This window comes from Stenotrophomonas sp. Steno-Z10-BAI (genome assembly GCF_056393115.1).
Genome location: NZ_JBWJOZ010000005.1, coordinates 287,081 through 343,768, shown reverse-complemented (window position 1 = coordinate 343,768; position 56,688 = coordinate 287,081). Strand labels below are relative to the sequence as shown.

49 protein-coding genes, 1 tRNA gene and 1 pseudogene (1 of these 51 running past the window's edge) are annotated in these 56,688 nt (G+C 63.7%); 22 read left to right on the top strand and 29 right to left on the bottom strand.

Annotation, left to right across the window (positions count from 1 at the left end; all coding sequences use genetic code 11):
* Positions 1-57 precede the first annotated feature (57 nt).
* A protein-coding gene (locus AC06E9_RS14630) for an IS5 family transposase (protein WP_096144997.1) occupies positions 58-815 on the bottom strand; the annotation gives its coding sequence in 2 pieces (ribosomal slippage) (positions 58-500 and positions 500-815; 759 coding nt in all).
* Between the two features lie 58 nt (positions 816-873).
* Positions 874-1,497, bottom strand: coding sequence for a tyrosine-type recombinase/integrase (locus AC06E9_RS14625; RefSeq protein WP_478056296.1), 624 nt, complete (start codon positions 1,495-1,497; stop codon positions 874-876).
* Here AC06E9_RS14625 and AC06E9_RS14620 point away from each other — a divergent pair.
* Positions 1,496-1,705 (top strand): hypothetical protein, encoded by a 210-nt coding sequence (locus AC06E9_RS14620; protein WP_478056295.1) that lies wholly within the window; start codon positions 1,496-1,498, stop codon positions 1,703-1,705. The two genes, AC06E9_RS14625 and AC06E9_RS14620, sit on opposite strands and share 2 nt — an antisense overlap.
* A 28-nt stretch (positions 1,706-1,733) precedes the next feature.
* Here AC06E9_RS14620 and AC06E9_RS14615 read toward each other — a convergent pair whose 3' ends face one another.
* Genes AC06E9_RS14615 through AC06E9_RS14605 form a run of 3 tightly spaced genes read right to left on the bottom strand, consistent with a single transcriptional unit; the run spans position 1,734 to position 3,773 of the window.
* Positions 1,734-2,582, bottom strand: a complete 849-nt coding sequence (locus tag AC06E9_RS14615; RefSeq protein WP_343275593.1) for an SDR family oxidoreductase — start codon at positions 2,580-2,582, stop codon at positions 1,734-1,736.
* A 43-nt stretch (positions 2,583-2,625) separates the two neighbouring features.
* On the bottom strand, positions 2,626-3,006 hold the full coding sequence (locus AC06E9_RS14610; protein WP_343275594.1) for an SDR family oxidoreductase: 381 nt from the start codon (positions 3,004-3,006) through the stop codon (positions 2,626-2,628).
* Positions 3,007-3,035: 29 nt separating this feature from the next.
* Entirely contained in the window at positions 3,036-3,773 is a 738-nt protein-coding gene (locus AC06E9_RS14605) for an SDR family oxidoreductase (RefSeq protein WP_343275595.1), read from the bottom strand.
* A gap of 220 nt (positions 3,774-3,993) precedes the next feature.
* Here AC06E9_RS14605 and AC06E9_RS14600 point away from each other — a divergent pair, with 220 nt between their 5' ends.
* A complete protein-coding gene (locus AC06E9_RS14600) occupies positions 3,994-4,902 on the top strand; it encodes an AraC family transcriptional regulator (RefSeq protein ID WP_343275596.1) in 909 nt (302 codons plus the stop codon).
* Positions 4,903-5,301: 399 nt separating this feature from the next.
* Here the strand turns inward: AC06E9_RS14600 and AC06E9_RS14595 are convergent, their stop codons facing one another.
* From AC06E9_RS14595 to AC06E9_RS14565, 7 genes are all read right to left on the bottom strand, one after another.
* Positions 5,302-5,649 carry a JAB domain-containing protein gene (locus tag AC06E9_RS14595; RefSeq protein ID WP_478056294.1) on the bottom strand — a complete coding sequence of 116 codons (348 nt, stop codon included), beginning with the start codon at positions 5,647-5,649 and terminating at the stop codon, positions 5,302-5,304.
* A 146-nt stretch (positions 5,650-5,795) separates the two neighbouring features.
* Positions 5,796-5,954, bottom strand: coding sequence for a hypothetical protein (locus AC06E9_RS14590; protein WP_153854607.1), 159 nt, complete (start codon positions 5,952-5,954; stop codon positions 5,796-5,798).
* 24 nt (positions 5,955-5,978) lie between these two features.
* Complete coding sequence (locus tag AC06E9_RS14585; RefSeq protein ID WP_478056303.1) at positions 5,979-6,872, bottom strand: recombination directionality factor; 894 nt, start codon at positions 6,870-6,872, stop codon at positions 5,979-5,981.
* Positions 6,873-6,874: 2 nt separating this feature from the next.
* Positions 6,875-7,852 carry a YqaJ viral recombinase family nuclease gene (locus tag AC06E9_RS14580; RefSeq protein ID WP_101101288.1) on the bottom strand — a complete coding sequence of 326 codons (978 nt, stop codon included), beginning with the start codon at positions 7,850-7,852 and terminating at the stop codon, positions 6,875-6,877.
* Positions 7,853-7,928: 76 nt separating this feature from the next.
* On the bottom strand, positions 7,929-8,246 hold the full coding sequence (locus AC06E9_RS14575; RefSeq protein ID WP_101101290.1) for a hypothetical protein: 318 nt from the start codon (positions 8,244-8,246) through the stop codon (positions 7,929-7,931).
* A 3-nt stretch (positions 8,247-8,249) separates the two neighbouring features.
* Positions 8,250-9,206, bottom strand: coding sequence for a DUF932 domain-containing protein (locus tag AC06E9_RS14570; protein WP_478056293.1), 957 nt, complete (start codon positions 9,204-9,206; stop codon positions 8,250-8,252).
* A gap of 498 nt (positions 9,207-9,704) precedes the next feature.
* Positions 9,705-10,706 (bottom strand): hypothetical protein, encoded by a 1,002-nt coding sequence (locus AC06E9_RS14565; RefSeq protein ID WP_478056292.1) that lies wholly within the window; start codon positions 10,704-10,706, stop codon positions 9,705-9,707.
* Between the two features lie 170 nt (positions 10,707-10,876).
* Here AC06E9_RS14565 and AC06E9_RS14560 point away from each other — a divergent pair, with 170 nt between their 5' ends.
* From AC06E9_RS14560 to AC06E9_RS14550, 3 genes are all read left to right on the top strand, one after another.
* On the top strand, positions 10,877-11,497 hold the full coding sequence (locus AC06E9_RS14560; RefSeq protein ID WP_478056291.1) for a hypothetical protein: 621 nt from the start codon (positions 10,877-10,879) through the stop codon (positions 11,495-11,497).
* A 433-nt stretch (positions 11,498-11,930) separates the two neighbouring features.
* Positions 11,931-12,944, top strand: coding sequence for an SIR2 family protein (locus tag AC06E9_RS14555; protein WP_478056290.1), 1,014 nt, complete (start codon positions 11,931-11,933; stop codon positions 12,942-12,944).
* Positions 12,941-14,656 (top strand): helicase HerA-like domain-containing protein, encoded by a 1,716-nt coding sequence (locus AC06E9_RS14550; protein ID WP_478056289.1) that lies wholly within the window; start codon positions 12,941-12,943, stop codon positions 14,654-14,656. The genes AC06E9_RS14555 and AC06E9_RS14550 overlap by 4 nt, the downstream gene beginning before the upstream one ends.
* An 855-nt stretch (positions 14,657-15,511) precedes the next feature.
* Here AC06E9_RS14550 and AC06E9_RS14545 read toward each other — a convergent pair.
* Positions 15,512-16,501 (bottom strand): tetratricopeptide repeat protein, encoded by a 990-nt coding sequence (locus AC06E9_RS14545; RefSeq protein WP_478056288.1) that lies wholly within the window; start codon positions 16,499-16,501, stop codon positions 15,512-15,514.
* Between the two features lie 154 nt (positions 16,502-16,655).
* Between AC06E9_RS14545 and AC06E9_RS14540 the strand changes: the two genes are divergently transcribed.
* Entirely contained in the window at positions 16,656-17,003 is a 348-nt protein-coding gene (locus AC06E9_RS14540) for a hypothetical protein (RefSeq protein WP_478056287.1), read from the top strand.
* Positions 17,004-17,816: 813 nt separating this feature from the next.
* Here AC06E9_RS14540 and AC06E9_RS14535 read toward each other — a convergent pair.
* A pseudogene (locus AC06E9_RS14535) lies at positions 17,817-18,587 on the bottom strand (IS481 family transposase); the annotation flags it as partial.
* Here AC06E9_RS14535 and AC06E9_RS14530 point away from each other — a divergent pair.
* Positions 18,548-18,742: a hypothetical protein gene (locus tag AC06E9_RS14530; protein WP_478056286.1), complete on the top strand. Its 195-nt coding sequence runs from the start codon at positions 18,548-18,550 to the stop codon at positions 18,740-18,742. The pseudogene AC06E9_RS14535 and the gene AC06E9_RS14530 sit on opposite strands and share 40 nt — an antisense overlap.
* 333 nt (positions 18,743-19,075) lie before the next feature.
* On the opposite strand, the gene AC06E9_RS14525 is transcribed toward AC06E9_RS14530, so the two are convergent.
* The 7 genes from AC06E9_RS14525 to dtd all read right to left on the bottom strand — a co-directional run bounded on the left by AC06E9_RS14525 (position 19,076) and on the right by dtd (position 32,176).
* A complete protein-coding gene (locus AC06E9_RS14525) occupies positions 19,076-20,680 on the bottom strand; it encodes a hypothetical protein (protein WP_478056285.1) in 1,605 nt (534 codons plus the stop codon).
* Positions 20,673-25,631, bottom strand: a complete 4,959-nt coding sequence (locus AC06E9_RS14520; protein ID WP_478056284.1) for an AAA domain-containing protein — start codon at positions 25,629-25,631, stop codon at positions 20,673-20,675. Before AC06E9_RS14520 ends, AC06E9_RS14525 begins: the two co-directional genes overlap by 8 nt.
* A gap of 954 nt (positions 25,632-26,585) precedes the next feature.
* Complete coding sequence (locus AC06E9_RS14515; protein ID WP_478056283.1) at positions 26,586-27,770, bottom strand: tyrosine-type recombinase/integrase; 1,185 nt, start codon at positions 27,768-27,770, stop codon at positions 26,586-26,588.
* A gap of 180 nt (positions 27,771-27,950) precedes the next feature.
* A tRNA-Ile gene (locus tag AC06E9_RS14510) sits at positions 27,951-28,026 on the bottom strand.
* 56 nt (positions 28,027-28,082) lie between these two features.
* Positions 28,083-29,483 carry a type II toxin-antitoxin system HipA family toxin YjjJ gene (yjjJ, locus tag AC06E9_RS14505; RefSeq protein WP_478056282.1) on the bottom strand — a complete coding sequence of 467 codons (1,401 nt, stop codon included), beginning with the start codon at positions 29,481-29,483 and terminating at the stop codon, positions 28,083-28,085.
* A 315-nt stretch (positions 29,484-29,798) separates the two neighbouring features.
* On the bottom strand, positions 29,799-31,646 hold the full coding sequence (gene rpoD / locus AC06E9_RS14500) for an RNA polymerase sigma factor RpoD (RefSeq protein ID WP_152151059.1): 1,848 nt from the start codon (positions 31,644-31,646) through the stop codon (positions 29,799-29,801).
* A gap of 89 nt (positions 31,647-31,735) precedes the next feature.
* The gene (dtd, locus tag AC06E9_RS14495; RefSeq protein WP_121040254.1) at positions 31,736-32,176 is read right to left on the bottom strand and encodes a D-aminoacyl-tRNA deacylase; all 441 of its coding nucleotides are present in this window, start codon (positions 32,174-32,176) and stop codon (positions 31,736-31,738) included.
* A gap of 86 nt (positions 32,177-32,262) precedes the next feature.
* Here dtd and AC06E9_RS14490 point away from each other — a divergent pair, with 86 nt between their 5' ends.
* The 4 genes from AC06E9_RS14490 to AC06E9_RS14475 all read left to right on the top strand — a co-directional run bounded on the left by AC06E9_RS14490 (position 32,263) and on the right by AC06E9_RS14475 (position 36,498).
* Positions 32,263-33,180, top strand: coding sequence for a lauroyl acyltransferase (locus AC06E9_RS14490; RefSeq protein ID WP_478056281.1), 918 nt, complete (start codon positions 32,263-32,265; stop codon positions 33,178-33,180).
* Between the two features lie 68 nt (positions 33,181-33,248).
* Complete coding sequence (ribA, locus tag AC06E9_RS14485; RefSeq protein ID WP_478050046.1) at positions 33,249-34,382, top strand: GTP cyclohydrolase II RibA; 1,134 nt, start codon at positions 33,249-33,251, stop codon at positions 34,380-34,382.
* Positions 34,383-34,531: 149 nt separating this feature from the next.
* A complete protein-coding gene (locus tag AC06E9_RS14480; protein WP_478056302.1) occupies positions 34,532-34,984 on the top strand; it encodes a PH domain-containing protein in 453 nt (150 codons plus the stop codon).
* Positions 34,981-36,498, top strand: a complete 1,518-nt coding sequence (locus AC06E9_RS14475; protein ID WP_478056280.1) for a PH domain-containing protein — start codon at positions 34,981-34,983, stop codon at positions 36,496-36,498. Before AC06E9_RS14480 ends, AC06E9_RS14475 begins: the two co-directional genes overlap by 4 nt.
* Before the next feature lie 84 nt (positions 36,499-36,582).
* On the opposite strand, the gene AC06E9_RS14470 is transcribed toward AC06E9_RS14475, so the two are convergent.
* Positions 36,583-37,641, bottom strand: coding sequence for a CDP-glycerol glycerophosphotransferase family protein (locus AC06E9_RS14470; protein WP_478056279.1), 1,059 nt, complete (start codon positions 37,639-37,641; stop codon positions 36,583-36,585).
* Between AC06E9_RS14470 and AC06E9_RS14465 the strand changes: the two genes are divergently transcribed.
* Complete coding sequence (locus AC06E9_RS14465) at positions 37,640-38,458, top strand: glycosyltransferase family 2 protein (protein ID WP_478056278.1); 819 nt, start codon at positions 37,640-37,642, stop codon at positions 38,456-38,458. The two genes, AC06E9_RS14470 and AC06E9_RS14465, sit on opposite strands and share 2 nt — an antisense overlap.
* Here the strand turns inward: AC06E9_RS14465 and AC06E9_RS14460 are convergent.
* The 5 genes from AC06E9_RS14460 to def form a co-directional block, all read right to left on the bottom strand.
* Entirely contained in the window at positions 38,443-39,744 is a 1,302-nt protein-coding gene (locus AC06E9_RS14460; RefSeq protein ID WP_121040268.1) for an O-antigen ligase family protein, read from the bottom strand. The two genes, AC06E9_RS14465 and AC06E9_RS14460, sit on opposite strands and share 16 nt — an antisense overlap.
* A 111-nt stretch (positions 39,745-39,855) precedes the next feature.
* The gene (locus tag AC06E9_RS14455) at positions 39,856-41,577 is read right to left on the bottom strand and encodes an ArnT family glycosyltransferase (RefSeq protein WP_121040270.1); all 1,722 of its coding nucleotides are present in this window, start codon (positions 41,575-41,577) and stop codon (positions 39,856-39,858) included.
* 26 nt (positions 41,578-41,603) lie between these two features.
* Positions 41,604-42,947 (bottom strand): 16S rRNA (cytosine(967)-C(5))-methyltransferase RsmB, encoded by a 1,344-nt coding sequence (gene rsmB / locus AC06E9_RS14450; RefSeq protein WP_121041282.1) that lies wholly within the window; start codon positions 42,945-42,947, stop codon positions 41,604-41,606.
* Position 42,948: 1 nt separating this feature from the next.
* Positions 42,949-43,872 carry a methionyl-tRNA formyltransferase gene (gene fmt, locus AC06E9_RS14445; protein ID WP_478056277.1) on the bottom strand — a complete coding sequence of 308 codons (924 nt, stop codon included), beginning with the start codon at positions 43,870-43,872 and terminating at the stop codon, positions 42,949-42,951.
* A gap of 99 nt (positions 43,873-43,971) precedes the next feature.
* On the bottom strand, positions 43,972-44,484 hold the full coding sequence (gene def / locus AC06E9_RS14440) for a peptide deformylase (RefSeq protein ID WP_121040274.1): 513 nt from the start codon (positions 44,482-44,484) through the stop codon (positions 43,972-43,974).
* 126 nt (positions 44,485-44,610) lie between these two features.
* Between def and AC06E9_RS14435 the strand changes: the two genes are divergently transcribed.
* The 9 genes from AC06E9_RS14435 to AC06E9_RS14395 all read left to right on the top strand — a co-directional run bounded on the left by AC06E9_RS14435 (position 44,611) and on the right by AC06E9_RS14395 (position 54,022).
* On the top strand, positions 44,611-45,741 hold the full coding sequence (locus AC06E9_RS14435; protein ID WP_121040276.1) for a LysM peptidoglycan-binding domain-containing protein: 1,131 nt from the start codon (positions 44,611-44,613) through the stop codon (positions 45,739-45,741).
* Positions 45,742-45,815: 74 nt separating this feature from the next.
* A complete protein-coding gene (gene dprA / locus AC06E9_RS14430; RefSeq protein ID WP_282257351.1) occupies positions 45,816-46,955 on the top strand; it encodes a DNA-processing protein DprA in 1,140 nt (379 codons plus the stop codon).
* A gap of 42 nt (positions 46,956-46,997) precedes the next feature.
* The gene (locus AC06E9_RS14425; RefSeq protein ID WP_088433666.1) at positions 46,998-47,471 is read left to right on the top strand and encodes a DUF494 family protein; all 474 of its coding nucleotides are present in this window, start codon (positions 46,998-47,000) and stop codon (positions 47,469-47,471) included.
* 38 nt (positions 47,472-47,509) lie between these two features.
* Complete coding sequence (locus AC06E9_RS14420) at positions 47,510-48,247, top strand: pilin (protein WP_478056276.1); 738 nt, start codon at positions 47,510-47,512, stop codon at positions 48,245-48,247.
* Positions 48,248-48,292: 45 nt separating this feature from the next.
* On the top strand, positions 48,293-49,201 hold the full coding sequence (locus AC06E9_RS14415; protein ID WP_282257357.1) for an RDD family protein: 909 nt from the start codon (positions 48,293-48,295) through the stop codon (positions 49,199-49,201).
* Positions 49,202-49,395: 194 nt separating this feature from the next.
* Positions 49,396-51,903 carry a DNA topoisomerase I gene (locus tag AC06E9_RS14410; protein ID WP_478056275.1) on the top strand — a complete coding sequence of 836 codons (2,508 nt, stop codon included), beginning with the start codon at positions 49,396-49,398 and terminating at the stop codon, positions 51,901-51,903.
* 64 nt (positions 51,904-51,967) lie between these two features.
* Positions 51,968-52,528, top strand: a complete 561-nt coding sequence (tsaC, locus tag AC06E9_RS14405) for an L-threonylcarbamoyladenylate synthase type 1 TsaC (protein WP_478056274.1) — start codon at positions 51,968-51,970, stop codon at positions 52,526-52,528.
* Positions 52,529-52,577: 49 nt separating this feature from the next.
* Positions 52,578-53,375: a DUF4124 domain-containing protein gene (locus AC06E9_RS14400; RefSeq protein WP_428999453.1), complete on the top strand. Its 798-nt coding sequence runs from the start codon at positions 52,578-52,580 to the stop codon at positions 53,373-53,375.
* Entirely contained in the window at positions 53,372-54,022 is a 651-nt protein-coding gene (locus tag AC06E9_RS14395) for a DUF4124 domain-containing protein (protein WP_152151024.1), read from the top strand. Before AC06E9_RS14400 ends, AC06E9_RS14395 begins: the two co-directional genes overlap by 4 nt.
* Positions 54,023-54,113: 91 nt before the next feature.
* Here the strand turns inward: AC06E9_RS14395 and AC06E9_RS14390 are convergent, their stop codons facing one another.
* A complete protein-coding gene (locus AC06E9_RS14390; protein ID WP_152151022.1) occupies positions 54,114-54,890 on the bottom strand; it encodes an SDR family oxidoreductase in 777 nt (258 codons plus the stop codon).
* Between the two features lie 154 nt (positions 54,891-55,044).
* On the opposite strand from AC06E9_RS14390, the gene AC06E9_RS14385 reads away from it, so the two are divergent.
* A complete protein-coding gene (locus tag AC06E9_RS14385) occupies positions 55,045-55,281 on the top strand; it encodes a hypothetical protein (RefSeq protein ID WP_282257368.1) in 237 nt (78 codons plus the stop codon).
* Positions 55,282-55,354: 73 nt separating this feature from the next.
* Here the strand turns inward: AC06E9_RS14385 and sppA are convergent, their stop codons facing one another.
* Positions 55,355-56,688, bottom strand: partial view of a signal peptide peptidase SppA gene (gene sppA, locus AC06E9_RS14380; RefSeq protein ID WP_282257370.1) — the 3' portion only. The gene runs 574 nt beyond the window's last position; only the last 1,334 of its 1,908 coding nucleotides appear in the window; the start codon falls outside the window, past its right edge; its stop codon occupies positions 55,355-55,357.

The window sequence follows — 56,688 nt, the reverse complement described above, 5'->3', positions numbered from 1 at the left end:
GGCCTCAAGACGCGCGATGAAGTCCGGGTAGTGCGCCTGCACTAGGGCCTGTTAACACTATCGCAACGATTCGACGATCAGTGCGAAGTGGATGAAGGCCGCGAACATGACGTCGAGCTTGTCGAAGCGGCTGAAGATGCGGCGGAACCCTTTCAGACGGCGGAACAGGCGCTCGATTTCGTTGCGGCGCTTGTAGATCTCGGTGTTGTACGCCCATGGCTGGGCCCGCAGCGGATGCGGGGGCACGACCGGATCCAGGCCCAGATCCAGCGCGAGCTGCCGGGTTTCATTGCCCTCGTAGGCGCGATCCATGACCAGATGGCAGCGCGCGGGCAGGGGTGGCAGGGCATGCAGCAGGGCGCGACCGGCTGGGGCATCGCCCGCCTGGCCCGGCGAAAGCGAGAAGGCTAACGCGCAGCGGGAATCCGCGGCAGCCATATGAATTTTGGTGGTCCAGCCTCCGCGGGAGCGGCCGATGGCCTGCGGGCCGTTTTTTTTCGTGCGCCGGTGCCGTCCGGGTGGACCTTGACGATCGTACTGTCCAGGCTGACCGCCTCCAGCCGCACCCGGACCAGCTGTTCGGCCTGCATGCGCTCGAAGACCCGATCCAGGACCCCGGCCTTGGCCCACCGGTTCATCCGCGTGTAGATCGTGTGCCAGTTGCCGAACCGCTTGGGCAGGGCCCGCCACTTGCAGCCATTTTCGGCCACGAACAGGATCGCGTTGAGCACTTGAAGGTTGTCCAGCGACACATTGCCCCGCTGCCGCGGCAGGCAATCCTCGATACGCGCGAATTGCGCAGGCGTAAGTTCCATGCGCAGTATGTTAGCACGTAGTGTTAACAGGCCCTAGGGCGAGGAGCAGCCTCACACGTCAGACATCCGTCTGTTCGGCAATCTCCAAGGCGTCGTCTACCTCAATCCCGAGATATCGCACTGTGCTCTCCAGCTTCGTGTGGCCTAACAGAAGCTGGACAGCTCTGAGATTCCGAGTGCGTCTGTAGATCAGCGATGCCTTGGTCCTGCGCATCGTGTGCGTCCCATAGGATCCTGTCTCCAACCCGGCATCCTCGACCCAGCGGTGGACGATTCTGGCGTACTGCCTTGTCGACAGGTGAGGGGATCCAGTGACCCGGCTGGTGAAAAGGAAGTCCGAAGGGCTCAGGTGGGCCTTCTTGATCCAAGCATGGACTGCGTCACGAGTCATCGCTGTGATCTCGAACTGGACGGGTCTCCCCGTCTTTTGCTGCATCACCATGGCACGGGAGGCCATCAGCCCACCATGGGATACGTCAGAGACCCGGAGCTTGACCAGATCGCAGGCGCGGAGCTTGGAGTCGATCGCCAGATTAAACAGTGCCAGGTCACGGACCTTGTCGCGTAACTGCAGCCGGACCCGGATCGCCCAGATGTCCTTGAGCTTGAGCGGTGCCTTCTGGCCGACCAGCTTCCCTTTGTTCCAGGGTTGACAGGGCTGTGATGTGTGGAGGCTTGCCATGACCATCTCCTATTGGAAGGGAATGGGATGGTTCTCTCATGGGCGCCAGACGGGCGTGATGCGACCCGAAGCGGCCCTTAAGGGGGATTCGTCAATCGAACGTTTCTCGCGCCGCCAGCTTCGCCAACTCGTCCACCACGTGGCGCACTTTCGGCCGCAAATGGCGCGTCTGCGGCCAGAGTGCATGAATCTCGACGTGCTGCTGTGAGCATAGGCAGCGCGCAGCGTGCATTTACTCAGACAGGAAAGTCCGTCGCTTCGGATGAGCCCTTCCAGATCTCCATCTCCTCACCTATCGCTTTCATCTTCTGTACCGCCAGTTCGTTAGCGATATGGCCGGCAAACAGATGAAGCGGCGGCTTGGCGTGATCAGCGGCCTGGATGATCAACAAAGCCAGCCTCGCGGGATCGCCGGACTGATTGCCGGCGTAGGTTCCCAGGTGCAGATCCAGCGACACCTGCGCCTCCGTGTACTCGCCAATTTGACGTTCGGCCACAACCAGCGATCCGGGTGACAGGAAGTCGGTGCGCACGGGTCCGGGATACAGCACGGTAGCCTTGATGCCCAGTTCGCCAACCTCGGCCGCCAGCGACTCGGTCAAGCCGGCCAGAGCGAACTTGCTCGACACATAGCTGCCCCAGCCCGCGTAGCCCCCCTGAAAGCCGACGATCGACGCGACGTTGAAGATGTGGCCCGACCGCTGGCGCCGGAGATGCGGCAACGCATGGCGCAACACGTTCACTGGCGCGAAGAGATTCACTTCGAAGTTCTGGCGCAACTCTGTATCCGACAGCGCCTCGATCGCTCCCTGCTGCCCATAGCCGGCGTTGTTAACGACGACGTCGAGCTGGCCAAATGTGGCGACTGTTCGTTCGATAGCGCATTGGACGCTGCGTTCGTCAGTCAGGTCCACCTGCAGCGGCAGCAAGCGCTCCGAGGGCGGACCGAGCGCGGCTTCGAGTGACCCGAGCGACCTCGAAGTCGCAGCGACGCGGTCGCCACGTTCCAGCAGCTGGCGCGCCAACGCATAGCCGATGCCTTTTGCTGCGCCTGTAATGAACCAGGTTTTCTGGATTGCATTCATGGTATGGCCTTTGCGGTTGTGTGCGGTTATTTGAGGGCTACGCTCATGCCGCCGTCGGCCATGACAACAGACCCGACGAGGTAGCTGGCTTTGTCCGAGGCCACTCGTCGAGTGTCATCTCCACGACCGGCTTGTTGATGATGATGCCGGCGTTGTTCACGAGAACATCGAGCTTTCCGAAGGTGTCTCTAGCCAGGGTCACCGCGCGTACCGCACTCTCTTCGTATGCCACGTCGGCAACCAGCGGAACGATGCCAGGACGAGCCAGCTTGTCGACGTTTGAACTCCTTCCCACCGCGATGACCCTAGCGCCTCGCGCGTGCAGAAGCTCCGTCGTCGCAAGCCCGATACCACTTGCAGCACCTGTCACGATGGCGACCTTGCCGTCGAATGTCGCTTCACTATTTGATGTGCTGGATGTCATGTTCGTTCTTCTTTTGCCTGGACTGGCAATCAATAGGGGCTCGCTGTTGGCCGCACCACGATTTCACTCACATCCACTCCCGCCGGCTGCTCGATCGCATAGGAAATTGCACGTGCGATGGCGTCGGGGGACAGCGCTATACGGCGGAATTCGCGCATGGCACTGCGGGCTGTATCGTCGGAGATCGCATCGGCCAACTCGGATTCGACTACGCCAGGGCAGATCACCGTCACACGGATCCTGTCGCTCTCCTGGCGAAGACCGTCCGAGATGGCGCGCACCGCGAATTTCGTTGCGCAGTACACGGCTGCGGTGGGCGATACGGCCAATCCGCCAATGGAAGACATGTTGATCACCTGGCCGTAACCCTGTGTCTGCATGCGTGGCAACACCGCCGCCATGCCATGCAGCACGCCGCGAATATTCACGTCGATCATGCGATTCCATTCCTCCACCTTGAGCGCGGCCAGTGGCGACAGCGGCATGACACCCGCGTTGTTGACGATGACTTCGATCCGTCCGAACGCGTCCATGGCGAACCCGGCGAAGGCGTTCATATCTTTCAAAGAGGTGACGTCCAGCGCGCGGTATCGTACTGAGCCACCACTGGCCTGGAACTCGTCGGCCAATGCAGCCAGCCGATCTGTCCGGCGCGCGCCGATGACGAGGTGATGCCCCTGGGCAGCAAGAAGGCGAGCGGTGGCTTCGCCGATGCCGCTGCTGGCTCCCGTGATGAGAATGACTTTGGGCTCTATGGTTTTGGACACGTCGGCTCCCCTCTTGCGGAGGCATTCCGCAGATGTCCATGCTAGGAACGACGCTACGTCGTGCGAATACCCACAACTCTGTGGCTATTGCCTATTGCTATAGCGAGCAACGATCTCGATCGACAATTTCCGGACGCTGCTGGACAATTCCTATCGCGCGACCCCTCTTGAACCGAGTGAACCAAGCATGCCTGCCGCCGACGTCGCCGTCTCCCGACGCATGACCAACCTGCTGACAGAACTCGCGCCGAACGAGGGTTACACCTTGTCTGCACTCGACGGCGTCCGCTTCATGCGCTCCGATCGTCCCTTGGGACGAACGCCTGTGCTCTACGAGCCGAGCATCGTGATCGTTTGCCAGGGTCGCAAACGCGGCTTCCTGGGAGATGAGATCTATCTCTACGATGCCCAGCATTACCTGGTGCTGTCGGTCCCGCTGCCTTTCTCCACGGAAACCGAAGCCAGCGAAGCCCAGCCGATGCTGGCCGTCTCCCTGCGCCTGGATCTGACGGCAGTGGCGGACCTGGTACTGGCCATCGGCCAGTCGCGGGACCACACAAACGTTGCGCCACGTGGCATGGTTTCGACTCCACTCGGGGAAGTTCTGGCCGATGCAACGCTGCGTCTGCTTGAGGTCCTCGCCTCCCCGCTCGAAGCGCAGATCCTCGGGCCGGCGATCGTGCGGGAAATCTGTTTCCGTGTGCTCGTCGGGGAACAGGGCGGCGCCATGCGGGCGGCTTTGGCGCACCAGGGGCAATTCGGTAAGGTCGCCAAGGCACTACGGCGCATCCACGCCGACTATGCGCAGGCCCTCGACGTCGCCCACCTGGCGGGCGAGGCCGGCATGAGCGTGCCGGCCTTTCACGCGCATTTTAAGACTGTTACACAGACCTCGCCGATCCAGTACATCAAGTCGACGCGTCTGCATCAGGCCCGGCTGCTGATGATTCGCGATGGCGTTACCGCAGCCGCTGCCTCAGCTCGCGTCGGCTATGAAAGCCCCTCGCAGTTCAGTCGTGAGTTCAAACGGTTCTTCGGGCGAACCCCGGTTGAAGAAGTACGTGACCTGCGCGCTTCTTTTGCCCTGTCGCCTGCAGTGCATGTCTCTGGATTCGCTATATCTCACTGAATCTTCGCTCAGGCTCGGCAACATGGGCGCGACCAGTTCGACGGGTGGTAGCTGTATGAGTTGGGGCCGGGGCCTCTGCGGCGGCGCCGCCGAACCCGGCTCGACACCATTGCCCAGTGCTGATCTTCCGAAGCGCCGGACTATGAAATGGGGCGACGCTGGCACGTGATTAAGGAGGGAACCTGGGCCGGAGCGGATTGACCGCTCGCCAATGGCCGGTTCTGGCCGGACTCGGCCGCTGCAAAATCTGATCAACCGTTGATCAGTGTGACCAGTAGCCGAATCCTTCTCGTTGGTGACAAAACTGGCCGATTTGTCACCGAAGCTGGCACCAATTTGGTGACATTTGAAAATCGTCCGAAAGTTAAGCAGGACAAGGCTTAGAGCCATATCACTATCTTATAATGTAATGGGTAGGCCGACGATCACCGCGGCGGCGTTGCAGCGGAGTGCATGACGGACTACCTCCCGCGGATGGACTTCGGCTCCATCGATGGTTCCGTGAAACAGTTCCACGTACTCGACCAGACGGTGACGGGTGTCCAGAAAGGCAGCGGCAAAGACCTCCTGACCCAACCCGCCCAGCTTGTCGCGGAAGAATGCCTTGGCGGTCTGGGGGTCCGAAAAGGCGGCCCCACGCTGCATCCTCTGCCCGACGACGGCGCGGGCCGCCTCCAAGACCTCGTCGGCGCTGGCAACCTTGTAGGATCGCCTGCCGCTTCGAACGTACAGCGGGGGCAAGCTCATGGGTGGTGACTCCATCTGGTTCTCCTCGATGAATTTTCGTGTCCTGATTCGACGGCAACAGAAAAGGGGCGCGGATGCGCCCCTTGTTCCCTGCCCTCACGTTGCCCTGCCTTGCCCGCAAGCCAGGCAGTTCCGACGAGCCCCCGCTACGCGACGGGGACGTCCTCCTGCCCGGCAACCTGACCGGGATCCCCCAGATCCAGCGGTCGCTTGACGCGCTGCATGACCTTGACCTTCTCCATGAAGGTGTTGAGGCCGTAAAGCGCGAAGCCGTACACCACAGCCCCACCAATCGCTTTCAGCATTGTCTTTCTCCTATTCGTTGACGACTAACCGGTCCCCAATCGGGCGACCTTGTTTTCCAGCCTGTCCTGCAAGTTGCCGCCTGCAGGCCCGTTCGTGACGCCATTCCCGCCCACACCCGCCTCGGCGGGATAGAACTCCTCCACCACGGCCGGTACGTCCTCCACCAGGTCCTCGAACGCACCGTTGGCAAAACCGTGCCTGGCGGCCTCATCCAGCGCCGCCTGATCGAATCCCGCGTCCTTGCGGGCTTGGTCAAGCGTCCTCGCCTCCACGATGGCCTGCTCCAGCGACAGGCCTGACCTGATCACCAGGTCGACGTAGTAGATCGTCGACCTGAAGCTCATCGTCGTGGACTTGCCGCGGAGCTTCAGTTCGAGCGGCATGCACGCCAGACGACCACCCGAGACGGCATCGAAGTACGCCAACCGGGCTGCCAACGTCCGGATCGTGTTGTACGACGTGGTGCGGAGCACGAAGCTTCCGAGTTCGTCCTCGTCCCCGACCCTCACGTTCAAGCGGGCGTACGCCTTGCACTCGCCCATGGCGAAGGGGCAGCCGTCGGGGCCAGGACAAGCTTCCTGCGTGATTCCGCCCTTGCCCATCCTCCGGCTGGTCTCCCCGTTGCCGACACACACCGGCCTGCCGGTCGTCCGGTCAAAGAGCGAATAGTCCGCGCGCAGGTTCAAGCCGGGATCGTTGAAGAGCAGGCAAACCGGAATCGAACGCAGCTTGCCGCCGGACTCCTTGCGCAACGTTTCATCCAGCGGATGCAAAATCCAGCCTTCCCGATTCTGGACCTGGCTCGTCAGAGTGAACTGGTCATCCTTCTCCGGCAGGCGTTTGCCGTTGCGCTCGACCACGCGGCCGATTGAGATCCGCCCGATCACGGGCGGTGTGATCGCCAAGCCTTTCAGCATGATCATGCTCCTTCGTTCTGGTTGGGGACGATCCGGAACCGCCGGGATCCGGGACGCTCAACGGTGAAACCGACCACGAGATCCGGGTGAGCCTCGGTCAACCTCTTGAGGTCGACGCTCGTGCCGTCCTTGGAGCGCCGGTAGGTGATCTCGCCGGTCGGGAAGATCGCCCGGGAGGCATCCCCCATCGACTGCTCCAGCTGCTGGCGCATCTGCTCTGCCCGCTTGTCCATCTGCGCAATCTCGTCGCGCAGCAGCACCAGCCCGTCGAAGGTGGCCGACAGCTCGGCGTCTTCGCTGAAGTCGATGCTGGTGTCGTTGCCGGTGTAGAGGCTGCGTAGCGCCCGAGCGGCAGACTCGCTTCCATCGGCCGGCGGCGGGGTGTCCTGGGTCACGTGCTCCCAGAACCTGGCCTCCAGCACGATCAGGCGGGAGATCACCTCCTCGTCCCGTTCGATCCGATGGACCTCAAGCTTCTGGCCGCACAGGAGGACCGCCACATCTGCGGCCTGCTTGCCGGTCACGGCCAGCTGGTGCTGGACCTGGAGCTGGACGTACTCCGGCACACCGTCGCGCCAGAGCCGTGACCCGAACTCCCCAGCTGTCTTGCACTCGAGAATCTGGACATCCGGCACACCGACCACTTCCCGATCGATGTTGGCCAGCATGAAGCTGTAGGTCGGATGCTGAAGCACCGCATTGACGCGGCGCACCTTTCGCTCGGTCCGCTCGGTGTAGGCCGCGGCGACAAGCGGCTCCAACAGGGTGCCCCAATACATGGGACTGTCCTGACCCGGCTCTTCGCCACGAACGGCCCTGCCGGTCTTCTCCATCCAGAGTTCCAGCTGGCTCTTGTACGGACACAAGCCCACCGCGGCCGCCGCGTCTGAGCTGCCGATGCCTTGCTTGCGAACTTCCAACCACTGCTCTCGCTCCAGGGAGCGTGTATCGACCAGGCGAATCGCCGCTGATCTGCTCATTTCCGATTCTCCAATAGAAGAAGCCCGGCCTCCGTGGGGAGGCCGGGCTTATGGGGTTGCCTGACAACGTCGAAACTTAGGCCGGCGATGTCGCCATCGCTGCGGCCACCACGCCGTTGAGGATGCTCTGAGCGCTCTCAGGACCCCCTCCGGCCAAGAGGTGCTTGCCGAAGGCCACGCCGAAGGGCTCGGCCACCTCGTAGCACCAGACACCGGGGAACACCTCACTGCATGCGCGCCAGGCGCGAGTCAGAAGCTCGGCCTGGTCGATACATACCTGGACGTAGCCCAACTCCCCCTGGAACGGAACCTTCGCGTACGGGGCCCCGCTTTTGTCCAGCGCCTGTTTGGCGCCTATCGCGATGTACGCAACGTCGAGCTGATCGACTTCCATTGGTCAGGTCACCAGCTTCATGGCTTCGTCCCACGCCCGCCGCTTGATCTGGGCACCCGCCCCGAACCATGCCGCATCCCTGCGGTGGTCGTCGCTCCTGGCACGCCGGTGGTGGTCAACGAACTCCGTCACGCTGCTCAGGACGCCCCAGGCTGTCCCCTTGGCCGTTGACAGCTCCGACCCCCTGCCCGCGCCGTCGTACAGCGCACGGGCGACCGTGAAGGCCTGCTCGTTGACCGCGACTCCCTGCCCGTCCGGGTTGGGGTACGTCAACACCCGGCGCAGGAGTCCGTCCACCGAGTCCGGGTCTACCGGGGTCTCAACCAGCGCCCTCATCTGGGCCACAAACGAATCCCAGGTCGATACGGTGATGCCCAGCTGACGCTTCACCACGTCGGGGTCGAACTGACTGCGGTGCGGCACCTTCACGCCGCCCGCATTGCTGCCCAGTGCGATGGCCAAGGTGTTGTTGCACACGACCCGAACCGAGGTGAACTGGGCTGTGGTGGCCAGCGTCCCATCACAGGCCGTGGCCAGCAGCAGGTAGCCTTCGACGCGGTCCTTCCGCTTGAGCACCGTGCTCTGCCCAGTCCTGGCCAAGGCCCAGAACTTACGGCCTTCGCGCAGTACGCCGGCCGTTTCCAGCTCAAAGCCGCCGACTTCGGTCAGGTCGCGATAGAACTCCAGGATCTCCCCCGGCTGGACGACCTTGTAGCGCTTGGAGACGACGGACAGCGGGGCTTGCGTGTCTGACCGGTACAGGACCTTCTGTTCCGGGAAAGCGTTGATGGCCCCGATCCCGTTCTTCCCGACCACGTAGCGGACTTCGGACTCTTCGATCGACCAGTCCATCCCGGCCTTGCGCTTCCAGACCTCGATGGGCTGCTGCGGCGCAAGCTTGTTGCCGAGCCCGTGCCACGGTCGTTCGCCGGCATAGGCCATTGTTTCAACCAGGTGCATCTTTCTTCTCCTAACTCTTGGGCATAAACGCACAAGGCCCGGCGAATGCCGGGCCTTGTGGTCTGTCGCGGGTTGGATTACGGAAATCTTGGGCGTTTGCAGCTGACGCATCTGGCGACGCTCACCAGAGCCGCCGCGACTACTACAAGAACGCAGTAGACCGCCTCGGACCTGTCACTCATAAGGAATCCATCTTCAAGGTGCACAAGGAGCGCTGTGCCCTTGCGCAAAGCCAGACCCTACTGGCTTCAACGAGGTGATATGTGGCTGAGATTTTCTTAGATCGACTCTTTGCGCATTATCCACTCACGCTCGGACGAAATCGCCAGTGAGTCAGTCCCCATGAGCCAGAAAAGGCCCAAAAGCCTGGAAGTATGAGGTGGTGCGTCCGCTCTCGGCCAAGAGCGGACCTCCGCGTCTGACCAGAAGCGGTCATCGATTACCAAGCCTAAGTATCTCGGCTGCAGCCTGCCCGCTAAGCGGCGCGCCGCGCGGGCGCTACGGGGCACTCGACGGGGCTTGCGCCAGCTGCGACAGCGCTTGCTGAAACGATGCGACCGGCGTCGCCTCGCCGAATCGGATCGGCAGTGCATCGAAGAGCGGCATGCCCCGAGTGGCGAGCGGAATATCCCGTAGGCTGCGGTCGCTTGGCGCAGGCCAGCCTGGCGCCAGTCTCGCTAGGAACGCCAGCCCGGCTAGCGCGGGATTGAAGCTGTACATCAGCAGCCTGATCAGGGGCCCGTTGTGGCGCCGCAGAAGCTCCTTTATGCAGTCTTGGTCCTTGTGGAAATTCAACACATAATTGCACGTCGTGGCGTCCAGGAAGCAATCGACCGATGGCGCTGCGGGGTGAGTCAGCTCGCACAGTTCGGCGTACAAGGCCACTGCCCCGTCCACACCAAAACTCTGGATCTGCCGGATGTACTCGGTGGTGGTCTTGGGCGCGTGGGTCGATGGCGCGTCGGCGCCTTTCTCCTGCCGCCTTGCGAAGGCGAAATGGATTAGCCGGTCCTCCAGCGGACCGCAGCTTAGTTCTGCTTGCACACGCTCGGGCCGATGCAGCGCCGCGTAGAAATAGTCGCGGCCTTCGATTAGGGCCCGAGGGAGATACTGCAGCACGTCGTGGCTGTCCGCGGCGGCTTCCAGGAATCCGCGCAGGCACGCAGCGAAGGCCAGCAGGTTGTTGGTGTCGACACTGCTGAGCACGCCGCTCAGCCAACGATGGTTGCGGGCCAAGGTGACCACGCACGCCAGATGGCTGCGTTCGAGCAGGCTCAGCACATAGGCGGCCCGCAGTGCGGGCCAGATCGAAGGCTCTGCGTGGACCACCTTCGGATCGGGGTTGAGGAAGACGGCTATGTGCTGGATGCCGGTCGCTGCATCCAGCAATGGCGCGATCGCCTGCACGTACTCATCTGCCCGCTCCAGGGCCGCTAGGGGTTCACTACGCATTCGTCTCCACCCCATCGAATTCTTCGCGCCATGGCGGCGTGCCGCCATGAAAGCCGAGTCCTGCGGTACGGGTCAACGACGCGCCGATCTAGACGTGGTCCGCTTACCCGCCGCAAGCGCCGACGCTACGCCGCCAGAGCTCTCTTGGGGATTGGTGCGGCGGCGCATGGCCAAGGGAAGGGAAGTGGTGATAATGGGCGCCACTGGAAGGGGACTTCATGCGCGTGTTGCTGCTCTGCCTCACCATCCTGGCCACGCTGGTGCCCGCCGCGTGGTGCGCCGTGGAACTGTACGAAGGCCACTCGCTGTCGTTTTCCTCGGTCACCGCTTTCTTGCCGGCGGTCGCCGCTCTCGTCGCCTATCTAAAGACGGAGGGCTCGGCGTCGCGGACCGCGGCCGCGGCGCCCTCAGTGGCGGCGCATGATCAGGTCCTCTTTGCCGATTTTCAGGCAGCGCTGCCGTTTGAACCCACGATACGCGTCCTACGCGAAGCCAATTTTGGTGCCGACTACCGGGCCGAGTGGCTGCAGCCTTTGAATCGATTTGTCGAAAGTTGGGATGATCCGAATCGCGAGTTTCTGGACGCGACATTGGAAGCGGAGCGCCTCGCTCTCTACCGCGCCGCCCTAGCCCTCGCTACGGATTTTGCTCGGGAAACCGTCCCCAACGACCACAATGAAGGTTGGCGGACTGTGTATCCGTGGCGCGAACGTGGTGGACCACGCCCCGCGCACGTGCTCGAAAGTGCCCGCGTGCTTAACGAAGCCGCCCGCTCGTTTGTTCCCCGTTACGAGCTCTTTGTCCGCTTGGCGCGTCAGCGGTTGAACGTCGCTGCCTAAGTCCGTGCTGACGGGCCGTAGCGGGGGCTTGGGCTTTCGGCCTCAGCGCGCCGGCGCAGCCGACGAGACCGGAGAGAGACCGGCGTCTACCGGCCGGCCAGAAGCGGTCGTTCACCTCGGTTATACAGCCAACCTATCGCCGCGCTCCGGGCTTGACGGTCGCATCCAGGCTAGTCGCGTGATGTAATCGTCTGCGTCAAATTTCCAGGGGGGCAATGTGAAAATTCTTAGCGCAAATACATCAGGTAACTGGATAGGACCTCCGCTGCCTGCTCCCCCGGATTCGGGCGAAGTAGCAAAACCGGACGCGGCCACGCAAGAAGCTCGCCGTGTTCTCTCGGATCTATTCCGATGCAATAACCTCGTTGTCCTATCAGGGCTTGGAACGTCCCTGTGCGTCAAGCCTCATCCTGATGGGGCCGCACCTCCAACGATGAAGGTTCTCTGGGATCTTGTTGCAACGCGTGTCAATGACGAACTGGTCGCAGGCGTGCCCAGCTTTTCGGAAGTGTTGGATGTCGTTGGATACACAGGGCTCCCGCATGATATCGAGGCCCTCTTGTCGCGTTGTCGGTTGGCCGAGAGCTTTCTTGCAGACCCACAACGCGCTGCCGTTATTTCTTTTATTACGCTTGCGGAAGATGAGATAGCGAAAGCCACCAATTTTGTTCGGGCAAACCATGATCTGCCTGTGCATTCGGAATTTCTCCGTCGCACAGCAAGACGCACCAATCGCAAGTCACGAACTAAAATTTTCACAACAAACTACGACCGATGCTTTGAAGAAGCTGGTCGGCAGGGCAGATATATCGTGTTGGATGGCTTTTCGCACACAAGCCCTCAGACGTTCGACGCAGTCAACTTCACCTACGACATTGTGCGAAGGTCGAAGGAAAGTGACACCCAGGACTTTATCCCGAACGTCTTCCATCTCTACAAGCTGCACGGATCCATCGACTGGACCCGAGACGCAACAACCGGCGAAATATACAAATGGCATGGAACCGATAAGCCGCTGCTGATTTATCCGCGCAACTCCAAGTTCGAGCTCGCATTTGAGCAACCTTACCTGGAAATGATCGCGGCACTGCAAGCGGCTCTCCGCGAACCAAACACGGGGCTACTCGTTATCGGCTTTGGCTTCAATGACACACATATTGCAGAGCCGATCATGTCAGCTATCCGGTCGAACCTCAGCCTTAAGGCTGTCGTGGTTGGGCCATATCTCGCACCTTCGGCGCCAGCGGAAGGACAGGTGCCCACCCCTGGCGAAGCGCTAACTAATAGGTATCTGAAGCGAATTCAAGATCTCGCGGGCTCCGGTGACGCGCGCCTCGCGCTGCTGAACTGTGGATTCGAGACCCTCATGCCTTATGTGCCGGATCTGGCTGCCGAGTCAGACATGGAGCAGCACGTGGAACGCCTGCGCCGAGCGGAACGGCCATGAGCAGCCTTGTCATAGCCCCCTTCGACCAAAGCCGTTATGTCGGGACGGTGTGCCACGTGCGTCCCAGAAGTGTCGAGGTGAATTTACCTCTGGCATCTACACCCGCAGGATCTCATTTCGCCGGATTCTCGGTCCCGGGCGGCCAAGTTGGGGAGTTCGTAGTAATCGAAGGCGAAGATCATGCGGTGCTGGGACGGATCATCGAGGTCCGCCTTCCCGAACGCGACCGCCTAAGTGTCGAGCCGACCTCGGAGCAAGCATCGTCACCTCATCCACTGGGCGTTATCCAACTCTTGACGGCTATGGACTTGGAGACAGGGGCTTCTCTCAGGGGCGTACCCATCCATCCACGCATTGGCCAACATGTCTTTTCGGCACACCCGCGCCTGATTAAGCAGGCAGTGGAAGGGAGCAATCATTCAGAGGCGAACAAAGTGCACTTGGCGGTCTTTCCGCACGCCCAAAATACGAGTGTCTCAATCACCCCTGCGCATATCTTCGGACGGCATTGCGCCGTACTCGGCACCACAGGTGGTGGTAAGAGTTGGACACTGGCCCACCTTGTCGAAGAGATCGCCCGCCTCGGAGGCAAAGCCATCCTCTTTGATGCCACTGGGGAATACCAAGGGCAAGGGGAAGGCATCGACCATGTCCACCTTGGCGGCCTCCGAGAGGTTGAAGGAGACCCCCGCAAGTTCGTGAGCTTCCCCTACAGCCAGTTTTCGGAAACCGACCTGTTCGCAATGTTCCGCCCGAGTGCGAGCGCCCAAGTCCCTAAGCTTCGCGAGGCCATCAGGAGTCTCAAGCTTGCCCACCTAGCCCCAAGCATTTCAGTTGACGGGCTTGTGCGGAAGGCCGATCAATCAAAAGTGGCGTTTGAAAACGCACTGCTCCAACACGGATCGGTGCTAACGGAGATCGGGGCAGATTTCAATATTAATCTCCTTGCGAAGCAAATCGAAGAAGAATGCGTCTGGCTGACAAGCAATCGCGGGGCACGAATGTGGGGGGGCGCCAATGCCAGTGAGCTTGGCTTCTGCACCACTCTTATCTCTCGCATCTCCTCAGACGTAAGCTCAGCGCACCTCGCTTGCGTGTTTCAGCCGCATCGCCTTGATGAGCCGCTTACGACGTCCATTGATCGATTTCTCGGAGATTCGACGAAACGCGTTCTGCGCGTGAGCATGGAGTACCTGCCCTTTGAGCACAACACAAGGGAGCTTGTCGCCAATGCTGTGGGCCGCTACCTCCTTCGTCTCGCCAGGCAAGGTCGGTTCAGCCCGAACCCGCTTGTAGTCCTTCTAGATGAAGCACACCAATTCCTCGATAAGAACATCGGTGACGAATTCTCGAAGACCCCACTAGATGCATTCGGCCTCATCGCCAAAGAGGGTCGCAAATACAGTCTGACTTGCGTCCTCGCGACGCAGCGCCCGCGCGACATTCCCGAAGATGTTCTCAGTCAGATGGGCATGTTCATTGTCCATCGGCTCATCAATGAGCGAGATAGGAATGTCGTGGAGAAGGCGTGTGGCAATCTCGACTCTAGCGCAGCATCCTTCCTACCTACATTAGGCCAAGGGGAAGCCATAGTGGTAGGCGTCGACTCACCCATACCACTCCCTGTACTTATTCGCGCTCCAAAATGGCCGCCGCAATCCCGTGGCGCTGACTATGATCGACTTTGGACCGCGCGTCCCGCAGGAACATGAATGGGCGCGAAAGATTGGACACAGTTTCTCCCGATTAGCTAACCCCGATAAGCGATTTTATCGAGGCCTACCGCTAGGGAAGAGACCGCGCGGCGACCGCTGAGTAGCTACGATTGAGGTCCGCCTGCTTATCGGGGCAATTCGGTGCAGCTGAATTCAACTTGTGAACGTCCGCTTTGGGTCGGAAGCGGACCTCGACTGGTCAATGTCAGTAAAACTGTCAGAGGCGATCGGAGTACCTGTGCGGCGTCATCGGCGTACGCACAAGGTACGGGTCGTTTCTGACTGGGTGATCATGACGCCCGACATGAAAGTGCCGGCCACCATTCCCGCGAGGCCCATAACTCCGCTCCGATCGCCGACGCTCCCGCGGGAACGGCAACTGTCGGCGTACCAAGCAAGGCTGCTGCCAGGGTCGCGAACCAGTCTTGAGTGTCGTGGCGGGACCACCTGGCCACCTCGGGTATAGGAGCGCCCCAAGGAGAAGGGTTATCGTGCAGGCGGCGCTGCTCGCCGCCTTAGCCGCTGCGGGCTAAGAGCCCGTGTTCCGCGACCTAACAGGCGACCAAGCTGCGCTCATCCTGAGCGCGCTGCACGCGGCACGGTCGAACTCCGCTGCCGAGTTTCTGAAGGGGCGAGTGAAGGCTAGCCAAGACGATCACCCCAGGGCTCGCGCCTTCTGTGCTCAGGTCCCGGAGCTCCCCGAGGCGACGCCGAAGGCGGCGAGTACATCGCCGACGGCAACTGGCTTGCGGGATCCGCCGCCGAGTAGATCGACCCGGCCGCGACGCTGAAGTTCTACGACTTGGCACAGGGAACAGCGGCGGGCATCTGCCGCGACTATCGCGCCCGGGATTAGGCCGCAGGCAGCTCCTCGTCCCGGAATTCCTCAGGCCAGTGTGCCCGGTCCAGTGATTCTAGCGCTTGGCGAGAGGGCGGGAACTTGTACGACATGAGAAACCACTGCGCGGCCGCGGCAGGGTTCTTTTTCACGCCGACCCCATCCAGGAAACGCCGGCCAATCTCGTACCGGCTCTGCTGGTCGCCCGACGCCGCACGATCGTATAGGTCGAACGAGGGCTGCAGCTTGGCCAGCGTCGGGTCCGCCTCGGGGCGCATCATGTCAGCGACCAGCAGCGCCTTCAGGTTGCCGATCTTGACCGCGTTCCGAGTCCACTCGTAGGCGAGTGCCGGATCCTTGGCCACCCGGTCGCCTGTCATGTGCATAAGTGCCAAGTTGAGTGCAGTCTCCCGGTCGCCGCCTCTGGCTGCGCGCTCGAGCGCTTCGACAGTGCCAATGCTCCTCAGGTGCAAGAAGACCGCACGGCGTCGCTCGCGCCACTCCTTTTCGTCAATCTGAGCGACAAAAGACCAGTCGTCCTCGAGCGTCGCCTCGAACTCCTCGGTCAGAGCGATCGCCGGCTCGAGGCCCTCGTCGGCCGCAATGCGGATGTGGTGATAGGCCTTAGTGAGATTCTTCCCGACGCCATCGCCGTGGAGATACAACCCCCCCACATTGAGATGCCCCTGCGCCAAGCCCCGGTCGGCGGCGAGCTTGAACCACTTGAACGCCTCGGACATGTCCTTCTGGAAGCCCATGCCGTTGCCAAACATGAGCCCCAGGTTGAACGCCGAACCGGCATGACCCATCTTGGACGCGTGCTCAAAGCGCAGGACTGCGGCCTTGACGTTGCCGCTCGTAAGGGACTCCACCCCCATGCGATGAATGGCGTCCGGATCCTCCAATTCGGATCTGTATGCGCGCACGCCGGAGAAAACACCTGAGATCGTCGCAACGACGAAAGCGAGCACGACCAGTCCGACTAAACCCAAGATGACGCCCATGACCTCCCCCTGACGCGATGTGCAGACCCGAGTGTAATGGACCGCGGCCGCTGACAAAGAGGGGCGCATAAAAGACCAATCCCATATAGGAGGTCAGTTCCGTGAGGACCCGGCCGCGGGTTAAAGTGCGCGATCAAGACGAGGGTTAGACACGATGGGATTGCTCAAGAGCCTATTCCGGGGCGCGTTGCAGACGGATACGTTCATCGACGAATGGATCGAGAAGCTTGCCGCTCGCAAAGCAGACCACTGCGAGTACCTGAGGACGACGCGATTCGAGCGGCTGGTCGGCTACATGCGCTCCCGCCAGGCGCAGCTGCTGTCCACGAGCAAGCCGTACCCGGAGGAGAGCAACCTCTACTGCGTCAGCGTTCGGGGGCGGAGCTTTGATGTGCGGGTTTCCCGGTCGTCCGACCGGGAAGGTGTCCTGCTCACGTGCATGGTTACCGGAAGCCCGGAGGCGCGGTCGATACACCCGCAGTCCTCGCGCGACGGCGAGTGAAATGCCGCGTGATCGCGCTCACACATTAGTACGGTGAGCGACACCGGCTCAGGGGTTCAGCAGGAACAGTCACGACCTCATGCGGGAGACGCGCACGCCTCATGCACGGAGCAACGAGCGACGTTCGTGGCCACGGACGTCCGTTTGTCGGAAGGCGAACGCTCGTCACATCGGCACCGCAAGTTACGGGCATAAGGACGTCAGTTATCGGCCAGAATCGGGCATCTTAGATCGGCCATCCAAGCAGAAAAAGGAAGCCGCAGGTGCCCCTCTACCACGCATCGACTCGACAATTCGCTTCCGGAACGGTTCTTAAGCCACAAGGACCAAGTGCTTACCAGGCCGCCTCGCAGCTGATAGATGAGCACCGACTGAACAGCGCCCCGGGACGGGCCTCCGCTGTGTTCGCTGCTGAGGTGCCGGCGTTCGCTGCCTACTACTTGGCGCGACAAGGCGTTCCTCATCAGGACATTCGGCTTTACGAAGTTCTGATGCCGGACCATCATCGAGCCCCTTTCTCGCTCACACATGCCATTGACAAGCGAATCAAGAGCCAGGGGAATCCAGCAAGGCAGATCCAGGAGTACTGGAATCCGACAGCTCCATGGAATTTCTGGGAGTGCTTTGGACCGCAGGCGCAGGTGATTCGGTCTGTCCCGACGCCTCCGGAAGACGAAGTCGAACTGGTCAGGATCGCGTACCTGAGGCCGGGTAACGACTCCGACATCGCAAGCGAGCTGACGTAGAGCCGCTTACTCGGAAGCGCTTCACCGGGTAACAACCCGGTGTCCGCCTCGGGTCGGTAGCTGCGGGCTAGCTGTGTAAACCCAGGACGTTGTTCAGTGGAAGCTGGATGCGGCTGATCGGGGGTTGGTAGCCAAGGCTGGCGTGCGGCCGGTGCCAGTTGTACTGGTGCAGCCAGCGAGGAAGAGCGTGCCGACGCTGCTCCGAGCTGTCGTAGGAGCGGGCATAGGCCCATTCGCGCAAAGCGGTCTGGACCAGGCGTTCGGCCTTGCCGTTGGTACGCGGGGTGTAGGGTCGCGTGCGCAGATGGCGCAGGCCCAAGCGGCGCAGGAGCCGGCAGAAGCGCCGGGACTTGTAGCAGGCACCGTTGTCGGTCATCACCCGGGTGAAGGTGACGCCCAGGCCGCGGTAGTAGCGCAGTGCTTGAAGCAGTGCGCGGCAAGCGCTGGATCCGCGCTCATCACCTTCAATGGTGCCGAAGGCGACTCGTGAGTGATCGTCGATGGCGAGGTGGACGAACTCCCAGCCGGCGCCATCGGAGGCGCCCTGGCGATCGCCAGTGACCCGATGCCCTGGGCGCCAGAAGCGGCCCAGCTTCTTGATGTCCAGATGCAGCAGGTCCCCGGCCTGGTGATACTCGTAGCGATTGTCCGGGCGAGCCGGCTCAAGCTCGGCCAGCCGGTGCAGCCCGGCGCGGCGCATCAGCCGGGCAATGGTGCTCAGGCCGACCGGCAAGGCCAATGCGATCTGGCGGTAGGTCTGGCGTTGACGGCGCAGCGCGGTCACCTCGGCGGCCACCGATGGTGGGGTGGCATGCGGACAGCGGACGCGACTACTACGTCAGTTTGCACAGGCGCGGCGGCCATCCCCAACTCTTCCAGCTGACACCCGCCATCAAGGCGGGCTTCAAGAAGCTCGTCATCGGCAACCGAGATCTGCGGGATGCTGTAACGCTCAAGCGCGAACAGCTGCTCGAGCTAGCCGCTCTCGACTGACTCCCTTACCACTCGGGCCACGGCCGCGTAACGTCCGTAGTCGAAGTAGTCTCACCTCTATTCCGGGTTTGATCGCTTCAAGTGCTGGCCTCCCGACGTCCATTTCGGGTCGCTAACCGTCATTGACCAAGGGCCGGTTCCGGCCATAAGCGGACATCAGATTGGTAGCGATCAGTCAGTGACGTCCCCTGCCAGATTACGGCTCAGTGTGGGTAGGTCAGAGGACATCACCGATGGTGACGTGTTATCTCATGATGTCGCCTGCTCAACCCACGTGTTTTTCGCTTTCAGTTACGAAAAGACTGGTTGAATCAAGAGACGAATGAGCGCTCGTCAAGAGTAAAACTTTGATCGTTTGATGTATATTTTGGGGCGGGGCTTCTCAGTCAATGCTATGTGTGTTGCGCCACTTTCCCTAGCCGTTTCCGAGGGCTTCGGACGTGCCACCTCAGCAATTCCTAGCAAATTGAAATCGATCAGACTCTGGACGTGCTGCGAATCGGTCGACCATGAAATAGACGGGCTAACTGTTGATGCGAGCCGCTGTGCGAGTAGCCTGGTGATTCTGTCCACTCGATCGGGGTCCGTGGTTGCGTAACCAATCGGAAGGGTCACCGCACTCATCTTGCTTGGTTGAACGTGGTACTGAGCAACAGCAAAACGCTCGGGCACCACGAGCAATTCGAATCTATCCAGTTGAATTCCGCCGGTAAACATAACAGCATGAGGCAACCTGGAGTGAAATTTCTTCTTAAGCCAACGCTCCTCTGAAGTGCCCTCACCTTTAAAGCACGTGACCAGTCGACCTCCATCTCTTCGATCAAGGGCCTTCTGGAATTTTGCGACAAATTCGACTAGTTCAGTATTGTTCGCCGCCCAGAATGGGACATCAGCAGGCAACCAGTGCGCGATGCTGGACCGCTCCTCCTCATGCTCCTCTTCATGCTCCTCCGATCGCAGCATATTGATAAGTGTCGTTCGGTTTCCGACGAGGTAAATCGGCCCCAGGAGGCCTCTGGTCAGTTGTGACCCATAGCCAGTCTTGTTCGCGTCTCGGTCCCTTAACCACTTAGAAAGGTCGAATTCGTCTTCTCGCACATACCGAGCGAGAACCTCGTCCTCAACTAAGGCGCAAAAGTCTGAGAAGGACGTGGTGGCCTTCGGCAGGCTCTCGCTAGCGAGGTAGTCCGCCACCTTGGACTCAAGCTCAATCGAAAGTGGTCGCTTACGATTTTCTCCTAAGCGTTCCACAGCGTCTCGGTGTACGTTCAAGTCGCCTGTGGCGCCCACATCAAGCGAAATCTCCATGTCTACAGGCACCTGTAAGGTACGCATGGGGCGGCAGCGGGCCACCTTGTACAGGTGCGTCTTGAAGTTTTCCTTTGTGCGGCCACGCGAGAATTCCAAGAACGCTCGAGACTGCTCGCTGAATGCCTCGGCTATGCGGTCCGGAGCGACTGACTTCGCTAGCTCCGGCATTGGGACCTCCGGCAGACCAAACCTCGAATTACTGTAACTACGACGCGGGACAAGCTGAAGAGCTAGCAGGTCAAATACTGCGTCTTCCTCTCGGGTTTCGAAAGTTGTAAACGTAGGAACCTCTCCTATAGCAATCTGCTTCGCGCGGAGAATTGCAGATGGGAGAAGTACGCCGTCGTCCGCAACGTCTACCAGCCTGTTTCTTGCAAGGCTGCCAACCAAACCATCCGTCTCCAGCTTGGACAATCCAAAGTAAGCTTGAAGCTCACCAGGGCTGGCGCTCTCCATCATGAGGATCAATCTGCAAGCGAACTCCTCAATGGCTGGAAGGGGCCTTTCGGTGGTCCATGAACATTCCAGCCGGTACTCCCTTGCCGGCAGCAGTACGGAAATGACATTTGCCAGTCGGCGCTTGCCAACACCTTCCATCTCGCTGGCATAAACTTCTTCGTCAAGCATTTTCAGTCTCCTCAGGGACGGCTTGTTGGAAGTCAAATTCTGGCAAATCCGTCACGATCGCATATCCCGGATGCCGCAGTGCAACCTTCTCCTCGATAAAACTAAGCACGCGCCCCAACGGACCTTGTTTGTTTCGATTTCGCCACATCCGAGCTGCACCTACGATCGCAAGGCGCTCCTGAGCTCGGGAAAGCGAAACATTAATTCGCGACGGCTCCCACATGAAACCCTGTGACTCACTGATATTGTCTCGAACAAGACTCAAGATGATGAATGGGTTTTCTTGCCCCTGATAGCTGTCTACTGTATCGATTCTGATCAAGCTACGAATCGATGAGGCCCACTCGGCTTTGCTGAGCTCTTTTTCAAGCAGTGCCTTCTGGGCGCTATACATCGTGATCACGCCAATTGGGTGGTGTGACGACTGAATGTTCTTTAGCATCGCCGCCTTTTCCGGCGAGGCGAGGCGCTGTAGGAGCCGAAGCACGAGGCGGGCCTCGTGGTGATTTACGTATTTCCCTTGATTACTTGGATCTCTTTCGCCGGTTGAGTCTGGTCCAGCTCCACTATCGATCCAAGTAACAGGAGACTTCCAAGGAAAGGCAAGATGCTCACACCAAGCTTGCGACTCGCCGCGGCCGGTGCTCAGCTGGACGCCGTCATCTTTATAGAAACAGTCGGATACAAGGTCGCTAATGGGCTCGACCATTCGATATTGCGTATTGAGGGTAACTCCGCGAGTAACCCGGAATGCGCGCTCAAAGTCGGTCTGTCTAAGTGAGTCCGGCGAGATTCCCAAAGACTTGGAAGCCGCGCGAAGGTGAGATGGTTCGTAGACCGGAGGCAACTGCCTGTGGTCACCTACCAACAAAACCCTACGGCCAGACTGAAGTGGGATCATCAGCTCACTCGCCTGTGCGCGGGCAGCTTCGTCAACAATCACCCAATCGAATTCGACATCGGCTACACCGAGTTGCTTCTGTCCCATGCCGACCAAAGTGCCGCAGACCAATTGCCTCGTCTGCACGAGGAATTGGTCGTAGTTGGCCTGACCTGCGTGTAGAACCGAAAGCCATTCCTGGCTAAGTGAAAGCAAAATTTTTAGGCGGGAGAGAGCTACTGGATTATTGACCCCGTGGCTAGACGCAACCAGTTTGATGGTGCTCTCCCATAGGTTCTCGGAATTCAGAAGAGCCGATGCCTCGTCAGGGAATCGATTTTTAATAATTTTGGAAGTGAGCTCTCGGACCTCGTCAAGCTGAGACTCCAGCTCCGGAATACGTTCGCGAAGATCACCGCTTGCTGTCTCTGACTTAGCCAAGTTCAATTCAGCTTCGTATCTAGCAGTTGATGAGACAAGTCCATCTAGCGTTCGGTGCAGAGAAGCTAACTCGGCCGAAAGCTTATTCGGTATGCCAAGGCGCTCTGAAAAGACCGCGATACGATGCTCGTACTCGCGATGGAAAGAATGTCGCATTTGACGCTGGATCGCCCGCGAGTGGGCATCCAACATTGGTGTGGCGAGCATTCGCTCTTGTCCCATTCGAACTACGCTGAGCGGAAAAATGTGCCTCTGGCACATTGCTCGAGCCTTCGTAGCTACTGCGTCAACAGCCGTGTGAGACTGCCCGACCAGCAGTACGTTTCTAACGCCGATTTCGCTAAAGAGGTAGTGGATGAACGCCCCAACGAAAGTGGTCTTTCCGGTGCCTGGTGGCCCCTGAAGAACGCCAACGGGTCCCTGCTCAATTAGTTGTTGAAAGGCCTCGACTTGCCGCTCATTGAGGCTTGTCTCTTCGTCACTGTATAGCTGTCTAATTCGCTCCGCAGTGGGTCGAGGGGCCATAGGAAAGATCGATGGTGAGGCGATAGGGTCAAAGTACTTCAGGAGATCGGGAATTGCCGAGGCGTGCTCTAGCACGCGCTCCATTGCTTTGGATTTTCTGTCTCGAGAGGCTTTGCTCTGCAAGGATTCGAGCTTTAGCAGCGCGCCAGGTATAACGCGCTTGCGTGCATCCATTCTAGTGACATCGATCACAAGCTCATCTTGGCTGGTTTGGAGAATGTCCAGAATTGCAAAGCTGCTGTCGTCATTCTTCAGGCTAACGAAGACGCGATCATCCGAGCCGAAATCCAATGCGGCACCGTTCGCCGCCTGGTATGGAATACGCATTAGGCCTACTGCGTTTTCTTGGATGGCACCGGTTACTTCGACTTCGAGGAGGCTCTCTTCTTCAGTGTTCATCAGAGCTCGCCAAATATCTTTAATTTGGATGCCCGCGTCCTCCAGACTTTCCGCCTCATTGTTCAAGGGGGCGAATTTCGCTTCAAGCAACGATAGAACGGGATCCAAGCCCAGGATTAGGTCAAGGAGATCTTGAATCCCTGTCCCGTGTTCGTTCGACTTGATAAGCGCGATTGAGCGTTCAATGCTAGCGGAGGACTTACTGCTGGCTGACACGAGCGCACTGAGCGGAATTGGATTTACCAATCTAACATTCCGAAGCTGACGTTGCTCAGGATCAATAACAAACGTGATTGCGCCGTTAAGGCCTGTTACATAGCAGATCAGCAAGGTATCGTTATGCTTATCCCACTTGCAATTAAAGTGGTAACTTCCGCCGTCGAACTCGAGCGTGAACTCTGACCCACCAAACGAAAGCCTATTCCAAGGGACAATGATCGGTGCCGGCGCTTCGAACGATTCGGATTTGCTTTCGATGAGCCGTCGAATCTCGACCTGCAACGGTGATAGCGATACGGGGACACCCTGTGGTTGGCTACGGCCGACCTCTAGCTCTTGTTTTAATTGCGTGTCAGATTCGTCGACAAGGAGCTCTTCAACAAGCTTGTAGACCGCAAAGCGATCTCGACCGAACCCATCGGTTGATGCAGGATTTAATGGGCCATATTCGACATTAAAGGGTTGAGTCCTCTCCCCAAAATCGAGAAAATCTAGAAGTAGAACCCTTTCTGAGCTTGCCTCTGGCATCTCCGGAAATTGCACGAGCAGATTTCCAGGGTGAATGTCACCGTGGCTCAACTGTTGGTCGTGCAATGCCGACACGCTCTGGATCAGGGCCGCAGCGATCCGTCTGCGCGATTGGATATCCGCTTCTGCGATAGCTTCCTGCCACTCTTTACCCGGTTCAATTCTGGTTACGACAAGTAGGCCTCCCGACTCTAGCAAGCCGAAGTCGACAAGATGTGGGGTCGAGGTTTCACGTGACCTGACTTTTTCGGCCTTGGATCGGAATGCCGCCACACGCCGATTTAGTCCATGCGTGCTGGCGTTCGGGGCGACCTGCAACCAAAGCTTGACCAGTACGGGCCCATGGTCAACTGTGGATCTGTACCTGATCACCTGTCCCGACCCGGGGTTCTCGCCCTGGTTTGGCGGGAAGTGCATAAATATTTGATACTGGCCCCATCCCCGCTTTATGAAGTCTCCATCCGATATCTCGTTCCAGGTATTGATTGCCTCCTCTTTGCTCACAGTCGGTGGCTTATTGCACTCGTTAAGAGCCGCCAACATTGCGGCAGCATTTTCAAAGCGATCAGCCGGCCCCCAGTAGAGGGCGCGCTCAAGCCAAGCGCTTAGGGCGCCGTCATATGGATCTTGTTTCGGTGGGACCCATAGCCAGATTCCTTGCTCGTCGCGCGGAAGGTCCGACTCAGGGAATAGAATTCGATACGCAGCGGCGGCGAGCATGAACACGTCTTGTCTAAAGGCGTCGTAAATCTCTCCCTCTACGCCCATTGCCTCTTCCGGCAACCGGACATGCGAACCCTGCAGAAGGTCTCGAACCTCGTTAACCGTTCCACGTTCTGGGAAAAAAGCAGCAGCGAGACCAGAGATAACCACACTTCGATGATCTGATGCGTGCCACAAGTTGTGGAGGTCGATATCACGATGTGCAACACCTAGGGCGTGCAACTCTGAAAATGGAACCAAGAGAGCCCTGACCAGATCCAAGCGTGACTGGGGATCATGAGCCGGTCCCAATTTGCTTAGGTGCTCATCCAGGCGGCTAAAGGTTCTCCTGAGCTCGTAAAGCTCTGTAAAGTCGTCAGTAACGTCATTTGTGCTGAGCGGAACCAGCGGGCGAAGTAGATATTCTTCCAGCCCTCTCTCATGAGACTTTGCGAGCGCGAACACTCTATTTTCGCGAAGAGCGACTTTTGCCCACTGTTCTTGCGTCGCATTCCCGACGCCGAGCGACGACATGTTCCAGCGCCTCATCAGCGCCAGATCATTCGAAATTTCCTGATGATGACCTTTGAATTCTGCGAACAAGCCGAGCTTGTGCCGAAACCAAGGGGTAGGTTCGGCAGTGTAATTGTGATAGGAAAATTCCTTTGGCCTGACTCGGCTTCCGGTAAAGAACTGTTCGAGGATGGGCCGACAAGTAGCACTATTTGGACGCGGCTTCCCGCGGCGATCAAACAGATCCGTGTAAGGTTGCGGCGCCTCAGAAACAATCCTTGCGTAATCGTTGGCTCCAGCTACTTTGAGAAACTCATCAAGCGTGTGAACGAATCGACGTTCCGTTGTGGAAAGATTTTCTGGACCGGCTGTCCCGCACAACACGACGTGAGCTTCGACTCTGGGGACATATCCGAGCTTGTGTTTAAGCTCCCTTTCTAGCAGCCTGCTAATCCGAATCGCATGGACACGCTTTATCTCATAGGGACTCTTCCCTCTTGGGTAACCATTGAGGAACCAGCGGCTGTCACTGCTCTCAAGCTTACCGGTCCATTCCTTGAGCTCCACAAGCAATAGACGGTCATGCGTTATGATCATCGTATCTACGTCCATGGACCCCTCGTCATCAACAACGAGCAGACTCGCGTAGCCAAACCAGCTTTGCCTCAACGAATCCTGCATCCGCTTGACCGCTCGAACTTCGCTAGCGTGCAGTCCGTTGCCCCCAAGAATCTTTATGTCCATGAGTCCCCCTCATTAATACGACAAGCCTCACCCAGAGGCGGCCATCGGGATATGATACGACGCCGAAGGCGCCGCGCGGGCGGGTCAGACATCGCTGCATCAAGATCGTGGAAACTAGAGCGAGACGGGCGAGAGCAGAGCGTGCGGTTCGAAGGGCAGTTCATCCTCAACGCCAGCTACCATATCGTGGCGGCCTCGCAATCCTTTCCGTACACAAGTTTGCGCCTCATGTCGAATCGAGTGAACTGGTGCGAGTGCTATCACCCTGGTGTCCGCCGCCTCTTGGATATCATTTGTACTACACAAGCCGGAAAAGCCATCGCAACCATTTCTTTTGGTGGTAGATGCCCTGCGGGTTCAAGTCTGCTTCGCTTCGCAAAGTGGACCGCTCGTGCGTCCTCGTTAGTAGGATCTTCCCGGAGTTTTACTAGGTCTGAAGGGGCAATTTCGGTGACTGTGCCCGAAGCCTCGGCGTCCATGCTTTCATGCTACTTCACCGGTTCGAAGAGTCCTTCAGGCCGACGGGGCATCAAAAAGCAACTTGACCATGCGTTTTCCCCGAAGAATAAAGAAACTTCTAGGTAGTCCAGCAGAATCAGATTGTCAGATTTCCTCAAATTCAAGCGATTTGGCGCTTTCTCGCTGATTTTTAAAAACGATGCAGCACAACTGCTGCTCGTTCGACAGGCCTGATATGGGCTGTACCCACGCCACCGCCTCTTCGTGAGTGATCACGTCCAGTTTTAACTTTATTGGGCTGATCTGTGCGCTCTTTGGGTATCTAGCCAGGCGCTCTGATCCGCTGCTAGGTGTCTCGGAGCTAGGCAATACGCCCCATCCGCTCGGAGAAGCGCTCTGGAACGGCCGCTTTGGGTCGGGAGCAGTCGCTTGGCATCGGACTGACTCTACGCTCACTGAGCCCATGGATCGACGATGCATGAACTCATCCGCGGACTACCCACTACTGCTATGCCTTAGCTCGTCCAGGTAGTTCGCCCAAGCCTGCATCATCTTCTTGCGCTCTTCCAGATGGGTAGTCCTGTTGTACGCCCGCCCCAGCGGATCCCGCACCGCATGGGCGAGTTGATGCTCGATGAAGTCCGGCCTAAACCCAAGCACCTCGTCCAGTATCGTTCGCGCCATGGCCCGAAAGCCATGGGCAGTCATCATCGTGCCGTCGAACCCGAGGTTCCGTAGAGCGGCGTTGATCGTGTTCTCACTGATTGGCTTCTGGACGCTCCGCACGCTCGGAAAGACGTACTGGCTTTTCCTTGCATAGGGTCGGACATCTTCCAGGAGTTCGACTACCTGCCCAGCCAAGGGAACGATGTGCTGGGTCTGGGTCTTGCTGGTGATGTAACGCCACTCAGCCGCATCCAGGTCGATATCCTCCCAGCGCGCGGCACGGAGCTCGCCCGGCCTGACGAAGAGGAGCGCCGAGAGTTTGAGCGCAGCGGACACGATCGGCGACCCTTCGTAGCCGTAGATCGCCTTGAGGAGCTTCGCCACCTCCTCTGGCTCAGTCAGACTGGAGAAGTGCTTTGTTTTCGTAGGGGTCAATGCACCGGCAAGACTTAGGGCCGGGTTGTTCTCGGCCCGGCCGGTGGCAATGGCATAGCGAAAAACCATGCCCGCGGCGGCGCGAGCCCGATGTGCCGTCTCGACTGCTCCACGGGCCTCGATCTTCCGGAGGGCCTTGAGCAGGATTGGCGCAGTCACGCTCCGAACGGGCAGATCACCGATGCTCCCCAAATCGCGCTCCAGCATCCGGCGCTCCCGAACGACTGACCCCGGGGTCAGCTTCTTGGCCCGTTGCGTCACCAGCTCCTCAGCAAGCGCGCCAAAGGTATTGCCGGCCTCTTCCTCCTGCGCCGCCCGCTCGATCTTCACCACCAGCGCTGGGTCCATGCCCTTTTTGAGCTGGGCCCGGGCCTTGTCCCTCTCGGCGCGAGCTTCCGCCAAGGAAACCGCCGGGTAGTCCCCGATGGTCAGCATGTTCGCCTTGCCGGCGAACCGGTAGCGATAGCGCCAGATCCTGGCTCCAGAAGGCCTCACCTCGACGCACAGCCCATTGGCGTCGGCGAGGCGATAGACCTTGCTCTGAGGTTTGAGGCTGCGCAGCTTGGTGTCCGTCAACATGGCTGTGAGTAAGCTGTATGTGAGTAAGCGATGACCTTCCGGCCATCTTACTCGCACCGTTACTCACGTTCCAGCTGGATGGGGGTGCACACCACCGGACCCGACTGGACAAGAAATCCCCGTAGTACAGCCATTTCGCTAGGGTATCCGGACCGGCCTGGACGCAGCCGGATCAGTAGATGGTGGGCCCACCAGGATTCGAACCTGGAACCAAAGGATTATGAGTCCTCTGCTCTAACCGTTGAGCTATAGGCCCTTGCGGCCGCACAGTGTAGTGGAGGCCTGTAGGCGCTTTCCACTGCAACCCTCACATCAGCCAAAACGCTGCCCCATCGCCTGCACCCGACGCGCATTCTCCGCCGCCAGCTCACGCAGCACGCCCGAGCGCAGCAGCGCTGAACCGGCCACACGTTGCCAGTAGTCCACCGCCAGCGGCGCTGCCCAGTGCAGATGCGCGAGCTGGCCGCTGCGCTCCGGCGCGATGGAGGCGAGCGGCGTAGCCGCACGCAGCACCCCTGTGCGCGAGGGTGCCAGTGACATCGGCAACATGTCATACGCGGGCGCCAACGGCAGCGGGCCGCGGTCGACCAGGTGGAAACCCAGATTGCCCTGATGCATGTCGCTGTTGCCGATCAGCCGGCCGAACGCGTGCAGCCTTCCCATCGCGGCCTGCGTGTCGCGATCGATCCAGCCCTGCGTCAGCAGCGCGTCGGCGGCGGCCCCCCAGTCCACGGTCACGTCACCGACGAAGGCCGAGGACAGCGCCAGCAGCGAGACGAAGCCGCGCCGGCCGAGCACGTCGGCGGTGCGGTCGAAGCGCTGCACCTCCAGGAACGTATGCGTGTCGGTCTGGAGGATCTCGGAGGCCGCTGCGGGCACGCCCCCGTCGCGCAGGCACTGCAGGGCCAGGTGCTCGCAGACCAGCAGGTCCGCCCAGCGTTCGGCGGCCTCGCCTGCGGTGGGCTGCGCGAACTTCACCAGCGCCGCATAGCGCCCTCCCTCATGCTCCACCGTGGCAGTGAACTTCGGTTGCTCGCCACCCGGCGACGATCCGACGTCTTCGCCTTCCAGTGCCGCTGCGGCGCGCTCGGGATAACGACGTGCGCGCTGCCCCGCCAGGACGTGATCGCCAGGCGCATCAAGCGCGCGCAACGCCATCTGCACGGCATCGCCGCCCAGCAGGAGGTCACCGATCTCGGTGCCGCCTGCACGTACCAGCGCCTGGAGGGTGTCACCCAATTGCCATCGATTGAGGTCGTCGGGGACGCCCAGGTCACGCCCGCGACGATGCGCGAACGTACGCCCGAGAAAACCCTGTGGCCGCAGGTCGTCCAGGTACCACGGCAGCCCCGGGAAGTGGCCATCGACGGTCTCGTCTGGCGAACGGGTCAGATTGGGGCGTGCGGCGGTGGTCGCCACGTGGAAGGTCTCGCCCGTGAGTGCCACGACCGTGCCCAGTTCTTCAAGGGTGGCGTCCGGCCCCAGCCGGAACAGCGGCCACTCGCTGCCCGCGGCGGTCTGCTGGCGGACGGCATAGGCCGTGGCGCGGGTGCGGCCAAGTCGCACCAGGCGGTCCCCGGCCTCGGCGACAAGACGACTCAACGTTGTCCGGGTAACCCCCAGGCGATCGACGAGATCGGCAGCTGAGACGACCTCGCCAGCAGGCAGGTTGTCGAACAGCGTCTGGAGCTGGACGGTACGGGGACGAGACATGGCCTGAGTTTCGGGACGAGTTAAGTTACGAATCTATACGCCAATCTTCGGCGAACCGCAACCCCATTGAACTTATAAGCCATTGATTGAAATAACATCACCCCGGAGAACACCGAGAAAAAATCTCGCAATTAAGTTACGAAACACGCAACGAAATCACCAAATCAGCCTAGCGATCCCAACCCCGTCGAACAGCCGCTCCATTCGCTATGCCGCCGCCCAGTTCGAGTACACCACGCGGCGCCACCTGCCCCAAAAAAACAAACCCCGCTTGCGCGGGGTCTGTCGGGTTTCAACGCGATGCGCCGGTATCGATCAATCGATATCCAGGAAGCTGCGCAGCTGCTCGGACCGGCTCGGGTGACGCAGCTTGCGCAGCGCCTTCGCTTCGATCTGGCGGATACGCTCGCGGGTGACGTCGAACTGCTTGCCCACTTCCTCGAGGGTGTGGTCGGTGTTCATATCGATGCCGAAGCGCATGCGCAGCACCTTGGCTTCCCTCGGGGTGAGGCCGGCCAGCACGTCGCGCACGGTTTCAGACAAGTTGATGTTGGTGGTGTTCTCGATCGGGGACTCCACGTTGGTGTCCTCGATGAAGTCGCCCAGATGGGAATCCTCGTCGTCGCCGATCGGGGTTTCCATCGAGATCGGCTCCTTGGCGATCTTCATCACCTTGCGGATCTTGTCTTCCGGCATGTCCATTTCCTTGGCCAGCTCCTCCGGCGTAGCCTCGCGGCCATACTGCTGGAGCATCTGACGGGAAATGCGGTTCAACTTGTTGATCGTTTCGATCATGTGCACCGGGATACGGATGGTGCGCGCCTGATCGGCGATCGAACGGGTGATGGCCTGGCGGATCCACCAGGTCGCATACGTGGAGAACTTGTAACCACGGCGGTACTCGAACTTGTCCACGGCCTTCATCAGGCCGATGTTGCCTTCCTGGATGAGGTCGAGGAACTGCAGGCCGCGGTTGGTGTACTTCTTGGCGATCGAGATGACCAGGCGCAGGTTGGCTTCGACCATTTCCTTCTTGGCCTTGCGTGCACGCGCTTCGCCGTAGGCCATGGCGCGGCTGATTTCCTTCAGCTCGTCCAGTTCCAGCCAGGTGGTCTTCTCGATGTCGATCGTCGCCTGCTGTTCGGCGATGATCTGATCCTTCACGTCACGCAGGGCCGAGGACCACTTCTGCTTGCGCTTCAGTGCGTCTTCCACCCACTCCAGGTTGGTCTGGTTGCCTTCCCACGAGCGGATGAAGTCCTTGCGCGGCATGCGCGCGGTCACGGTCGCCAGGTTCAGCACGCGGCGTTCGTGGGACTTGATCGAGGCCATGACGTCGCGCAGCTGCTTGACCAGCACATCGGTCAGCGGCAACGGCAGCTTCAGGGTCACGAACACGGCAGCCATGTCGTCGCGCAGCTTGACCAGCGGCTTGCGGTCGCCCTTGGCAGCGGCCTTCTTGAACGCGGTGTACGCATCGCTCAGGGCCTGCATGCGGCGTGCGACTTCTTCCGGATCCGGACCGGTCGGGCCGGCCTCTTCCTCGACGTCGTCGCCGTCATCTTCTTCATCGGCGTCATCGTCAGCGTCGTCGCTGGTGTCTTCGGCCACGGCCGGGGCCGGGACTTCTTCGACCAGGTCGTTGAAGCCGACGATCACTTCGGCCAGGCGCTTCTTGCCTTCCTTGTGCGCGTCGTAGTCGGCCAGCAGCGATTCCACCGACACCGGGAAGGTGCCGAGTGCGGCCTGGACCTGGCCCAGACCTTCTTCGATGCGCTTGGCGATGGCGATTTCGCCTTCGCGGGTCAGCAGCTCGACGGTACCCATTTCGCGCATGTACATGCGCACCGGGTCGGTGGTGCGGCCACCTTCGGTGTCGAGCGCGCTCAGCGCGGCAGCGGCTTCTTCGGCCGCGGTGTCATCGACTTCGCGGTTGCCGGTGTTGCCATCGTTGAGCAACAGGGTTTCTGCATCGGGCGCAACTTCATGGACATCAATGCCCATGCCGTTGATCATGCCGATGATATCTTCGATCTGCTCCGGGTCGACGATGTCGTCGGGCAGATGGTCATTGACTTCGGCGTAGGTCAGGTAGCCCTGTTCCAGGCCCTTGCTGATCAGAAGCTTGATGTCGTTTTGCTGGGCAGGACGTTCGTTGGCCATGTAGTGCTCGCGCCACCGGCTGGGAGAGGGAATAGAACCTAGCATTATACCAGCCCGGCGCCCCGCGTTCCCGGGCGGTGGTCCCGGGGCTAGGGTCTGAGCAGGAAGGTCACGGGACCATCGTTGACCAGGCTGACAACCATATGGGCACCAAACTGGCCGGTTTCCACCCCCGGGGCGTGTTTTTGCCTGCAGATCTCGACCAGTCGGTTGAATCCGCGTTCAGCCTCCGCCGGCGGCGCGGCGGTACTGAAGCCCGGCCGCATCCCGCTGGATGTGTCGGCCGCCAGGGTGAATTGGCTGACCAGCAGCACTCCGCCGCCGGTATCACGCAGCGACCGGTTCATTTTTCCGGTCTCATCGGCAAAGACACGATAACCAAGCAGGCGATCGGCCATCCGGGCGATCTGGGCCTCGGTATCACCTGGCTCCATGCCCACCAGGGCCAGCAGGCCGGGGCCGATCTGACCGACAACGGCCTCATCGACACGGACGCTGGCTTCGCTGACGCGCTGGATCAGAACAAGCATGGACAAGGCTCCGCTAGCTGAAGGCGGACTACCTTAACGTGCCCGCGCGCCGACAGGCTGGTCGCCAGCGGCTAGACTTTGCGGTGATGAAACCGCACACCACTGCCCGCCTGGCCTACCGCGCCGCTGCCCTGTTCACCCGCCTGCCCTGGTCCTGGCTGCGTGCCTTCGCCAGCGGCCTGGCCTGGCTGTGGATCCGTCTCAATGCCCGTGAGAGCCGCGTCACCCGCCGCAACCTCGAACTGGCCTACCCCGAAATGGACGAGGCCGAGCGCACCGTGCTCCACCGCGAGGTGCTGCGCTCGACCGCGCTGCAGGCCATCGAGACCCTGCGCCTGTGGACCCAGCCACGCGATCGCAATCTTGCGCGGTTGACCGAGCGCCACGGCGAGGCGCTGTACGACGCAGCCCTGGCCGCCGGCAAGGGCGTGATCGTGGCGGCCCCGCATTACGGCAACTGGGAGCTGCTCAACCAGTGGCTGGCCTCGCGCGGGCCGATCGCGATCGTCTACAAGGCCCCGGATGAAGCAGTGGGCGATGCCTTCCTGCAGCTGGTCCGCGGCGGCGACAACGTCCAGCAGGTCCGCGCCGAAGGCCCGGCCGTGCGCCAGTTGTTCAAGGTGCTCAAGGACGGCGGTGCCACCGGCATCCTGCCCGACCAGCAGCCCAAGGCCGGCGACGGGGTGTTCGCGCCATTCTTCGGGGTGGAGGCGCTGACCATGACCCTGGTCAACCGGCTGGCCGAGCGGACCGGCGCGACCGTGCTGTACGGCTGGTGCGAGCGGATCGGCCCGGGCATGGCGTTCGCCCTGCACATCGAGGCCACCCCGCCTGCCGTGGCCGATCCGGACCCGCGCACCGCGGCCACCGCCCTCAATGCCGGCATCGAACGCATCGCCCGGCGCGATCCGGCGCAGTATCAGTGGACCTACAAGCGCTATACGCTGCGCCCACCGCAGAGCGGCGAGGACGACCCCTATGCCACCGAGGACCATCCGCACTGACTGCGACGCAGCGTCGCGCCCTTGGTGCGATTGAATCGCCGCGATCCGTCCCCACTGTGGAAACCACGATGTCCCCCACGGCCCCTGACATGTCCCCTGCTTCTTCCCTGTTCGGCGATCCGGCCGCGATCCGCTGCGAGCGCGCGGTGGCCGAACTGCGTGCCGGCCGCCCGGTGGTGATCGACGATGGCCAGGGCCAGCGCCTGGCCTTCATCGCGCTGGACAGCAGCACCCGCACCAGCTTCAGCGCCTTTGCCGCGGCCGCGGAAGACCGGCACTACCTGTTCCTCACCGCCACCCGCGCCCGCGTGCTCGGGGTGAGTGCCGACCGTGGCGCGCGCGTGCCGCTGGCCGGCATCGATTTCGATGCCCTGCCCTCGCTCAGCTACCTGCGCGACCCCGGTGCGATGCCCCCGGGCTGGACCGGTGGCGAAGCGCTGGACGACGGCGCGGTGGAAATCGCCCGCCTCGGCCTGCTGTTGCCGGCGATGGTCGGCGTGCTGTTGGCCGCCGATGACCGCCGCTTCGACGACTGCGCGCAGGTCTCGCTGTGCGATCTCAGCCAGGGCGCCGAACAGGCCGCGCATGCGTATGAGCTGGTGGCCCGCTCGCCGGTGCCGCTGCGCGAGGTCGGCATGACCGAATTCGCGGTGTTCCGCGGTGGCGTGGCCCAGCGTGACCAGGTCGCGATCATCGTGGGCACCCCGGATCTGTCCGCCGTGGTGCCGGTTCGCGTGCATTCCTCCTGCCTGACCGGCGATCTGTTCGGTTCACTCAAGTGCGACTGCGGCGACCAGCTGCGGCGCGGCCTGCGCAAGCTCAAAGAGCTCGGCGGCGGCGTGCTGCTGTACCTGGACCAGGAAGGCCGCGGCACCGGCATCGCCGCGAAGATGCGCGCCTACGGCTACCAGCACGATGGCCTGGACACGATCGACGCCGATGCCCAGCTCGGCTTCGGTGCCGATGAGCGCCGCTACGGCAGTGCCGTGGCGATGCTGCAGGGCCTGGGCGTGAGCCGCGTGCAGCTGCTCAGCAACAATCCCACCAAGGCCCAGCGCCTGCGCAATGCCGGCATCGACGTGGTGGACTGCATACCGGTCACCGGCGACATCACCGCGGAGAACGAACAGTACCTGCGCACCAAGGCCGAACGCGCCGGCCATCTGCTCGATGTCGACGCACTGATCCAGGCCGCGCAATAGCCCACGGCAACCTGCTACCGTCTGCGCCACGGGCGGTTGCACCTGTACGCATGCGCCCGGCCCGTTCCCCAGCCGAGCGCCCTGCCTTGTCCGATCTTCTCGACACTCCCGTGCCGCCGCCGTTGCCGCCTGCCCCCGACTGGCAGGCGATGCCGCTGCGTTCGGCCTCGCTGGCCGCGTTCGGTGGTGCGGTCGCTGGCGCACTGATGATCGGCGGCGTGCTCGGCACGCTCTGGGTGGTCTTTGATCTGCCGGGCCGCTGGTGGGGCGCGGCCGGCATGGTCGCGCTCGGCGCGCTGATCGGTGCGGCTCTCGCGTTCCGCCGCCAGCGCCGCACCTATTGGCGGCTGGATGCCCAAGGCCTGGGCTTGCGCCGCGACCTGCTCTGGCAGAACGAAACCCGTGTCCCCACCTCGCGCGTGCAGCATCTGGATCTTCGCCGTGGGCCGATCGAACGCAGCGCCGGGTTGAGCACGCTGGTCGTGCATACCGCCGGCAGCCGCTTCAGTGCGGTCACGCTCAGTGGGCTGGACAGCGCCGATGCCGAGCGCCTGCGCGACACCCTGGCGCACCAGCTGGACCAGGACGACGACGCGCTGTGAGTACCCCGCCGCCGCTTGATGCCGCGCCGGAGCAGCGGCTGCATCCCTGGTCGTGGCTGTTCGTGCTGCTGATGCAGTTGCGCCAGGGCCTGGTACCGCTGATCGCACTGGTGGTGTTCGGCCAGCGCGGCGACCGCGATGAGCTGTGGCTGTCACTCGGCCCGGTGATCGCCGTGGTCGTGCTGGTCGCGTATTCGGTGCTGCAGTACCTCACCTATCGCTACCGGATCGGCACGAGCGCGATCACGGTGCGCAGTGGGGTTTTCGCGCGCAATCGCCGCGAGATTCCCTTCGCCCGCATCCACAACGTGGTGGTCCACCAGAACCCGCTGCACCGCCTGTTCGGCGTAGCCGAACTGAAGCTGGAATCGGCCGGTGGCCATCGCCCCGAAGCGGAAATGCGGGTGCTCAAACTCGACCAGGCGCTCGCACTGGAGCGCCTGGTACGCCAGCGTGGCCAGGCAGTGCCGGCCACGGCCGAGGGCGACGCCGCTGCGGCCGAACCAACCGAGGATGTGCTGCTCGCCCTGAGCCCGGGCGAGGTGGTCCGTATCGGCCTGCTCTCCAACCGCGGCTGGGTGGTGGTGGTGGCAGTGCTGGGCGCGATGGTGCAGTTGTTCCCGCGTGGCAGCGTCTCCGATGTCATCGAAGCCGGCGGCCGCCAGGCCTTTGGTTATGCCAGCCACCTGCACCCCGGGATGTGGCTGTGGGCGATTGCCGCGGCGCTCGCCGTGGCGGGCTTCTGGGTCATGCTGCGGGTATTGTCGGTGGTGCTCGCGCTGCTGCGTTACTACGGCTTCCGGCTCAGCGAGCACGAGCGCCGGCTGACCGTGGCCAGTGGGCTTCTGACCCGCATGCGCACCAGCGTGGCGCGGCGCCGGATCCAGGCGTGGACGCTGCGCGAGAGCGCGCTGCAGCGCTGGTTCCAGCGCCGGCAACTGCGTATCGATATTGCTGCCGGCAACCCCGGCGAAGGCGAGCGCCGCGACCTGCGTGAGCTGGCGCCGCTGGCGACGCCGGCCGTCTGCGATGGGCTGGTCCAGCATCTGCTGCCGCACCTGCAGTGGCCGCCGGCGCGCTGGCAGCCGGTGCAGATGCGGGGCTGGTGGCGGCTGTGCCTGGGCGCACTGTGCCTCGTTCCGCTGCTGACGGCGGCGGCGATCTGGTACGGCGGGCCGTGGGGGGCGCTGGTGCTGCTATGGCTGCCGTGGTCGGCGTTCCGCGCGCACCGGCAGATGGCCCGCATCGGCTATCACCTGGATGACGACTACATCGCGGTGCGTGGCGGCTGGTGGCAGCGCTGGTGGCGCTTTGCCGAGCTGGACAAGCTGCAGGCACTGCGCCTGACCCGTTCGCCGCTGGACCGCCGGCTGGGCACGGCCAGCGTGTGGCTGGATACCGCCGGCGCAGGCATGGGCACGCCGCTGGTGCTGCAATACCTGCCGGAAGCGGAGGCGCGTGCGGTGTACGAGCGGTTGGGCCGTGCGTTGGCGAAGCGTCGCCTGCGCTGGTAGGAGCGCAACCACGCCTGGCGTGGATCTACCTGGTGAAATGCGTCCACGCATGGCGTGGATCTACCTGATGGCGCAAACGCTGGCTTATCGCTTCGCCGGCCCCCAATAGCCGAGCTCCTTGCGGATCTGCAGGCCCCGCGTCCACGCACCGAACGGTTTGCGCTTGAGCGTGCCGAGTTCACCGGACAGGAAATCCTCGGTCGCCGCGATCACCCGCTCGGCCGAATACCCATCGCGGAACGGATGGATGGTATCAGCGTAGCGACGGATTTCGGCCATCAACGCCGGGGTGGGATCCAACGCCTGGGCCAGCATCGCCGGCAGTTGGGTGGCATCGTCGAAATCGATCATGTGCGGCTGCGGAACCCGGTTGCGGAAGGTCACCACCGGTTTGTGCTGGACGATGAACTCGGAGACGATCGAGGAAGTATCCGAGACCAGCACATCGGCGGCGCGCTGCGCGGCCATCACCTGTTCCGGCTCGATGAAGCGCGCATGCGCACCGGCCAGTGCGCGGTAACGGTCGAACAGCTCCGGGGCGCACTTGGGGTGCAGGGTCAGCAGCCAGTAATGCTCACCGCGGGCGATATCGGCCGCGATCTGCTCGTACAGGTGCGGCGCTGCGCTCAGCCGCTCGGTGAAGGTCGAGCCGAACAGGATCACCGGGCGGCCCTGTGCCGGCACGCGCAATCCCGCGCTCAGGCCGCCGTCATCGCGGAACAGCGGATCGAGCTTGGGCCAGCCGGTCTCGGCCACGGCGAAGTGGCCCTCGCGCGCGGCCAGCTCGCGGAACGGGGTGGTCGTGGCCGGGCCCTGGGTGCAATACAGATCGAACAGGCCGCGCACCCGGAAGTGGCCGCGGGCACTGTCGCGCTTCTGCACGTTGAAGCCGTGGAAGACCTGCACCTTGGCCCCGGCGATGAACGGCGGCACCCAGTTGGCGGCGCTGAACACCGCGCGCGGGCGCAGGGCCAGCGCCTCGTTCAGGGCCACATTGGGCACGCCGGGCAGCGACGCCCCAGCGGCGCCATCGGCGAACCAGGCCGACACCGATTGACCGGATGCGTGCAACGCCTGCGCCAGAGGGGCGAGAATGGGCAGCGCATAACGCTCCGTCGCAAACAGCAGGTACTCGGCCATCATGTCCTCCTCGACCGCTCCCACTGAACGGCCTCGCATTTCGGCCTGCATTATCGCGTTCAATGAAGCCGACCGCATCGGCGACTGTCTGGCCTCGCTGGCCTTCTGCGACGAAATCGTCGTGGTGGACTCGCACTCCACCGATGCCACCGTGGCGATCGCGACAGCCGCCGGGGCGCGGGTGCTGCAACGCCCGTTCGATGGCTTCCGCAGCCAGAAGGCGTTCTGCGTCGAGCAGGCCGCGCATGACTGGGTGCTGTGCCTGGACGCCGACGAGCGCATCAGCGGGACCCTGCGCGAGGCGATCCTGTCCGCCCAGGCCAACGGTTTCGCCGGCCACCACGGCTACCGGTTCGCACGGCTTTCCGAGTACTTCGGCAAGTTCCTCAAGCATGGCAACGCCTACCCGGACCGGGTCCTGCGCCTGTTCGACCGCCGCCATGGCGGCTGGCGCGGCAAGCGTGAGATCCATGAGGCGGCCAGCGTCGATGGCGCGGTGGGCACCCTGCGCGGCGACCTGATCCATTACCCCTACCGTTCGCTGGAGCAGCAGCTGCTCAAGACCCAGCGCTACGCGCGGATGATGGCCGAGCACGAGTTCGCGCGGGGCAAGCGCGCCACCCTGCCCAAGCTGATCCTGGCCCCGACGTGGCGGTTCTGGCGTGGGCTGCTGCTGCGCGGCGGCTTCCGCGATGGCTGGCACGGCCTGGTCTATGCCTATGTGCGCGCCAACTACGTGCGCCAGAAGACCATCATGTTGTGGATGCTGCAGAACGGGCAGCCGGTGACCGATCCGCCGCGGGATCAGCCAGGCGCCTGAGCTTTGGCCTGTGCCAACGCCACCCGGCGGGTATGGCCCTGGACGATCGACAGCCCGGCCAGCAGGCCGACGATGGTGACGTAGAAGCTGGCCGTGATCTGGTGCGCGAACATCGACTGGGTGATCCCGCACAGCACATAGGTCACCACCACCATGATCCCGGCAGCGGCCGGGCCACGGAAGGCCTGTTCGCCGCTGCGCCGGTGCAGGCCGGTGAATACCCACAGCGGCACACCATAGATGGCCAGCAGCAACAGCAGGCCCGGCACGCCCTGCGTCGCCGCCCACTCGGCCAGGTCATTGTGCGCGTGGCCCAGATGGCAGCGCTGTTCGGCCGGATCATCCCGGCACACCGGCAGGCGCTGCATGGCGCTGTCGAAATGGCCGATGCCCACGCCGGTCAGCGGATGATCGAGGAAGGTCTCATAGGCCACCTGCAATCGCTCCACGCGCGCGCCGGCCGAGGAGTCGCTGTCTCCGCGCTCCATCCGCACCACGTCGTGCTTGAGTTCGGTCAGGCGGACCTGCTCGCGCAGGCTCGGGATGGTCAGGATCAAGGTACCGGCGATCGCCACCAGGGCCAGCAGCACACCCAGCCGCGCAGGCCCGGTACGCCAGCGCAGGCTCATCGCCATCACCACCAGCAGTGCCAGCAGCGCCAGCCAGACGCCACGGCTGCCGCTGAGCACGATGGTCACGCAACCGGCGACCATGCCCACGATCACCCAGGTCCAACGTTTGTGTGGCCGGCAGAACACCAGCAGCACCATCAGCACCAGCACGATGTCGGCCAGTACGATCGCGTTGGTGCTCAGATCAGCGCGTGGCGCGCCGCCGGCCACCTGCAGGATCGCCAGCACCATGGTACCGAGCAGGCCGGCCAGCGCCCCGCCCCACAGCCAGCGGATGTCCGGCCGCAGTGCACAGACCCACAGGGCGATCCAGGGGATCACCACGAACCGTGAGCGGTTGTCGATGTCGCGCAGGCCCTGCTCGAACAGATAAATCGAGAGCAGTGCAAAGGCAATCGCGGCCACCACCAGCCAGGTGAGGGCCTTCACCGGCCGCCCGGCCAGGCCCCGCGCGCGCCACAGGTAATCCGGCGCCAGCAGCGTGCTCAGCAGCAACAGGATGCCGTAGGGCAGCAGGTTCTGGGGCAGGGTCAGCACCAGCGCGGGCATGCAGAACAGGCCCACGGTGGCGATCCAATGGGCCACACCGGCACGCCCCTGCAGCGGCGGCAGGGAAACGGGCGTGGTCGGCTCGGATGCAGCGGAGAACGTCATTGCCAACCTCGATTGCCACACGCAGGCATGCACGCCCGTGATTGCACTGGACGCCACCGGCGCCCACGGAGCTGCCGCACCTGCCCGACCAGGCCGCCAGCATTGCAGAATTCACTCATCGCCGTCGATCCGGTGCAGCGCGCGTTCGCGTTTTTGTTCTTCGGCGCTGGCCACGCAGGCACCGTGGATATCGCCGGGCCTTACCAACCACCAACGGCGGCGGTTGGCGACCCCGGCCAGCTCTGCAGTGGTGCGGTCCACGCACGCCAGCAGCGCGTCTTCCTGCACCAGCAACCAGCGCTGCTGGGGCTGGGCGGCCTGCCAGGCGACCCCGTCGGCGAGCTGCCGGTCCCAGCGCCGGTTGAACCCGAACGTGGCGGCCTCACGGTCAGCCATCAGCAGGTTCTGCTCCTTCCACGCGACCAAGCCGAGTTCCGCCTTCGGGCCGATGCGCTGGCCGACCTGCTGCATCAGGCCACGTGCCGAGCTGGAGTCGTTGAACAGCGGGTAGCCGATCAGCCCGAACGCCACCCAGGCCATGGTCAGCGTCGCCACCACCGCCAGATGGAAGCGGCGTACGCCGGCGATGCACAGGGTCAGCACGGCCCAGCAGCCCAGCGCGACCGCGACCCAGCCCAGGCCGGAGGTGACGGCGGTATCGATGCCGCGGTCGAGGATCAGTTTGCGCTCGAACCCCGGCTGCCCGACCAGCATCGAGATACCGATGCCGAGCAGGCCGGCGGCCAGCAGCGCCACGAAGCCGCCCAGCAGCCACTGGAAGGCGCGCTTGCGCAGCAGCCCCGGCAGCAGCGGTGCCAGCGCCAGGCAGAACATCGGCAGCGCCGGCAGGATGTAGACGTCACGCTTGCCGTTGGGGATCGAGAAGAACAGCACGATCAACAACCACCACACCAGCGGCAGCAGGTAGCGCGCATCACGCCGCTGCAGGCGACGGCGCCAGGCCGGGATCGCCCAGGGAATCGCCAGGAAGGCCGGGATCCACATCGACGGCATCGTGCCCAGGAAATACCACCATGGCTGATGATGATCCCAGGATTGCGCGTAGCGCTTGGCGGTCTGCCGGAACAGGATGTCGTCCAGGTAGGCGCGATATTCGGCCGACCCACTGCCCAGCGCAGTCAGCACCATCGGCACCAGCCACAGGGCGATCGCCAGCGCGAACGCCAGCGGCCCGGCCCAGAACCGCCAGTCGCGGACATGCAGCTTGACCCGCGGCCAGCCCAGCACAGAGGCCACGGCGGCCGGCACGATCATCAGCAGCGCGATCACGCCTACGCCCTTGGTGATCACCCCCAGCCCGGCAGCGAACCAGCCCAGCCACCACCAGCGCCACGCAGGGCCACTGAGCAGATGCCGCAGCAGGCCGTAGTTGGCCAGGGTGATGAAGAACACCACCAGCGGATCGATCTGGGCTTTCTTGGACTGGAAAGTGAAGTGCAGCGCGAACAGCAGCGCCCAGGCGGCGTACAGCCCGACCCGCCGTGTCCACAGGCGGCGGCCCAGGTCATAGACGCAGGCCAGGGTGCCCAGCGCGGCCAGCAGCGAGGGCAGCAGGAAGGCCACCCGCCAGTCGCCGATCAGCGAGTACAGCGCGGCCTGCGACCACATCAGCAGCGGCGGCTTGTCCGAATACAGCTCGGTGCCCCGATGCGGGAACAGCCAGTCGCCGCTCTCCACCATCTGCTTGGCGACCAGCGCAAAGCGTGGCTCGTCGGACGGCCACGGATCACGCATGCCCAGGCCGGCCCCCAGAACGAGCAGGGCCATCAGGGCAAGCAGCCAGAACTCTCGGGATGCGCGGTTTTTTAGCATGGGGCGGAATTCTAGCCGGGTTCGGATCAACCCTTCTTTAGCAGACGCGCATAGAAGAAGCCGTCAGCACCTTCCTCACCGGGCAGGCGCTGGCGCCCGGCCCAGGAGTCGTGGCCATACGCCTCGCCCAGCGGCAGGAAGCCCGCATCCCGGGTGCGCTGCAGGAAGGATTCGACCTGGAACTGGTTTTCATCGCGCAGGATCGAGCATGTCGCATACAGCAGGGTTCCGCCCGGGGTGAGCATCGACCAGCACGCATCCAGCAGGCGCGCCTGCAGGGCGATGAGTGCATCGATGTCGGTCGCGCGGCGATGCGCCAACACATCCGGCTGGCGGCGGATGATGCCGGTGGCCGAACAGGGGGCGTCGAGCAGGATGGTGTCGAACAGCTGCCCGTCCCACCAGCTGGCCGGATCGGTCGCATCGCCCGCCAGCACCTGCGCGTTCTGGCCCACGCCGGTGCGTGCGAACGTTTCGCTGATGCGCTTGAGCCGGCGCGCATCGATGTCCAACGCCAGCAGCTGCAGGGTCGGATCGCGCTCCAGCAGATGGGCGGCCTTGCCGCCCGGTGCGGCGCAGGCATCAAGCACCCGCGAACCCGGGCGCGGCGCCAGCGCATCGGCCACCTGCTGGGCAGACAGATCCTGCACCGACAGCGCGCCATCGGCGAACCCGGGCAGCGCGGAGACCGCGACCGGCACCGGCAGGCGGATCGCATCGGCACCCACGCTCGATGCCTCCGCCTCGATACCGGCGGCCGCCAACTGCTGCAGCATCGCCTCACGACTGCTGTGCTGGCGGTTGACCCGCAGCCACAGCGGCGCGGCCTGCAGGCTCGCGGTGAACACCGCGTCGGCCTCGTCCGGCCAATCCTGTTCGATCTTCTCGGCCATCCACAGCGGGAAGGCATCGCGCGCAGGCAGCGGCGGAATGCCTTCGCGCTGGGCGCGGCGCAGCAGTGCATTGACCATGCCGGCCTGGCGATCACGGCCCATCGCACGCGCGGCGTCGACCGTGGCCGAGAGCGCGGCGTGCGCCGGCAGCTCCAGTGCGTCCAACTGGGCGAAGCCGACCAGCAGCAGCGCGCGCAGTTCGTCTTCGCGCACGCTCAGCGGCCGCGGCATCCATTGCGCCAGTGCAGCGTCATACGCGGCACGGCGACGCAGCACGGCAAAGCACAGCGCCTCCAGCAGCGCGCGGTCGCGGCTGTCGTCCAGGGTCGGCAAGGCGGTGGCCAGTTCGGCCTTGAGCGAACGGCCGCGGCCGATCACCTGGGCCAGCACGCGCGCGGCCAGCACGCGGGTGGGCACGCCGGGGGCGGTATGGGCGGTGTAGGGGCCTGCAGGCTTGCCGGAACGCGCGGTGGTCATCTCAGGCACCCACGCCGAGATCGCGACGGGCATTGAGGTAGTCGGCGGCGGTGATCGCCTTGCCGCCCTCACGCTGCAGCACGCGCAGGCGCAGCGCACCCTGCCCGCAGGCGATGTCGATGCCGTCACGCGAGGCGCCCAGCAGCGTGCCCGGGGCCTTGCCCTGGTTGTCCTCCAGCGCGATCGCGCCATGGATGCGGACGCGTTCGCCGGCCAGCATCGCCTCGGCGATCGGCCACGGATTGAACGCGCGTACGGTGCGTGCCAGCACGTGGGCGTCCTGCGCCCAGTCCAGACGGGCTTCGGCCTTGTCCAGCTTGTGCGCATAGGTCACGCCGGCCTCCGGCTGCGGCTGCGCGATCGGCTTGATGCCGGCCCGCAGCAGGCCCAGGCCATCGGACAGCACCTGCTCACCCAGGGCGGCCAAACGATCGTGCAGCTGACCGCCGGTATCGTTGGGGCCGATCGCGATGTGCTGCTTGAGCAGCACCGGGCCGGTATCCAGCCCGGCGTCCATCTGCATCAGGCACACACCGGTTTCGGTATCGCCGGCCTGGATCGCACGCTGGATCGGCGCGGCACCGCGCCAACGCGGCAGCAGCGAGGCGTGCACGTTCCAGCAGCCGTGGGTTGGAATGGTCAGCACCGGCTTGGGCAGGATCAGCCCATAGGCCACCACCACCATCAGGTCCGGCGCCAGGTCGCGCAGCTGCTGCTGGGCTTCGGGGGTCTTGAGGCTCTCCGGCTGGAACACCGGGATGCCACGTGCGATCGCGTCCAGCTTGACCGGCGAGGGGGCCAGGCCACGGCCACGGCCAGCGGGACGATCGGGCTGCGTGTACACCGCGACCACTTCATGGTGACGGGCTGCGGCACGCAGCGAGGACACGGCGAACGCCGGCGTACCGGCAAAGACAATCTTCATGGCGACCCCACTAACAGAACGTAAAACGGCGCCGATGTGCGGCGCCGCGCGACAGGACACGTCGCGCGGTCATCCCGCGCGGCGGTCGCTGCAATCACCTCAGGCAACGTGCTTGCGCTGCTTGGCCAGCTTCTTGCGCACCATCTCGCGCTTGAGCGGCGAGAGGTAATCAATGAACAGCTTGCCGTCCAGGTGGTCCATCTCGTGCTGCACGCAGACAGCGAGCACGCCGTCGGTGGTCAGTTCCTGGGCCACGCCGTGGCGATCCAGGTAACGCACGGTGATCTGGTTGGCGCGGGTGACGTCGGCAAAGATGCCCGGCACCGACAGGCAGCCTTCCTGATAGACCTGGCCGCCTTCGTTGGCGACGATCTCAGGATTGATGAACACCATCGGGGTGTCCTTCTCTTCACTGACGTCGATCACCATGAAGCGCTTGTGCACGTCCACCTGGCTGGCGGCCAGGCCGATGCCCGGGGCGTCGTACATGGTGTGGAACATGTCATCGATCAGGGTCTGGAACGCCGGCGTGGTCACGTCAGCAGCATCGATCAACGCAGCCTTGGTACGCAGGCGCGGATCGGGAAATTCGAGAATGGGCAGGAGGGCCATGGCAAATACCGGTAGGGGGCGCCGGTCGAAGCGGCGTACAGGGCGATTCTATCGCCAACGCTTGCCCCGCGCCCCGGTTTCTGGACTATAGTGCGCGAACCTGTTGGGGAATCAGGCACCACATCTATGTTTGAACGAACTCGTACGGTCGTCGCCGTAGCGATGCTGACCGTCGCTACCTATGCTACCGCCGTGGAAATGAATGGCGGGCACCCGGATACCTATGTCGTGCGCAAAGGGGACACGCTGTGGGACATCTCGGCGCGTTTCCTGCAGAAGCCCTGGCTGTGGCCGGAGATCTGGCAGGCCAACCCGCAGGTCAAGAATCCGCACCTGATCTACCCGGGTGACGTGCTCAGCCTGGCCTATCTGGACCGCGTCGTGGCCCAGCCCGGCCCGCGCCAGGAGGCCCCGATCAACGGCGTCCCGCTGGAGCAGGTGGAGCCCTTCCTGAAGCAGCTGAGCGTGGTGGACGAGGTCAAGTCGCTGCCCTACGTGGTCAATCTGGAAGAAAACCGCCTGCGCGCGACCACCGGCCAGACGGCCTATGTGCGCGGCCTGGAGAATGCCCAGGTCGGCCAGCGCTACGCGGTGGTCCGCCCGACGGTGCAGTACGCCCTGCCCAAGCCGACCGAAGACCTCGATGCCCGCGGCGATACCACGCCCGGCAGCGGCAACCTCTGGAAGACGTTCATCGTGCCGAGCAAGCGGCACCAGACGCTGGGCTACGAACTGGCCCAGATCAACGTCGGTACGGTGAGCCGTGTGCAGAGCGGCAGTGTCGAGGTGACCTCGCTGGTGCTGCAGGGCCAGGTGGACGGCCGTGAAGTCCGCGCCGGTGACCGCCTGGTTCCGGTCGAGGCCCGCCCGTACGACCTGCAGTTCGTGCCGCATGTGCCCGCGCCGCAGGCCGTCGATCTGGACGTGCGCGTACTGGCCATCGCCGACACCTTCACCTCCGGCGGCCCGCGCGATGTGATCGCGATCTCCGCCGGTAGTGCCAACGGGGTCGACAACGGCACGGTGTTCTCGCTGTGGCGCCAGGGCCGCCATGTGGCCCACCGCATGGATTACCCGAACTCGTCGCGGATGGACGATTCGCTGACCAGCGGCGCCGGCCGGGTCACCCTGCCGGACGAGTACGCCGCCCATGCGATGGTCTTCCGCACGTTCGAGAACGTCAGCTACGCGCTGGTGATGGAAGGCGTGAAGCCGGTCAGGGTCGGCTATTCGGCACTGCATCCCGATAAGCAGTAGACGCGGCGGAGTCCTACCCTGCCATGCGACGGCGCCCTAGGGCGCCGTCGTCATTTCCGGGCCAGGGTATCGGGATGCCCATTCCCTGCCTTGCCTCATCCACCGCCCTGCTCACCCTGGTCCTGGCCGGGGGCGCGCTGCCGCCTCGCCTGCGCCTGCTGCGCCAGTTTTCCGATGCGGCGGCCGCCCTGCGGGCCGGCCCGACCGCCTGGCGGGCTGCCGGCTGTACGCAGGCGCAACGCGCCCGGCTGGCGTTGCCGGACGAACGCTACCTGGCACATGCCCTGGCATGGCTGGCCGAGGAGCACCATCACCTGCTCGGCGTGACCGATCCGGACTATCCGGCACTGCTCACCCAGATCGAGGAACCCCCGGTGGCGTTGTTCGTGGACGGAGACCCGGCGCGGCTCTGGCACCCGGCGGTGGCGGTGGTCGGCAGCCGCTCGCCCACGGCCGGCGGCCGCGAGCATGCGCATGCCTTCGCCACCGCGCTGGCCGGCGAGGGCTGGTCGGTCATCAGCGGGCTGGCGGCCGGCGTCGATGCCCACGCCCATGACGGCGCATTGCAGGTCACCGGTGGCATGACCGTGGCCGTGGTCGCCACCGGCCTGGACCAGACCTATCCGCCCCGGCATGCCGCGCTGCATGAACGGATTGCCGGCACCGGCGCGGTGGTCAGCGAGTACGCCCCGGGCATGCCGGCAACCCAGGCGCACTTCCCCGCACGCAACCGGATCATCGCCGGGCTCAGCCTGGGCACCGTGGTGATCGAGGCCGCCGAGCGCTCCGGCGCCCTGATCACCGCGCGCTGCGCGGCCGAGGCGGGCCGCGAGGTGTTCGCCCTGCCCGGCTCGATCCGCAATCCCCGCGCCCGCGGCTGCCATCGGCTGATCCGGCAGGGCGCAGCGCTGGTGGAGGCGCCGGCCGAGGTGACCGCCGGGTTGGCCACGCTCGCCCAGACCCTGGCCGGGGCCTTGCGAACCCGCTTGGACGCCCCCACTGAACAGGCACGACCGGCGCCCGAGCGCGCCCCTTCCTACACCGACCCGGACTACCAGTGCTTGTGGAAAGCCCTGGATCACGACCCAACGGGTATGGATTCATTGATCCAGCGCAGCGGATTGACGGCGGCCCAGCTGTCGGCCATGCTGCTGGTCATGGAACTGGATGGAAAGGTAATGGCCGCCTATGGTCGCTACTGTCGAAAACCCTAGTTTCTTCACCTCCACAGCGTCGTTGACGCAGGCCGAGGGGCAATGAAAGAGAGCATTCTGGATGTCCTGCTGTACCTGTTCGAACACTATTTCAGCGAAGACGCGGACCTCATCCGCGACCGCGACTCCCTCCAGAACGGCCTGATCCAGGCCGGCTTCAGCCCCACCGAGATCAACAAAGCCTTCGACTGGCTGGACGCGCTCGCCGAGCAGCGCCCGGCCGTGGTGCTGGGCCGCGTCAATGGCCCGGTGCGCATTTTCCATGGGCCCGAGCTGGACAAGCTCGACGTGGAAGGCCGTGGCTTTTTGATGTTCCTGGAGCAGCACGGCATCCTCGATGCCAGCCAGCGTGAGCTGGTGCTCGACCGTGCGATGGCGCTGGACCAGGACGAACTGGACCTGGACGACCTCAAGTGGGTCGTGCTGATGGTGCTGTTCAACCAGCCCGGGGCCGAGGCCGCGTACGCCTGGATGGAAACCCAGATGTTCGTGGACGAGCCGGAACCGCTTCACTGACCTTACACTGAGCGCCTTGCGCATTCAGGAGTGGGCCGGTGGACCAGTGGTTCTTTGCAGAAGGAAACAGTCAGCAGCGCGGTCCGCTGCCTGCTGACGAGCTGATCGCGCTCTACCATTCCAGCCGCATCGGACTGGATACGCTGGTCTGGCGCGACGGCATGGCCCAGTGGCAGCCGCTGGAAACCGTGGCGGCCGAGATCGGCCTGGACATCGCCCCCGCCGCCGAGGTGATGGCAGAGCCGGTACCCGGCCCTGCCGTGCCACCGGCGCTGCCCGCCGCGACGGCCGTTCCCGTATCCCCCGCCAACCCCGCCGTCGTCGCCCCACCCCGCAAGGGATTGAGCGGGTGCGCGATCGTGGGCATCGTTGCGGCCGTGATCGTGGTGCTGGTGCTGATCGTCGGTGCGGTACTCGCCGCGATCGCGCTGCCCGCCTATCGGGAATACGTTGCGCGGGCCAAAACCAGCGAAGCGCTGGTGACGCTGGCCCCCGTCAAGCTCGCGGTGGCCGGGTTCCACAGTGAGCATGGCCGCTGCCCGGTCAACGATGATGAGGGCTTCCAGCCGGCCGAAGCCTATGCCGACGGCGCGATCAACGCCGTGCGGATCGGCCGCTTCAACAATGGCCACTGCGGCGTGGAAGCCGAGCTCACCGTGCCCGGCAATGCCTCGCTGGACGGCAAGCTGTTGTGGCTGGACTACAACGGCGCCGAGCATTGGGAATGCAGCGGTGAGCCCGACGATACCTACCTGCCGCTGGAATGCCGCGGCTGATAACGGACACATGTCCATGGATGCATCCAACAGGGGATTGAAGCAATGACTGAGTGGTATTTCGCCGATGGCCAGGAACGTCAGGGGCCGCTGAGCGCAGAGGAGATGCGCCAGCGCTTCCAGCGCGGTGACATCACCCTGGCCACGCTGGTGTGGCGCGAAGGGTTCGCGCAGTGGGCGCCACTGTCCGAGGCCGTCGATGAGCTGCAGCTGCAGAATCTCGCCGCGGCCGCCAGCAACCTCGGCAGCGGCATCGACCTGCGCGGGGATTACACCGCCATCGACAATGGCACCGCGCCACTGCCGGGCACCGGTGGCGGCACCTACTCGCCGTACACCGCGCCCGCCGCGGCCACCGGCTACGCCAACACGGCCGTGGTCCATGGCCAGGACGTGGTCTATGCCGGTTTCTGGAAGCGCTACGCCGCCTACTTCATCGATTACATCCTGCTCACCGTGGTCACCCTGCCGCTGAGCATGATCATCAACGTGATGGGCGCCAGCGCGGGCAACGAAGGCGTGCAGGTCGCGCTGACGCTGGTGGTGATGCTGCTCAGCATGGTGATCAGCATCGGCTACTACGCCGGCTTCCACGCCTCGCGCGGTGGCGCCACGCTGGGCAAGATGGCCGTCGGGATCAAGGTCGTGCGCGGCAATGGCGAGCGGATCAGCTTCCTGCGCGCCTTCTGCCGCTACCTGGCGACCATCGTCAGCAGCCTGATCCTGATGATCGGCTTCATCATGGCCGCCTTCACCGAGCGCAAGCAGGCATTGCACGACATGATGTGCGACACCCTGGTGGTGGACAAGTGGGCCTTCACCGAGCACCCCGAACTGCAGCAGCGCGGCCTGGGCACGGTCACCATCGTGATCCTGGTGATCGCCGCACTGGCCGTGGTGGCCCTGTTCGGCGTGATGATCGCGATGATCGGCGTGATCGCCTCGATGTCCTGATCTGAGCAATCCTCACACCGGGCCGCTTGACACAAGCGGCCCCGGCGTGATTCCACTAATAGGCAGAAAGCTGAACGCCCGGCCCACCCCCGGGCGTTCGGTTTATGTATATCGCCCGCGCCGCTTCACTAATGCGGCCATTTGCTCCACCCTAGCGGCCCTCCCCGGGGCCCTGCCCATAGAATCCTGACGCCATGCCCAAGCACCTGCTCATCGTCGAATCGCCCGCCAAGGCCAAGACGATCAACAAATACCTCGGCAAGGACTTCACTGTCCTGGCCTCGTATGGGCATGTGCGTGACCTGGTGCCCAAGGAAGGCGCGGTTGATCCCGACAACAACTTCGCGATGCGTTACGACCTCATCGAGAAGAACGAAAAGCACGTCGATGCCATCGTCAAGGCCGCCAAGGGCGCCGACGACATCTTCCTGGCGACCGATCCGGATCGCGAGGGGGAAGCGATCAGCTGGCACATCGCCGAGATCCTGAAGGAACGTGGGCTGGTCAAGGACAAACCCATGCAGCGCGTGGTCTTCACCGAGATCACTCCGCGCGCCATCAAGGAAGCGATGGGCCACCCGCGTGAGATCGCTGCCGATCTGGTCGATGCGCAGCAGGCACGCCGTGCGCTGGATTACCTGGTCGGTTTCAACCTGTCCCCGGTGCTGTGGCGCAAGGTCCAGCGCGGCCTGTCCGCCGGCCGCGTGCAGAGCCCGGCGCTGCGCATGATCGTCGAACGCGAAGAAGAGATCGAAGCCTTCATCGCCCGCGAGTACTGGAGCATCGATGCGCTGTGCGCGCATCCCTCGCAGCACTTCAATGCGCGCCTGATCAAGCTGGACGGGCAGAAGTTCGAACAGTTCACCGTGACCGACGGCGATACTGCCGAGGCCGCGCGCATGCGCATCCAGCAGGCCGCCCAGGGCGCCCTGCACGTCACCGACGTGGTCAGCAAGGAGCGCAAGCGCCGCCCGGCGCCGCCGTTCACCACCTCCACGCTGCAGCAGGAAGCCTCGCGCAAGCTCGGTTTCACCACGCGCAAGACCATGCAGGTCGCGCAGAAGCTGTATGAAGGCATGGCGATCGGTGAGGAGGAAGGCACCGTCGGCCTGATCTCGTACATGCGTACCGACTCGGTGAACCTCTCGCAGGACGCGCTGGCCGAGATCCGCGACGTGATCGCGCGCGATTACGGCATTGGCTCGCTGCCGGACCAGCCGAACACCTACCAGACCAAATCCAAGAACGCCCAGGAAGCGCACGAAGCCGTGCGCCCGACCTCGGCGCTGCGCACGCCTGCCCAGGTGGCGCGCTTCCTCACCGATGACGAGCGCAAGCTGTACGAGCTGATCTGGAAGCGCGCCGTCGCCTGCCAGATGATCCCGGCCACGCTCAACACCGTCAGCGTGGACCTGTCGGCCGGCAGCGAGCATGTGTTCCGCGCCAGCGGCACCACCGTGGTCGTGCCCGGCTTCCTGGCCGTGTACGAGGAAGGCAAGGACAACAAGAGTGCTGACGACGACGATGAAGGCCGCAAGCTGCCGGCGATGAAGCCCGGCGAGCGCGTGCCGCTCGAGCGCATCCTGGCCGAACAGCACTTCACCCAGCCGCCGCCGCGCTTCACCGAAGCGGCGCTGGTCAAGGCGCTCGAGGAGTACGGCATCGGCCGCCCCTCGACCTATGCCTCGATCATCCAGACCCTGCTGTTCCGCAAGTACGTGGAGATGGAAGGCCGCAGCTTCCGCCCGTCCGATGTCGGCCGTGCGGTGTCCAAGTTCCTGTCCAGCCACTTCACCCAGTACGTGGATTACGACTTCACCGCCAAGCTCGAAGACGAGCTCGATGCGGTGTCGCGGGGTGAGGAAGACTGGATCCCGCTGATGGCGCGGTTCTGGGAACCGTTCCACAAGCTGGTCGGCGAAAAGAACGAATCGGTCGACCGCGCCGAAGCCAGTGGCGCGCGCGAACTCGGCACCGACCCCAAGACCGGCAAGCCGGTCAGCGTGCGCCTGGGGCGCTTCGGGCCCTACGCGGCGATCGGCAGCACCGCCGAAGACGCCGAGGACAAGCCCAAGTTCGCCTCGCTGCGCCCCGGCCAGTCGATGCACACCATCTCCCTGGAAGACGCGCTGGAGCTGTTCCTGATGCCGCGTGCGCTCGGCCAGGACAAGGAGGAGGACGTCAGCGTGGGCATCGGTCGCTTCGGTCCGTTCGCCAAGCGTGGCAGCACCTATGCCTCGCTGAAGAAGGAAGACGACCCGTACACCATCGACCTGGCCCGCGCCGTGTTCCTGATCGAAGAGAAGGAAGAGATCGCGCGCAACCGGATCATCAAGGAATTCGAGGGCAGCGAGATCCAGGTGCTGAACGGTCGCTTCGGCCCGTACATCAGCGACGGCAAGATGAACGGCAAGATCCCGAAGGATCGCGAGCCCGCCTCGTTGACCCTGGCCGAAGTCCAGACGCTGATGGAAGAAACCGGCAAGCCGGTGCGCAAGGGCTTCGGCAAGAAGGCCGCCAAGAAGGTCGTGGCCAAGAAGGCACCGGCCAAGAAAGCCGCTGCCGGTGAAGCGACCAAGAAGACCGCCACCAAGAAGGCGGCGGTGAAGAAGGTCGCCAAGAAATCAACGGCGAAGAAGGCCACCAAGAAGGTGGCCAAGAAAGCCGTGAAGAAGGCCGTCAAGAAGGTCGCTGCCAGCTGAGCCTGGTTGACCCCTCCCGCCACGGCGGGAGGATAATGCGGGCCATGCACCCGGGTCGCCTGTCATGAACGAACTCACTGTGGACACTGCCCTGCCTGCGCTGCGCGCCGGCGGGGTGATCGCCTATCCCACCGAAGCGGTCTGGGGGTTGGGCTGCGACCCCGCGCACGAGGCCGCGGTGATGAAGCTGCTGCAGCTCAAGCAGCGCCCGGTTGAGAAGGGCATGATCCTGGTCGCCGCCGATCCGGCCCAGCTGGAGGGCTGGGTGCGGATGGATGCCCTGCCGCTGGATCGCCAAGGCGCGGTCCTGGCCAGCTGGCCCGGTGCCAACACCTGGATCCTGCCCGCCGGCGAACGTGCGCCGCGCTGGATCACCGGCGAACACAGCGGCATCGCGGTGCGCATCAGTGCCCACCCCCTGGTCGCCGCGCTGTGCCGCGCCTGGGGCGGCCCGCTGGTCTCCACCAGTGCCAACCTCGCCGGCGAGCCACCGGCACGCACACGCGCCGACCTGGACCCGCGCCTGCTGGCGTTGCTCGATGGCCTGATCGATGGCCAGACCGGTGGCCTGGCACAGCCCACGCCGATCCGCGATGCGCTCAGCGGCCAGGTATTGCGCAGCTGAGCCGCCTTTTGCGCGCAGGCGGGCAAACCCGCACACTGGCCGCATGACCCTGCGCCCTGCTCTGTGGTTGTCCCTGCTCACGTTGCTGAGCCCTGCCGTGCCCGCCGCCGCGCAGAGCGACAACGTGCGCGTCTACCGCTGCGTGGGCAGCAACGGCGCCGTGTCGCTGCAGGACGCGCCATGCCGCCAGGGCCGGCAGGAAATCCGCGACCTGCAGCGCCCGCGCGACCCGGCCCCGCAGGTCGTGCGCAGCGACCGCGCGCCCGAGCCGATGCCTGCCCCGCGCGCACCCGAGCGCGAAGTGCGCTACGTGCACGTGCAGCCGCCGCAGCCGATGTACGAGTGCACGACCAGCGACGGCGATACCTACGTCAGCGACAGCAACGAAGGCAATCCACGCTGGGTGCCGATCTGGACCGAGGCCTATCTGCCGTATCCACCCGGCCCGAGGCCGCCGTCGGGTGGCTATCCCCCCTCGCGCCCGCTGCCACCGATCGCACCGATGGGCAGCGGTTCGGTGAGCAGCCGTGGCGGTGCGGTCTCGGTGACCGGCAGCGGCGCGCGGGTGGGCGGCAGCATCAGCATCGGCGGCGGCAGCTCGCACTGGCAGGGCGGTGAGTATCCGCACCCCGGGCTGGGCAACAGCGTGGTGGTGCCGGCCGGCAACGTGCTGGTGCGCGATGAATGCCATGCGCTGCCCGCGCAGGAAGTCTGCTCGCGGCTGAAAGACCGGCGCTGGGACCTGATCCGCCGCTACAACAGTGCGCTGCAGGGCGAGCGCGATGCGCTGACCCGCGAGCAGCGCGGGATCGACGCGCGCCTGGACCAGGACTGCGGCGGGGCATGAAACGGTTCCTGCTGCTCCTGTTGCTTGTGACCCTGCCCGCTGCGGCGGACGAAGCGGTGTTCTTCCGCTGCACCGATGCCGGCGGCAGCCTGACCATCCAGAGCGTGGCCTGTCCCGCTGGCAGCGAGCAGCGCATCCAGCGGATCAGCGCGCCGGTGCGTGCCCCGGCAGCCGTGGAGAATGCGCCGGCTGCGCCCGCCCCTGACTACCGCATGCCACCGCTGCCGCAGGACGGCGACGAAGACAGCGGCCTGCTCGACAGCGCAGCGCTGCGCCCGGCGGCCCCGGCGCAGGAGCCCGACGACGCCAGCCCACCCAAACCGCCGCTGCCGGAGATCTACCAGTGCGTTTCTGCCGATGGCGGTCGCTACCTGCATGAGCGCGAGCCGGCCCCGTCACGCTGCGAATCGCTGGCCCTTACCGGCCTGGGGGGCAGCCATGCGCCGAGCAACGCGGCCAGCTGCGAAGTGGTGCGCGATGCCTGCGAGCCGGTAGCGGAGGCACAGCGCTGCAGCAGTTGGCAGCAGCGCTTGCGCGATGCGCGCGGCCGTGAGCGCTTCGCTGCGCCGGAGAACCAGGCTGCGGCGACCGCCGAGCGCGCGCGCTTGGAAGCGGTGTTGGCCGACAGCGACTGCCCGGTGCCGTGACCCGGTCTTCCCCTGACCGCGACTGCAGTTACCGAGCGCCATTACCGCGTGTGCCGCGTGCCCTGATCGGTCGTGCCGGCCGCTGGCCAGCTCAGAACCCGTAGCGCAGGAACCCACCGTCCACCGCGATGCACTCGCCGGTGACATAGCTGGAGGCCGGCAGACACAGGAAGCCCACGGCGGCAGCGACTTCTTCCGGCTCGCCGATGCGGCGCATCGGCGTGCGGTCGATCACCTGTTCGTAGTAATCCGGATCGGACAACGGCCCGGAGGTGCGCCGGGTGCGGATGTACCACGGCGCCACGGCGTTGACGCGGATGCCGTCCTCGGCCCACTCCACCGCCAGGTTGCGGGTCATCTGGTGCATCGCGGCCTTGGTCATGCCGTATACCGCGCCGCTGCGCACGTGGGTCAGGCCGGACACGCTGCCGACGTTGACGATCGCAGAGGCCGCATGCCGCGCCAGCAGCGGGTGCGCGTAGCGCGACAGCTCGAACGCCGAGAACAGGTTGGTCTCGAAGATCCCGCGCCACTCGTCTTCGGTGTATTCGGTGGCCGGCTTGCTGATGTTGCCGCCGGCGTTGTTGACCAGGATGTGCAGCCCATCGCTGTGGTCTTCCACCCAGTCCAGGATTTCGCGGCGGTCCTCGTCATCGGCGACGTCGGCCGCCAGGCCATGGATCTCACGATCCGGGAAGGCATCGGCCAGTTCATCGCGCGCCATCTCCAGCGCATCGGCATCACGGCCGACGATCAACAGGTCCGCACCGAAGCCCAGCAGTTCGCGCGCGATCGCCAAGCCGATGCCGGCGCTCGCACCGGTGATCAATGCGGTCTGTCCATCCAGTCGCCAACGTTGCGCGCTCACGTGCGTCTCCTGCGGGGATCCATGGGATGCAGCACCCACGGTGCGGCGCGGATAGGATAACGCGTGACGGCCGGCCTACCGGACGCCATCACGCGCGATGCGCGGGGCGGTGGGACACTGATGTTCCGCTACCGGCTCACCGAGGGAGGTTGCCATGACGATCCGTACTGCCCTGCCGCTGCTCGCGATGATCGCGCTGAGCGCCTGCAACCGGCCAGTGCCCCCGGCACCGGACACACCACCGGAACCGCAGGCCACTGAACTGCGCGATGCGATCCAGACACCGATCGACCGCGCCAAGGCGGTCAGCGATACCCTGCAGCAGTCCGCCGATGCCCGCGCCGCCGAAGCCGACCGCGCCAGCGGTGACACGCCACCGCCCAGCCCCTGACCCCATCGGCCGGATGGCAGAACGCCCGGCACAGGCCGGGCGTTCGGGTGTCACACAGTACCGCTGAAGCCGCTTACAGGCCGCAGAAGCAGTACACCAGCGTCTTGACCGGCGCGGCGTTGTTGCGCGGGTCGCGTGCGGCGTCTTCGACGAAGCGCAGCTGGGTGTCCAGCTCCGGCATCGAACGGGCCAGCATCAGACGGGCCATGCCCGATTCGCCCAGCATCCAGGCACCGGCATGGCTGCCGGCGAAGCCGCTGAGGAACTGCGCGAACGGCGTGGCCGCCTTCTCGATGTAACGCACGCGGAACTTGCCGGCCTCACCAAGCTTGGCGCGGCTGGCGGCGTCAGCCACCGCAGCCTTCAGGCCACCGAAGTCATCGACCAGCCCACGTTCCTTGGCCTGCGCACCGCTCCACACCCGGCCGCGGGCGACTTCATCGACCGCTTCCACCGGCTTGTTGCGCGCGGCGGCGACCTTGCCGGTGAAATCGGCGTAGCCCTTGTTGATCACCGACTGGATGACCTGGCCCACGGCCGGGTCCATCGGGCGGGTGATGTCGAACGCACCGGCGAAGCGGGTGGTGCCCACGCCATCGGTATGCACGCCGATCTTGTCCAGCGAGCGGGCCACGTTCGGGATCATCCCGAAGATGCCGATCGAACCGGTGATCGTGGAGGGGTCAGCATAGATGCGATCAGCATTCATGCTGATCCAGTAACCGCCCGAGGCGGCCAGATCGCCCATCGAGACCACCACCGGCTTGCCGGCTTCCTTCAGCGCGACCACTTCACGGCGGATCTGCTCGGAGGCGAACACTTCACCGCCCGGCGAGCTCACGCGCAGCACCACGGCCTTCACGTCCTTGTCGTCGCGCGCTTCGCGCAGCAGGGCCGAGGTCGACTCGCCACCGATGCGGCCGGCCGGCAGATCGCCACCGGAGATTTCACCGGATGCCACGATCACCGCCACCTGCGGACGCGAATCCACCGGCGAACGGCGGCCATCGAGCACGCTCAGGTAGGCATCCAGATTGACGTTGCGGTAGCCACCGTCAGCGTCGTCGTCGGCGATGCCGCGCTCGGTCAGCAGGGTGTCCACTTCCTCGCGCGTCTTCAGGCCGTCCACCAGCTTCTGCTGCAGGGCGAACTTGGCCAGGTCGCCACCGGCGGCGGCGATGCCTTCGGGCATGGTGTCGATGCCGGCGGCCAGCTGTGCCGGGTCGAGCTTGCGCGCCTTGGCGATATCGGCCAGGTAGCGCTGCCACACATCGTTCATCCAGAACAGATCGGCCTCCTTGGCCTGCGGCGAAGCGGCATCGAGCACATACGGCTCGGCGGCCGACTTGTACTCACCCACCTTGAACAGGTGCACGTCCACGCCCAGCTTGTCCTGCAGGCCGGTGC

What these genes read in the sequence shown, in the direction of transcription:
- AC06E9_RS14465 (WP_478056278.1), top strand. Translation starts at nt 37,640, where the DNA reads ATGTCCTCCTCGACCGCTCCCACTGAACGGCCTCGCATTTCGGCCTGC.
- AC06E9_RS14540 (WP_478056287.1), top strand. Translation starts at nt 16,656, where the DNA reads ATGGGATTGCTCAAGAGCCTATTCCGGGGCGCGTTGCAGACGGATACG.
- AC06E9_RS14600 (WP_343275596.1), top strand. Translation starts at nt 3,994, where the DNA reads ATGACCAACCTGCTGACAGAACTCGCGCCGAACGAGGGTTACACCTTG.
- AC06E9_RS14435 (WP_121040276.1), top strand. Translation starts at nt 44,611, where the DNA reads ATGTTTGAACGAACTCGTACGGTCGTCGCCGTAGCGATGCTGACCGTC.
- AC06E9_RS14575 (WP_101101290.1), bottom strand. Translation starts at nt 8,246, where the DNA reads ATGGAAGTCGATCAGCTCGACGTTGCGTACATCGCGATAGGCGCCAAA.
- rpoD (WP_152151059.1), bottom strand. Translation starts at nt 31,646, where the DNA reads ATGGCCAACGAACGTCCTGCCCAGCAAAACGACATCAAGCTTCTGATC.
- AC06E9_RS14525 (WP_478056285.1), bottom strand. Translation starts at nt 20,680, where the DNA reads ATGCTTGACGAAGAAGTTTATGCCAGCGAGATGGAAGGTGTTGGCAAG.
- AC06E9_RS14490 (WP_478056281.1), top strand. Translation starts at nt 32,263, where the DNA reads ATGAAACCGCACACCACTGCCCGCCTGGCCTACCGCGCCGCTGCCCTG.
- rsmB (WP_121041282.1), bottom strand. Translation starts at nt 42,947, where the DNA reads ATGACCACCGCGCGTTCCGGCAAGCCTGCAGGCCCCTACACCGCCCAT.
- AC06E9_RS14425 (WP_088433666.1), top strand. Translation starts at nt 46,998, where the DNA reads ATGAAAGAGAGCATTCTGGATGTCCTGCTGTACCTGTTCGAACACTAT.
- tsaC (WP_478056274.1), top strand. Translation starts at nt 51,968, where the DNA reads ATGAACGAACTCACTGTGGACACTGCCCTGCCTGCGCTGCGCGCCGGC.
- AC06E9_RS14595 (WP_478056294.1), bottom strand. Translation starts at nt 5,649, where the DNA reads ATGAGCTTGCCCCCGCTGTACGTTCGAAGCGGCAGGCGATCCTACAAG.
- AC06E9_RS14480 (WP_478056302.1), top strand. Translation starts at nt 34,532, where the DNA reads ATGCCGCTGCGTTCGGCCTCGCTGGCCGCGTTCGGTGGTGCGGTCGCT.
- AC06E9_RS14455 (WP_121040270.1), bottom strand. Translation starts at nt 41,577, where the DNA reads ATGCTAAAAAACCGCGCATCCCGAGAGTTCTGGCTGCTTGCCCTGATG.
- AC06E9_RS14620 (WP_478056295.1), top strand. Translation starts at nt 1,496, where the DNA reads ATGACCATCTCCTATTGGAAGGGAATGGGATGGTTCTCTCATGGGCGC.
- AC06E9_RS14585 (WP_478056303.1), bottom strand. Translation starts at nt 6,872, where the DNA reads ATGCTGAAAGGCTTGGCGATCACACCGCCCGTGATCGGGCGGATCTCA.
- AC06E9_RS14395 (WP_152151024.1), top strand. Translation starts at nt 53,372, where the DNA reads ATGAAACGGTTCCTGCTGCTCCTGTTGCTTGTGACCCTGCCCGCTGCG.
- AC06E9_RS14470 (WP_478056279.1), bottom strand. Translation starts at nt 37,641, where the DNA reads ATGATGGCCGAGTACCTGCTGTTTGCGACGGAGCGTTATGCGCTGCCC.
- AC06E9_RS14615 (WP_343275593.1), bottom strand. Translation starts at nt 2,582, where the DNA reads ATGAATGCAATCCAGAAAACCTGGTTCATTACAGGCGCAGCAAAAGGC.
- AC06E9_RS14580 (WP_101101288.1), bottom strand. Translation starts at nt 7,852, where the DNA reads ATGAGCAGATCAGCGGCGATTCGCCTGGTCGATACACGCTCCCTGGAG.
- AC06E9_RS14530 (WP_478056286.1), top strand. Translation starts at nt 18,548, where the DNA reads ATGGTGGGGTGGCATGCGGACAGCGGACGCGACTACTACGTCAGTTTG.
- yjjJ (WP_478056282.1), bottom strand. Translation starts at nt 29,483, where the DNA reads ATGTCTCGTCCCCGTACCGTCCAGCTCCAGACGCTGTTCGACAACCTG.
- AC06E9_RS14560 (WP_478056291.1), top strand. Translation starts at nt 10,877, where the DNA reads ATGCGCGTGTTGCTGCTCTGCCTCACCATCCTGGCCACGCTGGTGCCC.
- def (WP_121040274.1), bottom strand. Translation starts at nt 44,484, where the DNA reads ATGGCCCTCCTGCCCATTCTCGAATTTCCCGATCCGCGCCTGCGTACC.
- AC06E9_RS14520 (WP_478056284.1), bottom strand. Translation starts at nt 25,631, where the DNA reads ATGGACATAAAGATTCTTGGGGGCAACGGACTGCACGCTAGCGAAGTT.
- ribA (WP_478050046.1), top strand. Translation starts at nt 33,249, where the DNA reads ATGTCCCCCACGGCCCCTGACATGTCCCCTGCTTCTTCCCTGTTCGGC.
- dprA (WP_282257351.1), top strand. Translation starts at nt 45,816, where the DNA reads ATGCCCATTCCCTGCCTTGCCTCATCCACCGCCCTGCTCACCCTGGTC.
- AC06E9_RS14410 (WP_478056275.1), top strand. Translation starts at nt 49,396, where the DNA reads ATGCCCAAGCACCTGCTCATCGTCGAATCGCCCGCCAAGGCCAAGACG.
- AC06E9_RS14625 (WP_478056296.1), bottom strand. Translation starts at nt 1,497, where the DNA reads ATGGCAAGCCTCCACACATCACAGCCCTGTCAACCCTGGAACAAAGGG.
- AC06E9_RS14545 (WP_478056288.1), bottom strand. Translation starts at nt 16,501, where the DNA reads ATGGGCGTCATCTTGGGTTTAGTCGGACTGGTCGTGCTCGCTTTCGTC.
- AC06E9_RS14555 (WP_478056290.1), top strand. Translation starts at nt 11,931, where the DNA reads ATGAAGGTTCTCTGGGATCTTGTTGCAACGCGTGTCAATGACGAACTG.
- dtd (WP_121040254.1), bottom strand. Translation starts at nt 32,176, where the DNA reads ATGCTTGTTCTGATCCAGCGCGTCAGCGAAGCCAGCGTCCGTGTCGAT.
- fmt (WP_478056277.1), bottom strand. Translation starts at nt 43,872, where the DNA reads ATGAAGATTGTCTTTGCCGGTACGCCGGCGTTCGCCGTGTCCTCGCTG.
- AC06E9_RS14385 (WP_282257368.1), top strand. Translation starts at nt 55,045, where the DNA reads ATGACGATCCGTACTGCCCTGCCGCTGCTCGCGATGATCGCGCTGAGC.
- AC06E9_RS14460 (WP_121040268.1), bottom strand. Translation starts at nt 39,744, where the DNA reads ATGACGTTCTCCGCTGCATCCGAGCCGACCACGCCCGTTTCCCTGCCG.
- AC06E9_RS14550 (WP_478056289.1), top strand. Translation starts at nt 12,941, where the DNA reads ATGAGCAGCCTTGTCATAGCCCCCTTCGACCAAAGCCGTTATGTCGGG.
- AC06E9_RS14570 (WP_478056293.1), bottom strand. Translation starts at nt 9,206, where the DNA reads ATGCACCTGGTTGAAACAATGGCCTATGCCGGCGAACGACCGTGGCAC.
- AC06E9_RS14590 (WP_153854607.1), bottom strand. Translation starts at nt 5,954, where the DNA reads ATGCTGAAAGCGATTGGTGGGGCTGTGGTGTACGGCTTCGCGCTTTAC.
- AC06E9_RS14415 (WP_282257357.1), top strand. Translation starts at nt 48,293, where the DNA reads ATGACTGAGTGGTATTTCGCCGATGGCCAGGAACGTCAGGGGCCGCTG.
- AC06E9_RS14610 (WP_343275594.1), bottom strand. Translation starts at nt 3,006, where the DNA reads ATGACATCCAGCACATCAAATAGTGAAGCGACATTCGACGGCAAGGTC.
- AC06E9_RS14565 (WP_478056292.1), bottom strand. Translation starts at nt 10,706, where the DNA reads ATGGCGGCACGCCGCCATGGCGCGAAGAATTCGATGGGGTGGAGACGA.
- AC06E9_RS14515 (WP_478056283.1), bottom strand. Translation starts at nt 27,770, where the DNA reads ATGTTGACGGACACCAAGCTGCGCAGCCTCAAACCTCAGAGCAAGGTC.